This is a genomic window from Streptomyces yatensis, from assembly GCF_018069625.1.
In the GTDB taxonomy this organism is placed as follows: domain Bacteria; phylum Actinomycetota; class Actinomycetes; order Streptomycetales; family Streptomycetaceae; genus Streptomyces; species Streptomyces yatensis.
The window spans coordinates 4,806,019-4,860,035 of sequence record NZ_CP072941.1 but is presented as its reverse complement, the minus strand read 5'-3'; the positions used below and the strand labels follow the sequence as shown (position 1 = coordinate 4,860,035).

The 54,017-nt window shown below is 71.0% G+C and carries 58 protein-coding genes (2 of these 58 only partly in view); 24 read left to right on the top strand and 34 right to left on the bottom strand.

Annotated features, from left to right (window positions below; genetic code table 11):
- Together J8403_RS20190 and J8403_RS20185 are read right to left on the bottom strand one after the other, a co-directional pair.
- Positions 1-928 carry the 5' portion of an FAD-binding oxidoreductase gene (locus J8403_RS20190; protein ID WP_211124395.1) on the bottom strand. It extends 689 nt beyond the left edge of the window, so 928 of the gene's 1,617 nt are visible here — the first part of the coding sequence; it begins with the start codon at positions 926-928; its stop codon lies beyond the left edge, outside the window.
- 144 nt (positions 929-1,072) lie between these two features.
- Positions 1,073-1,276: a hypothetical protein gene (locus tag J8403_RS20185; RefSeq protein ID WP_211124394.1), complete on the bottom strand. Its 204-nt coding sequence runs from the start codon at positions 1,274-1,276 to the stop codon at positions 1,073-1,075.
- Positions 1,277-1,372: 96 nt separating this feature from the next.
- On the opposite strand from J8403_RS20185, the gene J8403_RS20180 reads away from it, so the two are divergent.
- Together J8403_RS20180 and J8403_RS20175 are read left to right on the top strand one after the other, a co-directional pair.
- Positions 1,373-2,287, top strand: coding sequence for a hypothetical protein (locus J8403_RS20180; protein ID WP_211124393.1), 915 nt, complete (start codon positions 1,373-1,375; stop codon positions 2,285-2,287).
- Between the two features lie 199 nt (positions 2,288-2,486).
- The gene (locus tag J8403_RS20175) at positions 2,487-2,744 is read left to right on the top strand and encodes a hypothetical protein (protein ID WP_211128726.1); all 258 of its coding nucleotides are present in this window, start codon (positions 2,487-2,489) and stop codon (positions 2,742-2,744) included.
- Between the two features lie 121 nt (positions 2,745-2,865).
- Here the strand turns inward: J8403_RS20175 and J8403_RS20170 are convergent, their stop codons facing one another.
- Entirely contained in the window at positions 2,866-3,270 is a 405-nt protein-coding gene (locus tag J8403_RS20170) for a metal-sensitive transcriptional regulator (RefSeq protein ID WP_059145907.1), read from the bottom strand.
- A gap of 191 nt (positions 3,271-3,461) precedes the next feature.
- Between J8403_RS20170 and J8403_RS20165 the strand changes: the two genes are divergently transcribed.
- Both J8403_RS20165 and J8403_RS20160 read left to right on the top strand, forming a co-directional pair.
- Complete coding sequence (locus J8403_RS20165; protein ID WP_161560501.1) at positions 3,462-4,082, top strand: DUF47 domain-containing protein; 621 nt, start codon at positions 3,462-3,464, stop codon at positions 4,080-4,082.
- A gap of 8 nt (positions 4,083-4,090) precedes the next feature.
- A complete protein-coding gene (locus J8403_RS20160) occupies positions 4,091-5,089 on the top strand; it encodes an inorganic phosphate transporter (RefSeq protein WP_211124392.1) in 999 nt (332 codons plus the stop codon).
- Positions 5,090-5,277: 188 nt separating this feature from the next.
- Here J8403_RS20160 and pstB read toward each other — a convergent pair whose 3' ends face one another.
- From pstB to pstS, 4 genes are all read right to left on the bottom strand, one after another.
- The gene (gene pstB, locus J8403_RS20155) at positions 5,278-6,054 is read right to left on the bottom strand and encodes a phosphate ABC transporter ATP-binding protein PstB (protein ID WP_093463590.1); all 777 of its coding nucleotides are present in this window, start codon (positions 6,052-6,054) and stop codon (positions 5,278-5,280) included.
- Between the two features lie 26 nt (positions 6,055-6,080).
- On the bottom strand, positions 6,081-7,145 hold the full coding sequence (gene pstA, locus J8403_RS20150) for a phosphate ABC transporter permease PstA (protein ID WP_211124391.1): 1,065 nt from the start codon (positions 7,143-7,145) through the stop codon (positions 6,081-6,083).
- Positions 7,142-8,131: a phosphate ABC transporter permease subunit PstC gene (gene pstC / locus J8403_RS20145; RefSeq protein ID WP_211124390.1), complete on the bottom strand. Its 990-nt coding sequence runs from the start codon at positions 8,129-8,131 to the stop codon at positions 7,142-7,144. The genes pstA and pstC overlap by 4 nt, the downstream gene beginning before the upstream one ends.
- 115 nt (positions 8,132-8,246) lie before the next feature.
- Positions 8,247-9,368, bottom strand: a complete 1,122-nt coding sequence (gene pstS, locus J8403_RS20140) for a phosphate ABC transporter substrate-binding protein PstS (RefSeq protein ID WP_211124389.1) — start codon at positions 9,366-9,368, stop codon at positions 8,247-8,249.
- Between the two features lie 445 nt (positions 9,369-9,813).
- Between pstS and J8403_RS20135 the strand changes: the two genes are divergently transcribed.
- Positions 9,814-10,914 (top strand): C40 family peptidase, encoded by a 1,101-nt coding sequence (locus J8403_RS20135; protein WP_211124388.1) that lies wholly within the window; start codon positions 9,814-9,816, stop codon positions 10,912-10,914.
- A gap of 47 nt (positions 10,915-10,961) precedes the next feature.
- On the opposite strand, the gene J8403_RS20130 is transcribed toward J8403_RS20135, so the two are convergent.
- Positions 10,962-11,486: an O-acetyl-ADP-ribose deacetylase gene (locus J8403_RS20130; RefSeq protein ID WP_211124387.1), complete on the bottom strand. Its 525-nt coding sequence runs from the start codon at positions 11,484-11,486 to the stop codon at positions 10,962-10,964.
- Positions 11,487-11,718: 232 nt separating this feature from the next.
- On the opposite strand from J8403_RS20130, the gene J8403_RS20125 reads away from it, so the two are divergent.
- On the top strand, positions 11,719-12,945 hold the full coding sequence (locus tag J8403_RS20125; protein ID WP_211124386.1) for a PP2C family protein-serine/threonine phosphatase: 1,227 nt from the start codon (positions 11,719-11,721) through the stop codon (positions 12,943-12,945).
- A gap of 76 nt (positions 12,946-13,021) precedes the next feature.
- On the opposite strand, the gene J8403_RS20120 is transcribed toward J8403_RS20125, so the two are convergent.
- The 3 genes from J8403_RS20120 to J8403_RS20110 form a co-directional block, all read right to left on the bottom strand.
- Positions 13,022-13,366, bottom strand: coding sequence for a DUF2516 family protein (locus tag J8403_RS20120; protein WP_014053906.1), 345 nt, complete (start codon positions 13,364-13,366; stop codon positions 13,022-13,024).
- Positions 13,367-13,486: 120 nt separating this feature from the next.
- Positions 13,487-14,200: a hypothetical protein gene (locus tag J8403_RS20115; protein ID WP_211124385.1), complete on the bottom strand. Its 714-nt coding sequence runs from the start codon at positions 14,198-14,200 to the stop codon at positions 13,487-13,489.
- An 18-nt stretch (positions 14,201-14,218) separates the two neighbouring features.
- On the bottom strand, positions 14,219-14,641 hold the full coding sequence (locus J8403_RS20110; protein WP_059145918.1) for a helix-turn-helix domain-containing protein: 423 nt from the start codon (positions 14,639-14,641) through the stop codon (positions 14,219-14,221).
- Positions 14,642-14,866: 225 nt separating this feature from the next.
- On the opposite strand from J8403_RS20110, the gene J8403_RS20105 reads away from it, so the two are divergent.
- The 4 genes from J8403_RS20105 to J8403_RS20090 all read left to right on the top strand — a co-directional run bounded on the left by J8403_RS20105 (position 14,867) and on the right by J8403_RS20090 (position 18,227).
- On the top strand, positions 14,867-15,223 hold the full coding sequence (locus tag J8403_RS20105) for a YciI family protein (protein ID WP_211124384.1): 357 nt from the start codon (positions 14,867-14,869) through the stop codon (positions 15,221-15,223).
- A 152-nt stretch (positions 15,224-15,375) separates the two neighbouring features.
- The gene (locus J8403_RS20100) at positions 15,376-16,596 is read left to right on the top strand and encodes an RNA polymerase sigma factor (RefSeq protein ID WP_211128342.1); all 1,221 of its coding nucleotides are present in this window, start codon (positions 15,376-15,378) and stop codon (positions 16,594-16,596) included.
- A 43-nt stretch (positions 16,597-16,639) separates the two neighbouring features.
- Positions 16,640-17,551, top strand: coding sequence for an oxidoreductase (locus J8403_RS20095; RefSeq protein ID WP_425519815.1), 912 nt, complete (start codon positions 16,640-16,642; stop codon positions 17,549-17,551).
- A 142-nt stretch (positions 17,552-17,693) separates the two neighbouring features.
- Positions 17,694-18,227, top strand: a complete 534-nt coding sequence (locus tag J8403_RS20090; RefSeq protein WP_211124382.1) for a GNAT family N-acetyltransferase — start codon at positions 17,694-17,696, stop codon at positions 18,225-18,227.
- Here the strand turns inward: J8403_RS20090 and J8403_RS20085 are convergent.
- A complete protein-coding gene (locus J8403_RS20085) occupies positions 18,224-19,060 on the bottom strand; it encodes an NAD(P)H-dependent oxidoreductase (RefSeq protein ID WP_211124381.1) in 837 nt (278 codons plus the stop codon). The two genes, J8403_RS20090 and J8403_RS20085, sit on opposite strands and share 4 nt — an antisense overlap.
- 116 nt (positions 19,061-19,176) lie before the next feature.
- Positions 19,177-19,926 (bottom strand): TetR/AcrR family transcriptional regulator, encoded by a 750-nt coding sequence (locus J8403_RS20080; RefSeq protein WP_211124380.1) that lies wholly within the window; start codon positions 19,924-19,926, stop codon positions 19,177-19,179.
- A gap of 121 nt (positions 19,927-20,047) precedes the next feature.
- On the opposite strand from J8403_RS20080, the gene J8403_RS20075 reads away from it, so the two are divergent.
- Both J8403_RS20075 and J8403_RS20070 read left to right on the top strand, forming a co-directional pair.
- A complete protein-coding gene (locus J8403_RS20075) occupies positions 20,048-21,067 on the top strand; it encodes an ATP-binding cassette domain-containing protein (RefSeq protein WP_211124379.1) in 1,020 nt (339 codons plus the stop codon).
- Positions 21,009-21,803 (top strand): ABC transporter permease, encoded by a 795-nt coding sequence (locus J8403_RS20070; protein WP_425519814.1) that lies wholly within the window; start codon positions 21,009-21,011, stop codon positions 21,801-21,803. The genes J8403_RS20075 and J8403_RS20070 overlap by 59 nt, the downstream gene beginning before the upstream one ends.
- An 85-nt stretch (positions 21,804-21,888) precedes the next feature.
- Here J8403_RS20070 and J8403_RS20065 read toward each other — a convergent pair whose 3' ends face one another.
- Positions 21,889-22,515 carry an NADPH-dependent FMN reductase gene (locus tag J8403_RS20065; RefSeq protein WP_211124378.1) on the bottom strand — a complete coding sequence of 209 codons (627 nt, stop codon included), beginning with the start codon at positions 22,513-22,515 and terminating at the stop codon, positions 21,889-21,891.
- A gap of 52 nt (positions 22,516-22,567) precedes the next feature.
- Here J8403_RS20065 and soxR point away from each other — a divergent pair, with 52 nt between their 5' ends.
- Positions 22,568-23,029, top strand: coding sequence for a redox-sensitive transcriptional activator SoxR (soxR, locus tag J8403_RS20060; protein ID WP_211124377.1), 462 nt, complete (start codon positions 22,568-22,570; stop codon positions 23,027-23,029).
- A gap of 97 nt (positions 23,030-23,126) precedes the next feature.
- On the opposite strand, the gene J8403_RS20055 is transcribed toward soxR, so the two are convergent.
- Together J8403_RS20055 and J8403_RS20050 are read right to left on the bottom strand one after the other, a co-directional pair.
- A complete protein-coding gene (locus J8403_RS20055) occupies positions 23,127-24,374 on the bottom strand; it encodes a GNAT family N-acetyltransferase (protein WP_211124376.1) in 1,248 nt (415 codons plus the stop codon).
- 233 nt (positions 24,375-24,607) lie between these two features.
- Positions 24,608-25,246, bottom strand: coding sequence for an RsiG family protein (locus tag J8403_RS20050; RefSeq protein WP_210565734.1), 639 nt, complete (start codon positions 25,244-25,246; stop codon positions 24,608-24,610).
- A gap of 146 nt (positions 25,247-25,392) precedes the next feature.
- Between J8403_RS20050 and dtd the strand changes: the two genes are divergently transcribed.
- Positions 25,393-25,818 (top strand): D-aminoacyl-tRNA deacylase, encoded by a 426-nt coding sequence (gene dtd, locus J8403_RS20045; RefSeq protein WP_093470424.1) that lies wholly within the window; start codon positions 25,393-25,395, stop codon positions 25,816-25,818.
- 128 nt (positions 25,819-25,946) lie between these two features.
- Here dtd and ygfZ read toward each other — a convergent pair whose 3' ends face one another.
- The 3 genes from ygfZ to J8403_RS20030 form a co-directional block, all read right to left on the bottom strand.
- Complete coding sequence (gene ygfZ / locus J8403_RS20040; RefSeq protein WP_211124375.1) at positions 25,947-26,912, bottom strand: CAF17-like 4Fe-4S cluster assembly/insertion protein YgfZ; 966 nt, start codon at positions 26,910-26,912, stop codon at positions 25,947-25,949.
- 9 nt (positions 26,913-26,921) lie between these two features.
- Entirely contained in the window at positions 26,922-27,398 is a 477-nt protein-coding gene (locus J8403_RS20035; RefSeq protein WP_059145971.1) for a Fur family transcriptional regulator, read from the bottom strand.
- A 190-nt stretch (positions 27,399-27,588) separates the two neighbouring features.
- The gene (locus J8403_RS20030; protein WP_078642748.1) at positions 27,589-28,152 is read right to left on the bottom strand and encodes a heme-binding beta-barrel domain-containing protein; all 564 of its coding nucleotides are present in this window, start codon (positions 28,150-28,152) and stop codon (positions 27,589-27,591) included.
- A 272-nt stretch (positions 28,153-28,424) separates the two neighbouring features.
- On the opposite strand from J8403_RS20030, the gene J8403_RS20025 reads away from it, so the two are divergent.
- A complete protein-coding gene (locus J8403_RS20025; RefSeq protein WP_161560493.1) occupies positions 28,425-28,790 on the top strand; it encodes a DsrE family protein in 366 nt (121 codons plus the stop codon).
- Between the two features lie 336 nt (positions 28,791-29,126).
- On the opposite strand, the gene J8403_RS20020 is transcribed toward J8403_RS20025, so the two are convergent.
- The 7 genes from J8403_RS20020 to J8403_RS19995 all read right to left on the bottom strand — a co-directional run bounded on the left by J8403_RS20020 (position 29,127) and on the right by J8403_RS19995 (position 33,604).
- Positions 29,127-29,384 (bottom strand): DUF3099 domain-containing protein, encoded by a 258-nt coding sequence (locus J8403_RS20020; RefSeq protein ID WP_014053929.1) that lies wholly within the window; start codon positions 29,382-29,384, stop codon positions 29,127-29,129.
- Between the two features lie 174 nt (positions 29,385-29,558).
- Positions 29,559-29,846 carry a DUF1416 domain-containing protein gene (locus J8403_RS20015; protein ID WP_028814639.1) on the bottom strand — a complete coding sequence of 96 codons (288 nt, stop codon included), beginning with the start codon at positions 29,844-29,846 and terminating at the stop codon, positions 29,559-29,561.
- Between the two features lie 44 nt (positions 29,847-29,890).
- The gene (locus tag J8403_RS20010) at positions 29,891-30,730 is read right to left on the bottom strand and encodes a sulfurtransferase (protein WP_211124374.1); all 840 of its coding nucleotides are present in this window, start codon (positions 30,728-30,730) and stop codon (positions 29,891-29,893) included.
- Between the two features lie 154 nt (positions 30,731-30,884).
- Positions 30,885-30,965: a putative leader peptide gene (locus tag J8403_RS44750; protein WP_350203226.1), complete on the bottom strand. Its 81-nt coding sequence runs from the start codon at positions 30,963-30,965 to the stop codon at positions 30,885-30,887.
- A 211-nt stretch (positions 30,966-31,176) separates the two neighbouring features.
- Positions 31,177-31,863, bottom strand: a complete 687-nt coding sequence (locus J8403_RS20005) for an LmeA family phospholipid-binding protein (RefSeq protein WP_211124373.1) — start codon at positions 31,861-31,863, stop codon at positions 31,177-31,179.
- A gap of 83 nt (positions 31,864-31,946) precedes the next feature.
- Entirely contained in the window at positions 31,947-33,317 is a 1,371-nt protein-coding gene (locus tag J8403_RS20000) for a hypothetical protein (RefSeq protein WP_211124372.1), read from the bottom strand.
- A gap of 11 nt (positions 33,318-33,328) precedes the next feature.
- Positions 33,329-33,604: a MoaD/ThiS family protein gene (locus J8403_RS19995; protein WP_059145932.1), complete on the bottom strand. Its 276-nt coding sequence runs from the start codon at positions 33,602-33,604 to the stop codon at positions 33,329-33,331.
- A gap of 121 nt (positions 33,605-33,725) precedes the next feature.
- On the opposite strand from J8403_RS19995, the gene J8403_RS19990 reads away from it, so the two are divergent.
- A complete protein-coding gene (locus J8403_RS19990; RefSeq protein ID WP_211124371.1) occupies positions 33,726-35,468 on the top strand; it encodes an ABC transporter ATP-binding protein in 1,743 nt (580 codons plus the stop codon).
- Between the two features lie 115 nt (positions 35,469-35,583).
- Positions 35,584-37,542 carry an ABC transporter ATP-binding protein gene (locus tag J8403_RS19985; protein WP_281427934.1) on the top strand — a complete coding sequence of 653 codons (1,959 nt, stop codon included), beginning with the start codon at positions 35,584-35,586 and terminating at the stop codon, positions 37,540-37,542.
- Positions 37,543-37,590: 48 nt separating this feature from the next.
- Here J8403_RS19985 and J8403_RS19980 read toward each other — a convergent pair whose 3' ends face one another.
- Positions 37,591-38,604, bottom strand: coding sequence for an alpha/beta hydrolase (locus tag J8403_RS19980; RefSeq protein WP_246585909.1), 1,014 nt, complete (start codon positions 38,602-38,604; stop codon positions 37,591-37,593).
- A 254-nt stretch (positions 38,605-38,858) separates the two neighbouring features.
- Here J8403_RS19980 and J8403_RS19975 point away from each other — a divergent pair, with 254 nt between their 5' ends.
- From J8403_RS19975 to J8403_RS19955, 5 genes are all read left to right on the top strand, one after another.
- Positions 38,859-39,671, top strand: a complete 813-nt coding sequence (locus J8403_RS19975) for a response regulator transcription factor (protein ID WP_211124370.1) — start codon at positions 38,859-38,861, stop codon at positions 39,669-39,671.
- A 23-nt stretch (positions 39,672-39,694) separates the two neighbouring features.
- On the top strand, positions 39,695-40,717 hold the full coding sequence (locus tag J8403_RS19970; protein WP_093463623.1) for a LacI family DNA-binding transcriptional regulator: 1,023 nt from the start codon (positions 39,695-39,697) through the stop codon (positions 40,715-40,717).
- Positions 40,718-41,405: 688 nt separating this feature from the next.
- Positions 41,406-42,545, top strand: a complete 1,140-nt coding sequence (locus J8403_RS19965; protein ID WP_211124369.1) for a S1C family serine protease — start codon at positions 41,406-41,408, stop codon at positions 42,543-42,545.
- 152 nt (positions 42,546-42,697) lie between these two features.
- Positions 42,698-43,438: a response regulator transcription factor gene (locus tag J8403_RS19960; protein WP_211124368.1), complete on the top strand. Its 741-nt coding sequence runs from the start codon at positions 42,698-42,700 to the stop codon at positions 43,436-43,438.
- Positions 43,435-44,856 (top strand): sensor histidine kinase, encoded by a 1,422-nt coding sequence (locus J8403_RS19955; protein ID WP_211124367.1) that lies wholly within the window; start codon positions 43,435-43,437, stop codon positions 44,854-44,856. The genes J8403_RS19960 and J8403_RS19955 overlap by 4 nt, the downstream gene beginning before the upstream one ends.
- A gap of 30 nt (positions 44,857-44,886) precedes the next feature.
- Here the strand turns inward: J8403_RS19955 and J8403_RS19950 are convergent, their stop codons facing one another.
- The 6 genes from J8403_RS19950 to J8403_RS19930 all read right to left on the bottom strand — a co-directional run bounded on the left by J8403_RS19950 (position 44,887) and on the right by J8403_RS19930 (position 51,057).
- Positions 44,887-46,779 (bottom strand): ABC transporter ATP-binding protein, encoded by a 1,893-nt coding sequence (locus J8403_RS19950; RefSeq protein ID WP_246586353.1) that lies wholly within the window; start codon positions 46,777-46,779, stop codon positions 44,887-44,889.
- A 349-nt stretch (positions 46,780-47,128) separates the two neighbouring features.
- Positions 47,129-47,257, bottom strand: coding sequence for a hypothetical protein (locus J8403_RS44365; RefSeq protein WP_014053944.1), 129 nt, complete (start codon positions 47,255-47,257; stop codon positions 47,129-47,131).
- A 164-nt stretch (positions 47,258-47,421) separates the two neighbouring features.
- On the bottom strand, positions 47,422-48,666 hold the full coding sequence (locus J8403_RS19945) for an ABC transporter permease (RefSeq protein WP_211124365.1): 1,245 nt from the start codon (positions 48,664-48,666) through the stop codon (positions 47,422-47,424).
- A complete protein-coding gene (locus tag J8403_RS19940; protein WP_211128339.1) occupies positions 48,663-49,328 on the bottom strand; it encodes an ABC transporter ATP-binding protein in 666 nt (221 codons plus the stop codon). The genes J8403_RS19945 and J8403_RS19940 overlap by 4 nt, the downstream gene beginning before the upstream one ends.
- A 59-nt stretch (positions 49,329-49,387) precedes the next feature.
- Positions 49,388-50,536 carry an efflux RND transporter periplasmic adaptor subunit gene (locus tag J8403_RS19935; protein ID WP_211124364.1) on the bottom strand — a complete coding sequence of 383 codons (1,149 nt, stop codon included), beginning with the start codon at positions 50,534-50,536 and terminating at the stop codon, positions 49,388-49,390.
- Entirely contained in the window at positions 50,533-51,057 is a 525-nt protein-coding gene (locus tag J8403_RS19930) for a hypothetical protein (protein WP_211124363.1), read from the bottom strand. The genes J8403_RS19935 and J8403_RS19930 overlap by 4 nt, the downstream gene beginning before the upstream one ends.
- A gap of 209 nt (positions 51,058-51,266) precedes the next feature.
- Here J8403_RS19930 and J8403_RS19925 point away from each other — a divergent pair, with 209 nt between their 5' ends.
- Positions 51,267-51,923: a response regulator transcription factor gene (locus tag J8403_RS19925; protein WP_211124362.1), complete on the top strand. Its 657-nt coding sequence runs from the start codon at positions 51,267-51,269 to the stop codon at positions 51,921-51,923.
- The gene (locus J8403_RS19920; protein WP_211124361.1) at positions 51,917-53,164 is read left to right on the top strand and encodes a sensor histidine kinase; all 1,248 of its coding nucleotides are present in this window, start codon (positions 51,917-51,919) and stop codon (positions 53,162-53,164) included. Before J8403_RS19925 ends, J8403_RS19920 begins: the two co-directional genes overlap by 7 nt.
- A gap of 36 nt (positions 53,165-53,200) precedes the next feature.
- Here J8403_RS19920 and J8403_RS19915 read toward each other — a convergent pair whose 3' ends face one another.
- Positions 53,201-54,017: the 3' portion of an LmeA family phospholipid-binding protein gene (locus J8403_RS19915; protein WP_211124360.1), read on the bottom strand. The gene runs 503 nt beyond the window's last position; only the last 817 of its 1,320 coding nucleotides appear in the window; its start codon lies off the right edge, out of view; it ends in the stop codon at positions 53,201-53,203.

Here is a 54,017-nt window from a genome sequence, read left to right as displayed (position 1 = left end):
CGGCCGACAGATGCAGCGCCGACCAGATCTCGTCGGGCTGGTCCGGGCCCCACTTCTGCCAGGCGCTCAGCACCTTCGCCGCCTTAGACCATGGCCATGACATATAACACGTCACGCCGTCGGCCGCCTCATGCGTACGGAACCGCAGTTCGGTGACGACACCGAAGTTGCCGTTGCCCGCGCCGCGCAGCGCCCAGAACAGATCGGCCTCGCGGTTCTTGGAGACCTCGAGGGCCTTACCGTCCGCGGTGACGATCGTCGCACCCGTAAGGCTGTCGGCGGTCAGCCCGTAGGCCCGGGAGACCACACCGTGGCCGCCGCCGAGGGTCAGCCCCGATATGCCGACGCTCGGGCAGGAGCCGCCGGGGACGGTGACCCCGCGGGTGCCGAGCGAGGTGTAGACGTCGATGAGCTTGGCGCCGCCGCCGATTCGCGCCTCGCCGGAGGTCGTACGGATCGACGAGAGAGCGGAGACGTCGATGACGAGCCGGCCGTCGCCGCTGGACCAGCCGGCGTAGGAGTGACCGCCGTTGCGGATGGCGACGGGGGCGCCATGGCGGCGGGCGAAGTCCAGACAGGCGGAGATGTCCGAGGTGTTCTCTATATAGGCGACGGCGGCGGGCCGCAGATGGTCGAAGCGGGTGTTGTAGAGCCGGCTGGCGGAGGTGTAGTCGGAGTCGCCGGGGCGCACCAGGTCGCCCTGCAGGTCCTTGCCGAGCGCGCTCCAGTCGGCGGACTTCGGCTTGCCGTCGACGGCGCCGCGCCGACCGCTCGCGGAGGCCGAATGGGCGTCCGGCGCCGAGGAGGGGGCGGAGTCGGCGGAGGTTCCGTCACCGCCGGCCTTTCCCGCGTCGTCGTCGCAGGCGGTGGCCCATGTGGCGGTGGCCGTCAGCCCCGTGCCCGCTGCCAGCAGTGTCCGCCGGTTCATGGCGGTGTCCCCTCCCTGTCGACGCTGTTCTCAACCGTCGACCGGGCCACCGCGAAGCCGGCCCGGTCCCTGGGTCAGAGGGAGGGACCGGGAGATGTGGTTCCGCTCGTTGCCGAAGTGTTGTCGGGGGACGGACAAGTCCCACTAATCGGGCGAGTCCGATGAATCGCTTGTGTCGGACGGGGAGTGACGGGCCGTCGCATGAGCCGCCGCGTCGTCGCGGGCGACGCCTCTGGTGCGACGGGCCGGGCCGTACCAGCCGCAGGTGCAGCGGGCGATGGAGAAGGAGCCCTTCTCCACGGTGGTGGTGCGGTCCTGGCCGGGGCCTATGTCGCCTGAGTCGAGCACATGACCACGCTACCGGGCCGTGACGAGCCACCTGTGCTGATCGTTAAACGAACAAGTATCAAGCGTGGACGAGCGTGGCCAGGGGGTCGGCGGTCGATGGAGTTCCAGCAGCGCGGGCTCGGCGTACGGAGACGGGTGAGAGCGGTCGCCGGTGTCGTGTCGGGCGGCCTGCTGGCCATGTCGCTGGCGACCGTCAGCGGCTGTTCCACCGAGACGGCGGCCGACGAACGCCCCGGCGGCACGGCGCGGGAGAGCGCGGTCACGGTGCTGCACCGGGCCGCGGACGTGCTGGTCAGATCGGGCAGCTCACGGATCCGCACCACCATGGAGACGGCGACGGGCGGCACCCGCGTGTCCATCCGCGGCAGCGGTGCGTACGACTTCGAGAAGCGGCGGGGTCGGCTGCGGCTGCTGCTGCCCAGGGACGCGATGGGGGCCGCCGAGCATGCGCCGATCACCGAACTCCTCGCCTCCGGAGCGCTTTTCATGCGCAATCGCGGAGCGGGCATTCCCCGCGATAAGTGGGTTCGGGTGGACACGACGGACATTCCCGACGGCAATCTCGTCACCGGCGGGGCCACGGATCCGCTGACCGCCGCCGAACTGCTGCGCGGGGTACGGAAGGCCAGCCTGGTCGGCGAGGAGGGGCTCGACGGGGATCTGGTGCGCCACTACCGAGGCATCACCGACATCGGCCGGGCGGCCCGGCTCGCGTCGGAGGGTGCGCGGGGGTCGCTGGTGGCCGCGGCGAGGGGGTTCGACGAGAGCACGGTGACCTTCGACGCGTATCTCGACGGGCTCGGCCGGCTGCGCGAGGTGCGGCACCGGTTCACGGTGACCAGCCGGACCGACGGCCAGGAGGCGACGGCGGGCCCGGAGGCCGCCCGGCGGCGCGGTGCGGTGGGGGTCGCCTCGACGACGGAGCTGTACGACTTCGGGGCCCCGGCCGTGGTCGAGCTCCCCAAGCCCACGGATATCTACGCAGGAAAGGTCGGATCACCTCAGAAGTAGTCGGAGGGGCCCGCTTTGCCCTTCGAAATGGCCCATCCGTGCCATGCGCGGAGTGTGTACCGATCCCTACGCTGGGAAGCCGCTGCTCGAAAGTGCTCGCAGGTGCTCGCTGGAGGAGGTGAAACACGTGGTTGCGCGTCGCGGCTCGTCGGGCCCGGACCCCGTGGCCCTCGTCGAAATCGATCTCTATGGTGACTTGATGATCGCTGCGTCGAGCGCGGACGAGGACAGGCTCAGTACGGACCGTATCGACGAGGTGCTCCGGGTGCAGGCCGACCGATCAGATTCGGCCGAGGGGGCCAAGGGGGCCAAGGGTGCTCATGGCGCCAAGGGTGCCAATGGCGTGAAGCGGGCCGAGGGCGCCGAGGGCGCCAATACCGCTGACCGCGCCGAGGACGCAAGGGGTGCCGACGAATCGACGGGATCCCCGCAGGCCGGGAGCCCGGACACCCCATAGCCGAGTCGCCGTCTCGCCGGCGGGTGCCCCGCGGTCCCGTCCGGCGAGCGGCCCTGTCCGCACACGGCTGCGGTCATGTCAACGCCCGGGACGGGCCCGGGCGGGCCGTGCCGGTAGGAGCTCAGGTCCGCAGCAGCCGGGCGATGGCCGCCGTGGCCTCGGCCACCTTGGCGTCGACCTCGCTCGTGCCCTCCGTCTCGCCCTGGGCGGCGCTCTCCACGGCCGCGCTGGCGACGCAGTGGCGCAGATGCTCCTCGAGCAACTGGAGGGCGAAGGACTGGAGCGCCTTGGTGCCGGCCGAGACCTGGGTGAGTATGTCGATGCAGTAGACGTCTTCCTCGACCATCCGCTGCAGTCCCCTGATCTGGCCCTCGATCCGGCGCAACCGCTTGAGGTGCTGATCCTTTTGTTTGGCGTATCCATGGCCACCGTGGGGTACGGACTCCTGGGCGGAAGTATGCCCGGACGTCTGGCCCCGCTCGTCGCCGTCGGTGGGCGCGGTGGTGTCGGCTGCCGTGGTCGTCATGGCGTCCTCCCGTTGATTACGCAATGTCCGCATATACCCCCAGTGGGTATATGGTACCGGCTTTTCCGGTCGAACCGGGCCCCCGTGCTGAGCACTCTGCCCGATGGGCGACACTGGGATCGCCGGTTACCGTGGCCGGAAGATGCGCCTAGCATCGACGAGTCCCCATCCGCTGCATCCGAGGATCCCCAGTGCGCTTTCGTCTGACCCCCAGGGAGACGAGCTTTTACGACATGTTCGCCGCGTCCGCGGACAACATCGTGACCGGCTCCAAGCTCCTGATGGAACTGCTCGGGGCGGACTCCTCCGCTCGTGCCGAGATCTCGGAGCGGATGAGGGCCGCGGAGCACGCGGGGGACGACGCCACACACGCGATCTTCCACCAGCTGAACTCCTCCTTCATCACGCCGTTCGACCGTGAGGACATCTACCGCCTGGCCTCGTCCCTCGACGACATCATGGACTTCATGGAGGAGGCCGTCGACCTGGTCGTCCTCTACCAGGTCGACGAGCTGCCCAAGGGGGTCGAGCAGCAGATCGAGGTGCTGGCGCGGGCGGCCGAGCTGACCGCCGAGGCGATGCCGAATCTGCGCACCATGACCAACCTCACCGAGTACTGGATCGAGGTCAATCGCTTGGAGAACCAGGCCGACCAGATCCACCGCAGGCTCCTGGCCCACCTCTTCAACGGTAAGTACGACGCGATAGAGGTGCTCAAGCTCAAGCAGATCGTCGATGTGCTGGAGGAAGCGGCCGACGCCTTCGAGCACGTGGCCAACACGGTCGAGACCATCGCCGTCAAGGAGTCCTGAGCCCCGGCATGGACACCTTCGCGCTTGTCGTGACCATCGCGGTCGCGCTCTTCTTCACCTATACCAACGGCTTCCACGACTCGGCCAACGCCATCGCGACCTCGGTCTCCACCCGGGCGCTGACCCCCAGGGCGGCGCTCGCGATGGCCGCCGTGATGAACCTCGCGGGTGCCTTCCTCGGCAGCGGCGTCGCCAAGACCGTCAGCGAGGGCCTGATCGCCACCCCCACCGGCGACCAAGGCATGATGATCTTGTTCGCAGGGCTGGTCGGCGCGATCACCTGGAACATGGTGACCTGGTATTACGGTCTGCCCTCCTCGTCCTCGCACGCGCTGTTCGGCGGGCTGGTCGGCGCGGCGCTGGCGGGGGCGAGCACGGTCCACTGGGACGGGGTACTGGAGAAGATCGTCATCCCGATGGTCCTGTCTCCCATCGTCGGCCTGGTGCTGGGCTACTTCGTGATGGTGGTCATCCTCTGGCTGTTCCGTGACGCCAACCCGCACAAGGCCAAGCGCGGCTTCCGGATAGCGCAGACCGTCTCGGCGGCGGGCATGGCGCTCGGCCACGGCCTCCAGGACGCCCAGAAGACCATGGGTGTCGTGGTGATGGCCCTGGTCATCGGGGGTGTCGAGGACGAAGGCGACGCGATTCCGGTGTGGGTGAAGATCGCCTGCGCCGCGATGCTGTCGCTCGGCACCTACGCGGGCGGCTGGCGCATCATGCGCACGCTGGGACGGCGGATCATCGAGCTGGACCCGCCGCAGGGGTTCGCGGCGGAGACCACGGCGGCCGGGGTCATGTACACGGCGTCGTTCATGTTCCAGGCGCCCATCTCGACCACCCATGTCATCACCTCGGCGATCATGGGTGTGGGGGCGACCAAGCGGGTCAGCGCGGTCCGCTGGGGGGTCGCGAAGAACATCATCCTCGGCTGGTTCATCACCATGCCGGCCGCGGCCGCAGTCGCCGCGCTCAGCTACTGGATCGTCAACCTGGCCTTCGGCTGACCGCCGTACGTATCAGGGCTGCCCCCCCCACGCGCTCCGGCCGACCGCCGTACGCAGATGCCAGAAGCAGAGACACAAAAGCGGGCCCGCCCCCGGGAGCCAGGGGCGGGCCCTTCGTCTTGCGGTGGCACCGCCATGCAGCACCGCAGGACGTTCTGTCCTCGCCGGGAGTGCGGCGAGGAGCCTGATCAGCCGAAGCGGCCCGAGATGTAGTCCTCGGTCGCCTGCACCGACGGGTTGGAGAAGATCCGCTCGGTCTCGTCGATCTCGATGAGCTTGCCGGGCTGGCCGACGCCGGCCAGGTTGAAGAAGGCCGTACGGTCCGAGACGCGCGCCGCCTGCTGCATGTTGTGCGTCACGATGACGATCGTGAAGCGCTCCTTGAGCTCACCGATCAGGTCCTCGATGGCGAGCGTCGATATCGGGTCCAGCGCCGAGCAGGGCTCGTCCATCAGCAGCACATCGGGCTCGACCGCGATGGCGCGGGCGATGCACAGCCGCTGCTGCTGACCACCGGAGAGGCCGGCGCCCGGCTTGTTCAGCCGGTCCTTGACCTCGTTCCACAGGTTGGCGCCCTTGAGGGACTTCTCGACGACGGCCTCGAGCTCGCTCTTGCGGTACGAGCCGTTGAGCTTCAGCCCGGCGGCGACGTTCTCGAAGATGGACATCGTCGGGAACGGGTTGGGGCGCTGGAAGACCATGCCGACCGTACGGCGCACGGAGACCGGGTCCACGCCCGAGCCGTAGAGGTTCTCGTCGTCGAGCATCACCTTGCCCTCGACCCGGCCGCCGGGGGTGACCTCGTGCATCCGGTTGAGGGTGCGCAGGAAGGTCGACTTGCCGCAGCCCGAGGGGCCGATGAAGGCGGTCACCGAGCGGGGCTCGACCGTCATCGAGATGTCCTCGATGGCTTTGTGGGTGCCGTAGTAGGCCGTCAGGCCGCTGACGTCGATGCGCTTGGCCATGTGAATCACTTCTCTTCTTCTTGGCCTCAGCGGCCGGACTTCGGGGCCTTCCAGCGGGCGATGCCGCGGGCCACCAGGTTCAGGATCATGACGAAGGCGATGAGTACGAGCGCAGCGGCCCAGGCCCGGTTGAAGGAGGCATCGTTGCCGAGCTGCCACTGCTCGTAGATGTAGTACGGCAGCGACGACTGGGCGCCTTCGAACGGGTTGTTGTTGATCCCCGCGGCACCGAAGACCAGCAGCACGATGGGGGCGGACTCACCGGCGATACGGGCGACCGCGAGCATCACACCCGTGGTGATTCCGCCGATCGCGGTGGGCAGCACCACCTTGAGGATGGTGCGCCACTTGGGCACGCCGAGCGCGAGGGACGCCTCACGCAGCTCGTCCGGGACCAGCTTGAGCATTTCCTCGGTCGAGCGGACGACGATCGGCATCATCAGGATGGCCAGCGCCATGGCACCGGCGAAGCCCGAGTAGCTGAAGCCGAGAATGATGATCCAGAAGCTGAGGATGAACAGACCGGCGACGATCGAGGGGATACCCGTCATCACGTCGACGAAGAAGGTGACGGCCTTGGCGAGCCGGCCGCGGCCGTACTCCACCAGGTAGATGGCGGTCAGCAGGCCGATCGGAACGGCGATGAGGGCGGCGAGGCCGACCTGCTCCAGGGTGCCGATGATCGCGTGGTACGCGCCACCGCCGGGCAGGATCGTCTGCACACCCTCCATGGAGTGGCCCAGGAAGTAGCCGTCGAGCACCGTCCGGCCGCGGTCGATGGTCTCCCAGAGCAGGGAGAGCAGCGGGATGACGGCGAGCAGGAAGCAGACCCAGACCAGGCTGGTGGCCAGCCGGTCCCTGGCCTGCCGGCCACCCTCGACCACGGCGCCGAGGACGTACGAGGAGATGATGAACACCAGGGCGGCGAACAGCCCCCACTGGAGCGGATTGTCCGTTCCCAGGGCGGCGCCGATGCCCGCACCCACCGCCGCCGAGCCGACGACCAGGGCGTACGGGGTCCACCGCGGCAGACGGGCCTGCTTGAGGCTGGAAGTTCGGTGCGCGCTCTTGCTCACGACAGCGTTACTCATGCGGCGGTCCCCGAGTACTCCTTGCGGCGGGCGATGATCATTCGCGCGGCGCCGTTCACCAGCAGGGTGATGACGAACAGCACGAGACCGGAGGCGATCAGCGCGTCGCGGCCGTCGTTACCGGCTTCCTTGAAGCGGCTGGCGATGTTCTGGGCGAAGGTGCCGCCGCCCCCGTCCAGCAGGCTGGTCTCGATCAGGAAGTTGGGGGACAGCACGGTGGCGACCGCCATGGTCTCGCCCAGCGCACGGCCCAGGCCCAGCATCGAGGCGCTGATGATGCCGGAGCGGCCGAACGGGAGGACCGACATCCGGATGACCTCCCAGCGGGTGGCGCCGAGCGCCAGCGCCGCCTCCTCGTGCATCTTCGGGACCTGCCGGAACACCTCGCGGCTCACGCTGGTGACGATCGGCAGGATCATGATCGCCAGCAGGATGCCGACGGTGAACAGGGAGCGCGCGGGGCCGCCCTGGTAGCTGAGGACCCCGGTCCAGCCCAGGTAGTCGTCGAACCAGGTGTACAGGCCGGTCAGATGCGGGACGAGGAAGAGCGCGCCCCACAGGCCGTAGACGATGCTGGGGACCGCGGCGAGCAGGTCGATCACATAGGCGACCGGAGTGGCCAGCTGGCGCGGGGCGTAGTGCGAGATGAACAGCGCGATGCCCACGGCGATCGGGACCGCGATGACCATGGCGATGATCGAGCTGACGACCGTGCCGTAGGCGAGGACGGCGATGCCGAACCGCATCGGCGAGGAGCCGGTGTTCCACTCGAAGTACGTGAGGAAGTTGGCCTCGTCCTTGGAGATCGCGATGGCGGCGCGGTAGGTGAGGAAGGCCGCGATGGCCGCCATGATCACCAGCAGGGCGATACCGGAACCCCGGGAGAGGCCGAGGAAGATCTTGTCACCGACGCGGCCGGTGGAGCGGGTCTTGACCTTGGGTGGAGACCCGGCGGCTGATGATGTGGGTTCTATATCCGTTTTCATGAGTTCTCCGGTCTGCGGAGCCTGATGCGGATGAGGCTCCTGGTGCGGCGGTGCACCGGACAATGCGGCTGACTCCGCCGCGGCGATTGCCACGGCGGAGTCAGCCGCACTCGGGTCAGGAGAGGCTCTTGACGCTCTCGCGGACCTTGTTGGCGATCTCGGTCGGGAGCGGGGCGTAGCCGAGCTCCTTGAGGGAGGTCTGGCCGTCCTCGCTGGCGACGTAGGTCAGGAAGGACTTGGTCGCGGCGAGGGTGCTCGCCTTGTTGCCCTTGTCACAGGCGATCTCGTAGGTGACCAGGGTGATCGGGTAAGCGCCGTCCGCCTTGGTGTCGTACGCCAGGTCGAGGGCCAGGTCGCTGCCGGTGCCCTTGATCTTGGCCTCGGAGATGGCCTTGGAGGCGTTCTCGACGGTGGCCTGGACCGGGGCGGAGGCGCCGGTGTCCAGGTCGACGGTCTTGATGCTGTTCGCGGTCGCGTAGGACAGCTCGAAGTACGAGATCGCGCCCGAGACCTGCTTGACCTGCGAGGAGACACCGGAGGAGCCGTCGGCCGACTGGCCGCCCTCGCCCTCCCACGCCTTGCCCGGCTCGTGCGGCCACGCCTTCGGGGCGGCGGCCTTGAGGTACTTGGTGAAGTTGTCCGTGGTGCCCGACTCGTCGGAGCGGTGGAACGCCTGGATCTTGAGGCTCGGGAGCTTCGCGTCCTTGTTCAGCGCCTTGATCGCGGGGTCGTCCCACTTCTTGATCTCGGAGTTGAAGATCTTGCCGAGGACGTCGGCGTTCAGCGTCAGCTTGTCGACGCCGGGCACGTTGAAGCCGACGGCGATCGGGCCACCGACCATCGGCAGGTCAATGGCCTTGCCGCCCTTGCAGATCCTCTCGGAGGACTTGACCTCCTCGGGCTTCAGCGCCGAGTCGGAGCCCGCGAAGGCGGTCTTGCCCTGCAGGAACTCCTGGATACCCGCGCCCGAGCCGGTGGCCTTGTAGTTGAGCTTGGTGTCCTTGCAGGCGGCGCCGTAGGTCTTGATCCACAGGTCCATGGCGTTCTTCTGCGCGGACGAGCCCGAGGCCAGCAGCTGCCCCTTGCCGTCACACTTGATGTTGGAAGCGGCCTTGGAGCCACCGCCGCCCGAGTCGCTGTTGTTGTCGGAACCGCACGCCGTGAGGACAAGGACGCCGGAGACAGCAAGGGCACCGGCGGTGATGGCGCGAAGCCGGTTCTTGCGCTGAAGCTTCACTTTCAGGAGTTCCTTCCAGGAGCCGCCGGTTGGGGGACGGCGCGCGAGATGGGGTGGAGCGCACTTCGTGCGGCGTGGGCCGGAGCCGTACTCGGCTCACGCTCAGTAGGGCCGAAAGTAGGCAGATCAGGTGAAGCGGCCTGAGGGGGCGAGTTAACGGATGGTGAACCTCGGCCGTCAGTGTGGTGGCCATGTCACGGCCAGGTCACGGCCCGATCCCGAGCCGGACGACGTCCTTGCGGAGGTTGCGCCAGGTCCGTCCGACATCTGTGCGACACCCGTCCGGTGAACCGGTTCGGGGTGGCTGCTGGAGTAACCGCCGCGTGTCTCTGTCGAATTGCGGTACGGCATGTCACTATCCGTCCCTACGTGCCGGTACGTCAGGTCTGGCGCGCGAGAGGGACAGGAGCGCGCACGGCCGGAACGGAACGAGAGGAGACCGCGGGTGAGGCGGGACGGGAGAGGGAGGGGTGTGAGCGTCGCCGCGGCCACCGCGCTGGTCTGCGCGCTGGGACTGTCGGCCGTGCCGGAGACGGCGTACGCCGCGCCCGGCGAGCCGGGACCGGCTCCGGGGCCGGGCGGCGGGGCCGGTGGCGGCGCGAGTGGGGGCCAGAGCCTGGAGCAGGTCCACCAGGAGGTCGACGGGCTCTACCGCAAGGCGGAGGCCGCCACGGACGCGTACAACCTGGCGCGGGAGAAACAGACCCGTCAGGAGAAGGCCATCCTGAAGATCGCCCGAGCCGTGGTGAAGGCCCAGAAGGAGATGGCCGGACTGCGCAAGCGGGCCGGGGCGATGGCCCGGGCGCAGTACCGGGGCGGCGGGATGCCGGCGGAGGCGCGGCTGTTCCTCAACGGCGATCCGGGCGACTTCCTCGACGGTGTCACGCTCGCCCGCAAGGGTGAACAGGCGACCAACGGCCTGATCGGCCGTCTGGAGCGCACCCAGGTGGCGCTCGACCGCTACGCCGACTCGGCCTCCCAGGAGTGGGAGCGGCTGGACCGGAGCCGGGCGAAGAAGGCGGCGGCGAAGAAGGAGATCCTGCGCAAGCTGGCCCGGGCGCAGCGGCTGGAGTCCCGGCTGGCGAAGGACGAACGGGAGCGGCTGCGTCAGCTGGAGGAGGACAAGGCCCGGGGCGCGCAGGCGAAGTGGCTGGACACCGGGATACTGCGGGAGCTCGGCGGCGGCGCCACCGCGATGGGCGGGCGCGCGGTCGACTTCGCGCAGGCCCAGCTCGGCAAGAACTATGTGTGGGGCGCGGTGGGCCCGGACACCTATGACTGCTCGGGGCTGACCCAGCGGGCGTGGGCGGCGGCCGGCCGGGCGATCCCGCGGACCTCGCAGGAGCAGTGGAGGCTGCTGCCCAAGGTGAGCGCGAAGGACATGCGCCCGGGCGATCTGATCATCTACTTCAGGGACGCGAGCCATGTGGGGATGTACGTGGGCGGTGGCGCGATGATCCACGCCCCCCGCCCCGGCCGCCAGGTCACGTTCGCGGGCGCGGGCTCGATGCCGATCCTGGGCGTGGTCCGGCCGGACGCGCGGTAGTACGGACGTGAGGGAGCGCGGCGGGGGGCCGCCCGGCGGCCTCAGGTTCAGGTCGGCGGGAGCCCGTTCAGGGCCGTCTCGAAGGCGTCGTACGCGCGCTGGTCGAAGAGGACGAAGCGGGCCTCGGTGACCGCGGTGTCCGCGTCGCGGACTGTGGTGAGCGCGATCCGGGCCGCGTCGTCCAGGGGCCAGCGGTAGACGCCGGTCGAGACGGCCGGGAAGGCCACCGTACGGGCGCCCAGCTCATCGGCGATCCGCAGTGCCTCGCGGTAGCAGGAGGCGAGCGTGGCCGAGCGGTCCTCGGCCGTTGAGAAGACCGGTCCGACCGTATGGATCACCCAGGCGGCCGGCAGCCGCCCGGCCGTGGTGGCGACCGCCTGCCCGGCCGGAAGGCCCTTGCCATAGCGGGACGCACGCAAATCGCGGCATTCATCCAGAATGTCGGGTCCGCCCCGTCGATGGATGGCTCCATCGACGCCACCCCCTCCCAACAGGGAGGAGTTGGCCGCGTTCACGACCGCGTCCACGCTCTGCTCCGTGATGTCTCCCAGTGCCAGCGTGATGTTCGTCATCTCGGGATTGTCTCCCGGGCCACCAAGTGCCGCATGACGTGCGGCATATGACAAAAGTCGGTGCCTGGAGGTCATTCCGTGAAACGGCCGCCTAGCGCTAAAGTCGCCTGGCAATATCCGGTACCCGCGCTCTGGGGCCGCTGAAACCGACCAGTCGGTGTGCGTACCGGAATCCCACTGCGCTCCACCGGTCGGCGGCGCGCGCCCTCGGGGGGAGGGAAGGAATCGAGCGATGTCCGTACCCGTGCCGAGGCAACGGGAGGCACCGGCCCCGGAGGCCGGTCCCGCCGCCCTGCCCGACAACGGGCTCACCCTGCTGGTGATCGAGGACGATCCGTCCGGTGCCTTCAACGTTCCCGAGATGCTGGACACCGAGGGTAATCGAGTCCGCATCCGTACGGCGCGCAACCTCACCGAGGCCAGCCGGCTGCTCACCGACGGGGTGCAGTGCATCCTCCTCGCCCTCCCGGGCCCGGACCACGCCGGCGCGGGCTCGCTGGCCGCGCTGCACGAGGTGCTGCGGCTCGCGCCCCTGCACGCCGTCCTCGTCCTGACCGCGGAGGACGACGCCGAGCGCGCCGCCGAGGCGGTGCGGGTGGGCGCCCAGGACTTCCTCTTCCGCGGCGAGCTGGACGGCCGGATCCTCAGCCGCGCCATCCGCTACGCCGTCGAGCGCAAACGCTCCGACCTCGCCCAGCGCCAGCTCACCGAGTCACGGCTGCGCGCCCAGGAGAACGCCCGGCTGGAGCGCGGACTGCTGCCCACCCCGCTGCTGGACGGCTCCGGGCTGCGCTTCGCCGCCCGCTACCGGCCCGGCCGCAGCCGGGCCCTGCTCGGCGGCGACTTCTACGACACCGTCCGCACCCCGGACGGCACGGTCCACGCGATGATCGGCGACGTCTGCGGCCACGGCCCGGACGAGGCCGCCCTCGGGGTGGAGCTGCGGATCGCCTGGCGCGCCCTGACCTTCGCCGGACTCTGCGGCGATCAGCTGCTCGGCACCCTTCAGCAGGTGCTGGAGAACGAACGCGCCGACGATGAGATCTTCGCCACACTGTGCACGGTCGATATCGCACCGGACGGCCGCCGGGCCGGGGTCTGCCTGGCCGGGCACCCCTCACCGCTGGCGATCCGCCCGAGCATGGCGCCCCGGCTGCTGCCCACCGACGAGAACGGCCCGGCGCTCGGCCTGCTGCCGAACGCCCGCTGGCCGCGCCGCGAGGTCGAGCTCGGCGGGGCGTGGAGCCTGATGATGTACACCGACGGGCTGATCGAGGGCCGCGTCGGTACGGGGGTGCAGCGGCTCGGCCAGGAGGGGATGGTCGAGATCGTCGCCCGCCAGGTCGCGGAGGGACGGCGCGGCGAGGAGCTGCTGGACGCGACCGTCACCGAGGTGCGCTCGCTGAACGGCGGGGAGCTGACCGACGATCTCGCGGTGCTGCTGCTGGACCGCGGCTGATCGGCCGCGGCCCGGTCGGTTCCGCTGTCTGTCGCCCCGTGTCCGCCGCCGGACGCCGCCGGACGCTCGACGCGTCCTACCGGCCGTTGAAGGGGCCGTAAGGGCCGTCGGAGCTGGAGCCGCGGCCGCGCGGCCAGCGGCGGCCACCACCGGAGACCTGCCGCAGTGCGGGCCGGACGTCGACGATGTACACGATCGTCGCGATCAGCCCGATGATCGGCAGGAAGTCCAGGATCCCCATGAAGAAGTTCACCGCGGCGGCGAGGCCGAGGATGATCAGCCAGAACGCCTTGGTCTGCTTGTCCGCCGCCCGGTACGCGTCATCCCGGCGGATCGCCGAGTCGACGAAGGCGAAGAGGCTGAAGAGGAGCAGGGCCCAGGAGACCCAGTACATCAGCTTGCCGAAGCCTTCAACCAGCACGCCATCCACCGCCTAGAAGATATGTATGGGACGCGTCTCTGCGGGCCACCGTACCCGCACACCGGGCCGGGCACGCAGGGCTTACCTGCCGTACCCGGCCCGGTCGTGGACGTGCGCTCGTCAGCCGGCCGACTTCGGCTCCGGCCGCTTGGCGGGCGTGGCGGGCTTGTTGCCACGCGCCTGGGCCTTCTTGGCCTGCGAGGACGAGGAGGCCGCGGACGTCTGCGCGCCCGAGTGGCCCGAGTGGCCGGAGTGGCCGGAGTGGCCGGAGTTGCTCGACGGGGCCGGGGTGGCCGGCTTGGCCGCCGACTTCGGGGCCTCCTTGGACGAGTCCATGGCGACCGACTGCGACGGGGCCTTCGAACGGGCCGCCGCGTTGCCGTCACGCCCCTCGTGGGGCTCGATGGCGCCGGCGATGTCGACGACCTCGTCGGCCGCCTCACCGCGCCAGGTCCGCACGACCTCCTGGCCGTGCTCGGCCACCTCGTCGTACCGCTCCCGCGCCTTCACGGCGAGCTCGGCGGCCCGGCCCACACCCTGCAGGGCGAGGTCCTGCGCGGTGTCGCGCAGCCGCTTGATGTCGGTGTCGATCGTGCCCAGCATCTCGTTGAGCTTGCCCTGGGCCTCCTTGGCCTGCTGGGAGACCCGCTCCTGCACGACCTTGGGGTCGGTGTTGCGCACCGCGTTCAGGCGCTCCGGGGCCTCGGCGACGATCTTCTCGACGAACGACGGCACCTCCTTGAGCTTCTGGGCGGCCAGATCGGCGGTGCCCGCCATGAAGTACAGCGGGGTCGGGTCGGTCAGGGTCTTGCGTACGTCGTCGGTGATGGCCATGGTGATGGTCCTCCCGGATCAGTTCGAGGGTGTGGCGACGTCGGCGCCGGTGCCGAAGGTGTCGGAGGGGTCGGAGATGTCGTCCGAGGCGGTCTGGAGCCCGTTCTCCTTGCGGAAGGACTCGTAGATCTGAAGCAGCACCTGCTTCTGCCGCTCGTTGATCGAGGGGTCGGCGAGTATCACGCTGCGCACCTCGGTCTCCTCGCGGTCCCGCTCGTCGAGGATCCCCGCCTGTACGTACAGGGTCTCGGCGGATATCCGCAGCGCCTTCGCCAGCTGCTGCAGGATCTCGGCGCTCGGCTTGCGCAGCCCGCGCTCGATCTGGCTGAGGTACGGATTGGACACCCCGGCCGCATCGGCCAGCTGCCGCAGTGACAGCTGCGCACTGCGCCGCTGCTCACGGAGGAACCCGCCGAGGTTGCCGACGTTGAGTGATGCCATGCCTCGATGCTGCAACAGGTGTGCTAACTATTGCAAGCATTTGCTTGCAATAGTGGCGCGTGTCATGCGGGGCCGGGGCGGGGGCGGGGCGGTGCGGCCTCGGCGAAAAAAATCTCGTGGGGTCTGTCGATCCGGGCGGTGCCCGTTCGACGCAGGGGTGAGAGGCGGGGGAAGCCCCCGGCCTCCGTCCCGAATCTCGCTTCGTCTGCCGAATGAGGAGTCACCATGCCGCGCTATCTGTCGATGATCCGCGTCGATGAGCAGAATGCCCCCGCCGAGGGCCCCAGCCCCGAGCTCATGGAGCGGATGGGCGCGCTGATCGAGGAGATGACCAAGGCCGGGGTCATGCTGGACACGGCCGGGCTCGCCCCGACCTCCGAGGGCACCCGGGTCACCTGGTCCGGCGGGAAGATCAGCTGCACCGACGGCCCCTTCACCGAGAGCAAGGAGGTCATCGGCGGCTACTCCATCGTCCAGGCCAAGGACAAGGCCGAGGCCGTGGAGTGGACCAAGCGGTTCCTGCGGACCCATGAGGAGTTCTGGAACATCACCGTCGAGGTCCGCGAGATCGTCGGGGGCTGAACCGGCAGTGCTTGCTCCGTCCCCGTACGGCTGCTCTGATAGGGGCCGTGACGGCAGCAAGCCCGGCCGATGGGGCGAAAGCGGCTGAAGCGGTCGAATCGACTGACGCGGTCGAATCGACTGACGAAGCCGAAACGACTGAAACCGCCGATATCGCCGGGACGGTCGAGACGGTCTTCAGGATCGAGTCCGCGCGGATCATCGCAGGCGTCGCCCGCATCGTGCGGGACGTCGGGCTGGCCGAGGAACTCGCGCAGGACGCCCTGGTCACCGCGCTGGAGCGGTGGCCGGAGTCGGGTGTGCCGGACAATCCGGGCGCCTGGCTCATGGCCACCGCCAAGCACCGTGCGATCGATCTCGTCCGCCGTAAGGAGACCTACGCGCGCAAGCTGGCGGAGGTCGGGCGGGCCCTGGAGGACGTCTCACCGCCCGATCCGGCGGATCTCGCCCGCACCGCCGAGGACATCGACGACGATCTGCTGCGGCTGATCTTCACCGCCTGCCATCCCGTGCTGCCGACCCGGGCCCGGGTCGCGCTCACCCTGCGGCTGCTGGGCGGGCTGACGACGGAGGAGATCGCCCGCGCGTTCCTGGTCCCGGAGCCCACGGTCGCCCAGCGCATCGTCCGGGCCAAACGGACGCTCGCCCAGGCAGACGTCCCCTTCGAAGTGCCGTACGGCGACGACCGGACCGCCCGGCTCTCCTCGGTCCTGGAGGTCATCTACCTGATCTTCAACGAGGGCTACTCCGCGACCACGGGCGACGATCTGGTGCGCCCGGCCCTGTGCGAGGACGCGCTGCGGCTGGCCCGGGTCCTGGCCGGGCTGCTGCCCCAGGAGCCCGAAGTCCACGGACTGGCAGCGCTGCTGGAGTTCCAGTCCTCCCGTATCGCGGCGCGCACCGGCCCCGGCGGCGAGCCGGTGCTGCTCGCCGACCAGAACCGCACCAAGTGGAACCGCCCGCTCATCCGCCGGGGCGCCGACGCCCTGCAGCGCGCGGGCCACGGCCCGTACTCCCTCCAGGCCGCCATCGCCGCCTGCCACGCACGGGCGATCCGCTACGAGGACACCGACTGGACGGCCATCGCCGCCCTCTACGGCCGGCTGATGGCGCTGGCCCCGTCCCCGGTGGTGGAGCTCAACCGGGCGGTCGCCGTCGCGATGGCGGAGGGGCCCGCGGCGGGTCTGAAACTGGTCGAGGCGCTGGCGGAGGAACCGGCGCTCAAGGACTACCACCTGCTGCCGAGCGTCCGCGGGGATCTGCTGGAGCGCCTGGGGCGGCATGCGGAGGCCCGGGCGGAGTTCGTCCGGGCGGCGGCCCTGACCCGTAACGCCCGTGAGCGGGCACTGCTGCTGGAGCGGTCCTCGGGCTGATCCCGATCTTGTGGTCGGGGCGAAAAGGTGCGCATGCTGCCCCATGAACTCATCCTCCGCATCTTCATCCTCTTCCTCCTCTTCGTCTTCGTCCTTTTCGTCTTCGTCCTTGTTCTCTCATCTCTCGTCACCCGCCGATCGGCTCGGCTTCGGCGCGATGCAGTTGCCGGGGCGGTGGGCCGGTCCCGCCGTCGAGCGGGCGACGGCCGTGGCGGTCGCACGGCGGGCCGTGGAGCTGGGCGCCCGTCATATCGACACCGCCGCCTTCTACTTCTCCGCCACCGAGCGGGCCAACGACATCCTGCGCGAGGCCCTGCATCCGTACCCCGAGCACCTCACCATCGCCACCAAGATCGGGCCGCTGCGCACCGCGACCGGCGAGATGTACGCGGAGGCGCGGCCGGAGCAGTTGCGGGGCCTTGTCGAGGAGAACCTGCGGCAGCTCGGCGTCGACGCGCTCGACCTGGTCTATCTGCGGGTGGGGCGGCTCAAGGCGGTGGGCGGGGTGCCGATCGGGGAGCGGTTCGGCGCGCTGGCCGCTCTGCGGGAGGAGGGGCTGGTGCGGGAGCTCGGGGTGAGCAATGTGAGCGCCGAGCAGCTGGCCGAGGCCCGCGCGATCGCGCCCGTGGCGGCGGTGCAGAACCGGTTCGGGGTGCTCGATCAGGCCGATGGGGCGCTGGTGGACGAGTGCGCCGGGGCCGGGATCGCCTATATGCCGTTCTTCGCGCTGGGCGGCGGCCACACCGACCTGGAGAGCGGGAACCTGCGGACGGTCGCGGAGCGGCACGGTGCGAGCGCGCATCAGATCGCCCTGGCCTGGGGGCTCGCCCGCTCGCCCGCGATCATCCAGATCCCCGGCACCAGCTCACTGGCCCATCTGGAGGAGAACATGGCGGCGGCGCGGATCGCCCTCGGCGAGGACGACCTGGCGCTGCTGGAGCCGGTGGCGGACTGACGCCGGGCCGGGGCGATTGACGTCGGGCCGGGCCGATTGACGTCGGGCCGGGTCCGGATCCGGGCGCGGCGCCGTTGTCGTACCCCCGTGGTCGAATGAACGGAACGCGGGCGCAGGGTGTGCTGACGGCGGGAGGCGGCGGATGTCCGGTGGGGCGAGCGGGGTGCGGGTGCGGCTGGAGCCGTGGGAGGACAGCGCGTCCTGCCTGGAGCTGCTGCGTGGCGTCAACAGCCCGGAGATGACGAACCACCTGGGCGGACCGGAGAGCGAGGAGCAGATCCTGGTCCGCCACCGCCGGTATGCGGAGCTGACCGGGCCGGGCGCCGGGCGGATGTACCGGATCGTGCTGCTGCCGGAGGGGGAGACGGTCGGCAGCATCGGGTACTGGGAGCGTGAGTGGCGGGGCGAGTCGGTGTACGAGACCGGCTGGGCCGTGCTGCCGGCGTTCCAGGGGCGGGGGATCGCCGCCGTGGCCGCGGGGGAGGTCGCCCGGGCGGCCGCGGCACAGCGGACCCATCGGTATCTGCACGCCTATCCGTCCGTCGGCCACCCCGCGTCGAACGGGGTGTGCCGCAAGGCCGGGTTCACCCTGGTCGAGGAGTGCGAGGTCGAGTATCCGCTGGGGACGATGATGCGGTGCAACGACTGGCGGCTGGACCTGGGCTCGCCCTCCTAGCCGTTCAACGCGCCCCGAGAGCCTTGGTCCTCCTCGCTCAAAACGTCCTGGGCGCGCTGGGCCTGGGGCCATGCGTAGTGCACGGAGAGACCGGTCCGGCCCGGCAGCACATCAGGCCGGAGCACCAGGCGCTCGTCGTAGTCCCCGCCGTTCTGGCGGCGGAACGGGATCGGCTCCTCCGCCGGCAGGTCCGCCAGCCGCTTCCGCAGCGCGGCGGCATGGGCCTCGTACGCCTCGGCCGGTACCCGGTCCGCGCCGTAGACCACATGCGGCGGCAGCACGGACATACCGCTGTACCAGAACGTGCCGTGGTGCAGCGGGAACAGCAGATCGCCGATGTCGCCGTTGACACCGCGCGGCCCCATGGTGTCCTCGGGCGCCCCCGCGGTCAGGACCACCATGGCGCGCTTACCGGCCAGTTTGCCGTCCCCGTAGCGCTGGGTGCGTCCGTCCGGCCCTCTGACCCCGTAGGCGAAACCCTTGACGAAGACGCGGTCGAACCAGCCCTTGAGGATGGCGGGCATGCCGTACCACCAGAGCGGAAACTGCACGATCAGCGCGTCGGCCCAGGCGATCTTCTCCTGTTCGGCGCGGATGTCCTCGCTCAGCGTCCCCGCGTCATAGGCGCGCTGCGAGGCGGCCCCGACGATGAGGCGTTCGCTCGCGTCATGGCGGAAGTCGGCGCCGTCGACCACGGGGTTCCAGCGCATCGCGTAGAGGTCGGACAGCCGGTGGTCATGGCCCGCCTCCCGCAGGGCGCGCAGCCCCTCGTCGCGCAACGCCCCGCTGAGGGACCGCTGTTCGGGGTGGGCGAAAATCCACAGCACATTCATGACCACCATGCTGCGAAACGGGCCCGGGACCGACGAGTGGCCGGATGGCCAGGATGTGCAAATATCTGGCCAGGGCCGGACGCCAGTGGCGTCGGACGGCCGGCGGTGCAGGACCGTCAGCTCCGCGCGCTGACCAGCGCCTCCACACCGTCGAGAATCCGCTCCAGGCCGAAGACGAACTCGTCGTCAGGGCCGCCCGGGGTGTCCAGCTCCCCCGCCTGAAGCGCCGCCGTCACCGCCGGGAAGCGCTCGGCGTCGGTCAGCTTCCCCAGCAGTCTGGCCCAGGCCGCCATGGAGGTTTCGAGGCTGTCCCCGCTGCGCCGGCTGGCCGCCAGGATGTCGAAGGTCAGCCGGGCCTCGTTGCGGACAAAGCCGCTGACCAGCATCAGTACGGAGATCTTCTCGTTCTCGCTGAGATGTGTGTGGCGGAGGCAGGCCAGTCCGCGCTCCATCCAGGCCACCGAGTTGGGCGTCGAGGGCGGGCCGCTGATCGGGACGTTCACCACCCACGGGTGACGGCCGAGGGCGGTGCGCAGCGACCAGGCCCAGTCGGTGAACCCGGCCCGCCAGTCCTTCGCCGGATCGCCGGGCGGCGGGGCGCCGTAGGCCGCGTCCTCCATCAGCGTCAGCAGCTCGTCCTTGGCCGAGACATAGCGGTACAGGGACATCGTGGAGACGCCGAGCTCGGCCGCGACCCGGCTCATGGAGACCGCGCCGAGGCCGTCCGCCGAGGCGATGGCCACGGCAGCGTCGACGATCCGGCCCAGGGTCAGCCCGGGGCGGGGTCCCTTGCCCGGGCGCTCCCGTAGCCCCCAGGCGGCCTCGATGCTCGTCGGCAGGCCGGTGCCGCTCTCCTCGGTGGCCATGGCCTCGGGACCTCCGTACGTGCGTGGTGCTCAGGTGTGCTCGATTGACCGCCATCCTAGAGATGTGTATACCCTACGCAGTAGAGCGTATGGCATACGCAGAAGAGGGAGTGGGGGAGCCATGGCCCATCGACCAGCCATCGAGGCAAGCGGCCTCGAGAAGTCCTACGGGGCGGTGAAGGTGCTCAGGGGCGTCGATCTGTCGGTCGCGCCCGGCAGCGTCTTCGCGCTGCTCGGCCCCAATGGGGCGGGCAAGACCACGACCGTGCGGATCCTGTCCACGCTGACGCCGCCGGACGCCGGGCGGGCCCGCGTCGCGGGCTTCGACATCGTCACCGACCGCCGCCGCGTCCGCCGCGCCATCAGCCTCACCGGCCAGTACGCCGCGGTGGATGAGATGCAGACCGGCGAGGAGAACCTGCGGATGATGGCGCGGCTGACCCGGCTCGGCCGCACCGAGGCCCGGAGCCGCGCACGGGAACTGCTGGAGCGCTTCGATCTCACCGGCGCCGCCCGCCGCACCGTGGGCACCTACTCCGGCGGGATGCGCCGCCGGCTCGACCTCGCCGCGGGTCTGGTCGGCCACCCCGAGGTGATCTTCCTCGACGAGCCGACCACCGGACTCGACCCGCGCAGCCGGCAGGCCATGTGGGACGTGGTCAAGGGGCTGGTGACGGATGGGGTGACGGTCTTCCTCACCACCCAGTACCTGGAGGAGGCCGACCAACTGGCCGATCGCATCGCGGTGGTGGACGGCGGCCGGGTGGTGGCCGAGGGCACCTCGGCCGAACTCAAGGAGCGGGTGGCCGGGCAGCGGCTGGACCTGGTGCTCGGCGATGTCGCCGACTACGGGAGGGTCGCGCGCCAACTGGGCGTACGGCTCGTGTGGAGCGACGCCGACCGGTTGACGCTGGGCGTCGCGACGGACGGCAGCGCCGCCCAAGTGCGGGCGCTGCTCGACGAGATCGACCCCGAGCGCCGCGCCGTGGACCGCTTCACCGTGCACAGCGCCACGCTCGACGACGTCTTCATGGCCCTGACCGGCCACACCGCGGAGGGCCGTACCGCCGAGGGCGAGAGCCATGACGGTGAGGGCGGCAGCCGCGACGCCACGGGCGAGAAGGAGACGGCCGGTGTCTGACGCCATCGTTCTGACCGGCCGCACGATCCGGCTGACCAGGCGCAACCTGGATGCGGTGCTCACCGCCATGCTGCTGCCGATCATGCTGATGCTGGTCTTCGTCTACTTCTTCGGCGGCGCCATCCACACCGGCACCGAGTACGTCACCTATGTCGTCCCCGGGGTGATGCTGCTGTGCGCGGGCTTCGGCTCGGCCAATACGGCGGTCACCGTCACCCATGACATGACCGGCGGCATCGTCGACCGCTTCCGGTCGCTGGACATCGGCGGCACCCCGATCCTGGCGGGCCATGTGGCCGCGAGCGTGCTGCGCAACACGGTGGCGACCGCGATCGTCTTCGGCGTGGCCTTCCTCATCGGCTTCCGGCCGGACGCCGGTCCGCTCGACTGGCTGGCCGTGGCGGGCATCCTGCTGATGTTCATCCTCGCGATCTCCTGGCTGTCGGCCTGCTTCGGCCTGATCGCCAGATCACCGGAGGCGGCGGGCGGGTTCACCTTCCTGATGATGTTCCTGCCGTATCCCAGCAGCGCGTTCGTGCCGATCGACACCATGCCGGGCTGGCTGCACGGATTCGCGGAGCACCAGCCGGTGACCCCGGTCATCGAGGCGCTGCGCGGGCTGCTGCTGGACCGGCCGGTCGGCGACAGCGCCTGGCAGGCCCTGGTGTGGTGCGGCGGAATCCTGGCGGTGGCGGCCGGGCTGTCGGGGGTGCTCTTCCGCCGCCGCACCGCCTGAGCCACGCTTCCGGCGGCACGGCCTGAGCCACGCTTCCGGCGGCGCCGGTCGACGGGGGTCGACGGGGTCGGCGCCGCCGGGGGCATCAGGTGCCGTACGGGTGGGTGGTGCGGGCCGTGCGCAGGGCCCGCGCCCACCAGGCGAGCTGGTTGAGCATCGCCCCGGCGGCGGTGTCAGGACCCTCGGAGTCCTTCAGCCGTCCGTCCTCCTCGAAGAGCCCGTGCGCGTTGTGGAAGCTGACCGTGTCCCGGACGGTCACGGCGTGGACCTCGGCGAAGACCGGCCGCAGATGCTCGACCGCGCGCAGGCCACCGGAGATGCCGCCGTAGGAGACGAAGCCGATCGGCTTGGCCTGCCACTGGGTGAAGTGCCAGTCGATCGCGTTCTTCAGGGAGGCCGGGTAGCTGTGGTTGTACTCGGGCGTGACCACGGCGAACGCGTCGGCCGCGTCCAGCCGGGGCGTCACGGCCTCCAGGGCCGCGAGGTCATCGGGGCCGGGCCGGTGGGTGAGGTCCATGGGCAGCGGGGTCTCGGCCAGGTCGACGACATCGACGGTCATGTCGGAGCGGAGCGTCGCATGGCCGGCGAACCATTCGGCGACCTTCGGCCCGAAGCGGCCGTCGCGAGTGCTGCCGATGATGACGGCGAGCCGGATGGGGGAGTCGGTGTCGGTGGGGGCTGCGGCCGTGGAGACGGCGGTGTCAGTAGCCATGGGAAGAGCCTCGGACTTAAACAAAGGTTGAAGTCAAGCTACCCTCGGCCCTATGACGCAATTGACCTGGAAGACCCATGAGCTCACGGTCGGCGAGCTCTCGCAGCGGAGCGGAGTGCCCGCCTCCGCGCTGCGTTTCTATGAGCGCGAGGGGCTGATCCACAGCCGTCGCACCTCCAGCAATCAGCGCCGCTACACCCGCGATACGCTCCGCCGCGTCGCCTTCGTCCGCTCCTCGCAGCGCGTCGGCATCCCGCTGGGGAGAATCCGGGAGGTGCTCGGGCTCTTCCCCGAGGACCATGTCCTCACCAAGGAGGACTGGGCCCGGATCTCGGAGTGCTGGCACGCGGACATCACCGAGCGCATCGAACAGCTGGAGAACCTCCGCGACCACCTCACCGACTGCATCGGCTGCGGCTGTCTGTCGATCGACAAATGCGCGCTGGCCAACCCGTACGACCGGCTCGGTGAGCAGGGCGCGGGCGCGCGCCGACTGCTCAAGTCCTGCTGCTGAGCGCCGATCGCCCGGCGTCGGCCGCCCACCGCCCACCGCCGACCGCCGATCGCCCGGCGTCGGCCGCCCAGCGCCGGTCGGGTGGGGCGCCGCCACCTCAGAAGCTGTCGGGGCACCAGGGGCGTCGCGGCGTCCGCAGCAGCCGCTCCGCCAGTGCCGCCGTGCCCGGGCGCTCCTCGGCGATCCGGCCCAGCGAGGCGAGCCGGACCGCCGACTCGTCGCCCAGCCATATGGTGCCCAACTCGCCGATGTCCATGGTCAGGTCGGCCGGGCGGCTCGTGGTCGCACACGCCGCGCCGTCGGGGCCCGCCTCCAGGAAATAGCGGCCACCGGCCAGCCCGGCGGCGTCGTGCAGCTCGAGCACCAGCGAGCCCTCGACCGGGTACGTACGGGTCTCCAGGAGCTGGGGCACATCCAGCGGGCGCAGCCACAGCCAGTCGGCGTGCATGGCGACCTGGGCGGCGCGGGGGTCGCCGAGCAGCAGCGGAAGCAGATCGTCCGGGGCGCGCCTACCGGTGTTGACCCGGGTCACCCAGTCGACGGAGAACAGGAAGTGCCACAGCGCCCGCTCGGCGGCCGGGGTGACTCCCATCAGCTCGAGCACGGTGACGGTGTTGTGCGGCCGCTTGTTGCCCTCCCAGCGGTCGTCCGCCGTATAGGCGAGCAGTCCGTCCACCGAGCCGTCGGGGGAGCGGTAGAGGACATAGAACGGCTCGGTCCAGGGGCGGTTGGGGTAGCGCAGCCGGCCGGTGGCGATCCGCCACCAGCTGTCCGGGCGGTCGATGACGCCGTGCTGCCGGGCGCGCAGCCGCTCATGCAGGGCGGGGCCCAGCTTCCGGACCTCGTCGGCATCGGCGAAGTCGACCCGGCCGCCGTCCGACGGAGCCGAGTGGCGTGGGTCGAGCCCGGCGCGGGGGACGTCCACCTGCCATTCGGTGATCCAGGTGGCCGGGCCGAAGCCGTACCGCCCATAGATCGGGTACTCGGCCGCGATCAGGGTGGCCGCCGCGTCGCCCCGCTCCTTGGCGGCGCGCAGGTCGTGCTCCATCATCCGGCTGAGCAGGCCCCGGCGGCGGTGGGTGGGCGACACCGCGACATTGCTGATCGCGTCGGCGGGGACGTCCGCCCCGCCGACCGCCGTCAGCCGCTGCGCGAAGCTGCGGAAGGTGGCGACGCAGCGGTCCCCGTCGAAGACCCCCTGCGTGCGGGACAGGTCCATCTGCTCCCGCCGCAGCTCCACCTCTTCCTTCGGCGCCTCCGGCGGACGCAGAAAGCCGGCGTTGAGCGCGATGGTCCAGCTGGTCAGATCGGAATCGGCGAGCGGGGTGCGGAGTTCGACGGCCATGCCCACACGCTAGGCGTCCGCCGCCACCGGCCGCACGCCGATTTCCCCAGCCTGTGGACCAGGTACTTTCATCACACCGCACCCTGTGGACGGCTCGGCGAGCCCCCGGTGGACCGCTCGGCGAGCCCCGATGGACGGCTGGGCCAGCCCCCGGCGGGAGCCCCCGGTGGACCGCTCGGCGAGCCCCCGGCGGGAGCCCCCGGGAGACGGCTGGGCAAGCACCCCCCGGACGCCTACGCCAGCAGGTCGTCCACCTGCGCCTCTCCCTCGCGGTACCGGCGCGCGATCTCCGCACTGCAGCCGTCCGCCGTCCGCTGCAGCTCCTGCCGCCGCCGCGACACCTGCTGCTCATGGCCGACGAGGCGGGCCATCGCACCGCGCAGCTCCTCGTCCGTACGGGCCCGCAGATCGGAGAGGCCCACCTCGGCCAGCATCTCCTCGGCCAGCCGCTCGTACTCGGCGCCCTGCGGCGTCCCGAGGGTGACATGGCGGGCCGAGGAGCGATGCCGTGAGGGGAGGTCCGCGAGGATCTCCGGCAGCCGGTCCACCAGCGCGGCGGACGGCTGTGCCGCGGCCGCCGCGGGCGCCGGGTCACGGCGGTGGCCCAGCTCGGCGCGGAGGATGTCGATCCGGCCCTGCAGCAGTCTGCGCAGATAGCTCAGATCCGCCTCCTCGCCCTGTGCCGCGCGGCGCAGCGCCCGCAGTTCCGGAAGGCGCAGTGCGTGCAGTCCGCTCGCCGCCGCGGACGTGGGAGCCATGGTCGGCGCCGTCACGGCGGCGGAGTCGGCCAGCCGCCCGCCGCGCTGGCTCGGCGGCCGTGGCGGCAGCAGGCCCTCGGTGGCCATGGGCTGGCCGGTGCCCGGTGTGGTCATTGGTGTCCGTCCCCTCCAGCGATGCGTCATTCCCGCAGTTCCTGCCCGCTTGCACCGCCTGCACGCATCGTGCCACCAGTGATGCTCCCTGTGCAGCGGCTCTCCACCCGATCGGCCCCGGATGGACGCACGGCATGATGGTCGGTATGCGAGCTGTGGTACAGAGAGTGAACGGGGCAAACGTCGTCGTGGACGGCGAGACGGTCGGCGAGATCGTCGGCCAGGGGCTGTGCGTGCTGGTCGGGGTGACGCATGACGACACTCCGGAGAAGGCGGCCCAGCTCGCCCGCAAGCTGTGGTCCGTAAGGATCCTCCAGGGCGAGAAGTCCTGCTCGGACACGGCCGCCCCGCTGCTGGTCATCAGCCAGTTCACGCTCTACGGCGACGCCCGTAAGGGGCGCCGTCCCACCTGGAACGCGGCGGCGCCCGGCGGGGTCGCCGAACCGCTCGTCGACGAGGTGGTGGCCCAGCTGCGGAAGCTGGGCGCGCACGTGGAAACGGGCCGGTTCGGAGCGGACATGAAGGTCTCGCTCACGAACGACGGCCCGTTCACGGTGTTGATCGAGGTCTAGCGCGACCCCAACCTCGAGGTCTGGTGCGACCCCAACCTCGATGTATGGCGCGACCCCACCCCGAGGTATGGCGCGACGCGGTGGTGGTGGACTACCTCACCCCGAGGTCTGGCGCTACCGCACCGGACTCACGGCTCCACGACCGTCTCCTGCGCGGCGGCCGTGGAGTCGGCGATCAGCTCCGCGTCCACCGGCACATTGCGCTTGACCAGCGCGAGCGCGATCGGCCCCAGCTCGTGGTGGCGGGCCGAGGAGGTGATGAACCCCAGCTGGCGGCCCTCCTCGCCCTCCGACGCCAGCCGTATGGGCGCGCCGTGGGACGGCAGCGTCACCTCGCTGCCGTCGAGGTGGAGGAAGACCAGCCGGCGCGGGGGCTTCCCCAGGTTCTGCACCCGGGCGACGGTCTCCTGGCCGCGGTAGCAGCCCTTCTGCAGATGGACGGCGGAGCCGATCCACCCCAGCTCATGCGGGATGGTGCGGTGGTCGGTCTCCAGGCCGACCCGCGGCCGGTGGGCCTCGACCCGCAGCGCCTCGTACGCCAGCACCCCGATCGCCGGCCCGCTCGCCTCGGCGAAGTCGGTGAGCCGGGCACGCGGCAGGAAGAGATCCCGGCCGTGCGGGGTCTCGCGGACGACGGTGTCCTCGGGGGCCTCGGTGATGCTGCCCGCCGGGAGGTGGACGACCGCGAAGTCGTCGGTGCGGTCCGCGATGTCGACCCGGTAGAAGAACTTCATGCTCTCCAGGTAGGCGATCAGATCGCGCTGGCTGTCGGGCTCCACATGGGCCCAGGTCGTTTCACCGTCGTCGACGAGATAGAGCGCGTGTTCGATATGGCCGTGGGCGGAGAGGATCAGGGCTTCGGTGGCCTGGCCCGGCGGGAGGTCGCTGACGTGCTGGGTGATCAGCAGATGCAGCCAGCTCAGCCGGTCGGCACCGCTGACCGTGACCACTCCGCGGTGCGAGAGGTCCACGAAGCCGGTGCCGTCGGCGAGCGCGCGCTGCTCGCGGAACAGGTCGCCGTAGTGGGCGGCGACGCCTTCGTCGGGGCCCTCGCCGGGGACGGCGCCGGGCAGCGACAGCAAAGGGCTCTTCATGAACTCAGCCTACGACCTGCGCGCTCGGCCCTCACCGGAGCCGTTCTGGCCGTCGTCCCCACCGCGCTGTCGGGCGGAGCACGCGGCACACCGGCCGAAGATCGCGAAGTGCTTCAGATCGGTCTCGAAGCCGAAGTCCGCCCGGAGCTGCCGGGTGAAGGAGTCGGCCACGGAGACATCGGCCTCGATGACGTCCGTGCAGTCGCGGCACACCATATGGATGTGATGGTGCCGGTCGGCCAGGTGGTACGTGGGGGCGCCGTGGCCGAGATGGGCATGGCTGACCAGACCCAGCTCCTCCAGCAGCTCCAGCGTGCGGTAGACCGTGGAGATGTTGACGCCGCTCGCGGTGCGGCGCACCTCGGTGAGGATCTCGTCCGGAGTGGCGTGCTCCAGGTGATCGACGGCTTCGAGCACGAGCTGGCGCTGCGGGGTCAGCCGGTAGCCGCGCTCCCGCAGATCGCTCTTCCAGTCGGTGGTCGCCACGGTGCAAGTGTAGGCGGGCGCGCGGTTACCGGCCGGACACACAGGGGCGGAACCGGCCGCGGCACGGAAGAGCCGGGCTCGGCGGCAGCTGGAACGGCCCGCCCATGAGCCCAGGAGCCCAAGCGCTCAAGCGCCCGACCACTCGACCACTCGACCACTCGACCACTCGAGCGCTCAAGCGCTCGAGCGCTCAGCGGAAGAAGGCGATCCCGTCGTCCGGCAGGTCCTTGAGGTCCTTGGCCCACTCCCGGGGGTCGACGACCTTCTTCAGATGCGCGGACATGTACGGGCGCAGCTCGACCTCGGGGGTGGCCTTCTCACCGACCCACATCAGATCGCTGTTGACGTAGCCGTAGAGCCGCTTGCCGCCCGCGTACGGGGCCGCGTGCGCGGTGCGCGCCACCGCGTCCGTCGCCAGGTCGATCTGCGGCTTGCCCTCCGCGAGCTCGCCGTACCAGACCTCGACGATGCCCTGGTCCCGGCTCATCACGACCTCGACCTTGCGGTCCTTGTCGATCCGCCAGTAGCCGGACTCGGTCTCCAGGGGGCGCACCTTCTTGCCCTCGGAGTCCAGCACCCAGGTGTGCGAGACGTACTCGATGAAGTCGCGGCCGTCGTGCGTGAAGGTCGCCTCCTGGCCGAAGTTGCACTTCTCGGCCCCGGGGAAGTCCGATACGCCCGCGCCTTCCCAGTTGCCCAGGAGGAAGGCGAGCGGCACGAGGTCCGGGTGGAGGTCGGAGGGAATCTGGATCATGAATTCAGGCGATCTGTCGAGAGTCGAGCCGTGACGGCCGGGCGGGAGGGGTTCAGCGCTGGCCCTGGTACAGCTTCTTCCAGGTCAGTGCGGCGAAGCCGAGCGTGGCCACGGCGACCAGGATCATCAGGGTGGTGAAGACTGCCTCAAGCACGAGCGCGCTCCTCGGAACAGATGACGGACGGCACCGAGTCTAGTCGGCGCCGGGGCGGCCGGTGGAGACAGGTCGCCGTGCCGCGCCCGGGCCGGCGCGCCGACCCTAAGGTTGGCGTATGGCGAAGAAGCTGGTGATCAAGGTGACGGCGGGCGCGGACGCTCCCGAGCGGTGCTCCCAGGCGTTCACGGTGGCGGCGGTGGCCGCGGCGAGCGGGGTCGAGGTCTCGCTCTGGCTGACCGGGGAGTCGACGTGGTTCGCGCTGCCGGGTCGGGCGGCGGAGTTCGAGCTGCCGCATGCGGCGCCGCTGCCGGATCTGATCGACGGCATCCTTACGGGCGGCGGCCAGATCACGGTGTGCACCCAGTGTGCGGCGCGCCGCGAGATCGAGGAGAAGGATCTGATCGAGGGGGCCCGGATCGCGGGCGCTCAGGTCTTCGTGAGCGAGATCATGCCGGACGGCGTCCAGGCGCTCGTGTACTGAGCGCTCCGCGGGAAGTGCGGCGAGGTGCGGTCGTTCATCCGCGGCTGTGTCGTGGCTGGTCCCACGCGGCGGAGCCGCACATGGACATAGCCGCAGCGGAGCCGCACATCGACACAGCCCCGCGCCCCTTCGGGGCACACCCGAACCGCACCGGACTTCATCGAGGCCGCTTAGGCCGGTCCTGAGCGCCTTGGCTACTGAGGCGGCACTGAACGCCCCGGCCACCAGGGCGGTCCTGGGCACCGCGGTCCACCGGAGCGGTCCTCTGCGCCCCGGCCGGGGCCCGGTCAGTGGCCCCTGCCGGGCCCCGATCGGCCGGGGCGGTTGTGCTGGTGGTCAATGCCGGTGGTTGTGCTCGTCCAGCTCCCGCCACCACCGGTCGGATTCCTCGTCCCCCGACTCGTCCCACCACCGGTCGTCCGGACCCCGGCGGTTGGCCACTATGGCGGCCAGGGGCGGGATCACCATGGCGACGATGCACATCGCGACCGCGGCGGGTACGGACCACAGGCGCACAAAGGCCCACGCCGAGATGAAGAGCGTCAGACACGCGCCCATCAGGAAAAAATATGCGTGGCGGCGTCGCGCGTACATATGTCCAGCGTACGTCCCAGGCCGCCGCGCCGACAGACGAAGGACACCGGCACCGACAGGCCCGGCTCCGACAGGCCGAGGACCCGCGCGGACAGACGGAGGGCCGCACCCCGCCGAGGCGTCCAACCCCGGGGTGCGGCCCTCCGGCCGTGTGTCACGACGCGCCGTCACGCGTCAGACGGCGATGGCGACCTCCGCCAGCCCGCCCTTCTGGGCGACGACGGTGCGGTCCGCGGTACCGCCGGGAACCAGGGCACGCAGCGTCCAGGTGCCCTCCGCGGCGTAGAAACGGAACTGTCCGGTCGCGGAGGTGGGGACCTCGGCGGTGAACTCGCCGGTGCTGTCCAGCAGCCGGACGTAGCCGGTGACGGGCTCGCCGTCGCGGGTCACCGAACCCTGGATGGTGGTCTCACCGGGCTTGATCGTCGAGGCGTCGGGGCCGCCGGCCTTGGCTCCACACATGGATGTCTGTCCTTACGTTCGGGGGCGCGTTCGAGGGAGGGGGGTCAGCTGTCGGCGCCGAGCTCGACCGGCACGCCGACCAGCGAGCCGTACTCGGTCCAGGAGCCGTCGTAGTTCTTGACGTTGGTCTGGCCCAGGAGCTCGTGCAGGACGAACCAGGTGTGAGCGGAGCGCTCACCGATGCGGCAGTAGGCGATGGTGTCCTTCGCCAGGTCGACGCCCGCGCCCTCGTAGATCTCCTTGAGCTCGTCGTCGCTCTTGAAGGTGCCGTCGTCGTTGGCCGACTTGGACCACGGGATGTTGCGGGCGCTCGGCACGTGGCCGGGACGCTGCGACTGCTCCTGCGGGAGGTGGGCCGGGGCGAGCAGCTTGCCGGAGAACTCGTCGGGGGAGCGCACGTCGACGAGGTTCAGCGAGCCGATGGCGTCGACGACCTCGTCGCGGAAGGCGCGGATGGAGGCGTCCTGCGGCTTGGCCTTGTACTCGGTCACCGCGCGGGTCGGAACCTCGGCGACCAGGTCGCGGGAGTCGAGCTCCCACTTCTTGCGGCCGCCGTCGAGCAGCTTGACGTCCTGGTGGCCGTAGAGCTTGAAGTACCAGTAGGCGTATGCCGCGAACCAGTTGTTGTTGCCGCCGTAGAGGACGACCGTGTCGTCGTTGGCGATGCCCTTCTCCGACAGGAGCTTCTCGAAGCCGGCCTGGTCGACGAAGTCACGGCGCACCGGGTCCTGGAGGTCCTGCTTCCAGTCGATCCGGACGGCGTTCTTGATGTGGTTCTTGTCGTAGGCCGACGTGTCCTCGTCCACCTCGACGATGACCGTCTTGGGGTCGTCGATCCGGGCCTGGACCCACTCGGCGTCCACCAGGACGTCACTGCGGCTCATGTTCTCTCCTCCGGGGCAGTTGCGGCGGTACGGGCACGCTCGCGACGATGCGCCGCGCGGGGCGTGCGGCGAGCGTACGAGCGAAAGTGCGGGAAGGCCCGGCTGACGGGCCGAAGAGGGGGGCCGGTCCGAGGCGTGCCGGACCGCGTCCCGTTCAGACGGTGCGACAGAGCATGGCGGCGACACGGCACAGGTCGACTGCCCGCCGCTTCGTGAGATCCGCCTGTCGCTTCATGCGTCCGATCGTAGGGACGGACAGGCGGGCATGTCACCGGCGTGTCGAATGATGAGACGATATCGTCCGGGGACTGAGATGAGAGCGTGGTGCGCGCCCCGGAGGCGGGGCCGCCCGGGCAGGCGAAGGCCACGGGCGGTCATGGACGCGGACGAGATCGTCTCAGTGAATGGACCAGGGGCGTGATCGGACGCCCCTGGTGTCGATCGCGTCAGCCCGTCAGTTGGACGTCATTACCCGTGACCGAGACGTCTATGCCGTCCTTGGTGGTCTCCACCTTGTCGAGCCGCATGCCGGTGGGCAGTCCCTCGATCTTCCGCTCGATGTCGGCCTTCTCGCGCACCTTGTCCTCCCACTGGGGGATGCTGCCGCCCGGGATGGACTCGGCGTGCAGCCGGATGGTGGTCCCGTTCACGATGGTGACCTGGGAGTGGGCGGAGAGGGAGAGGCCCAGCAGACTGCCGGTGATCTTGACCTTGTTGGACCCCGACGGGTCGTAGCCGACGGTCACCCCCGGACCGGCGGCCTGTGAGAGGTCCGCGTAGCTGATGTGGGCCGAGCCGGTGGCGCGGTCGGCGCTGGCCGAGGAGAAGCTGCCCGAGATGCGGACGTTGTGCAGCTTCGCGTCGAGCTCGGTGACCCGGACGCTGCGGCCGTCCCCCGTGGCCGTGGTCAGCCCGTCCACACCGACGTCGACCTCGTCCAGTTCCTTGCCCGCGACCTGGGTGAGGAACGGGAAGCCCTTGATCGAGACATTGGGCGTGGTGGTCAGGCCCTGTGAACTCTTGATCTTGTCTGCGGCCTTCGACTCCGCGATGTACACCGCGATGCGGTCGGCGGCCACGAAGAGGCCGCCGAGTATCACGACGACGATCAAGGTGATACGTAGTGCGCGCATGTGCGTGGGCCCCCCAGGCTCGTGCTCAGGCCCTCGCCTGAGGCTGCGAGCCTATCCGGAGCAGCTGAGCGGGAGCCGGGGAGTCAGCCCAGTGCGCGGCCGATCACATAGACCACGGGGGCCGCGGCCGCGAGCGGCAGCGCCACACCGGCCGTCATATGGACGAAGCGCGAGGGGTAGTCGTAGCTGGCCACCCGGTGGCCGATCAGCGCGCACGCCCCGGCCGCGAACCCGAGCAGGGCGGCGGTGGAGGTGCCCGTGCCGGTGAGCTGCCCGGCCCCGACCCCGGCGCCCGTGGCGGCCGCCAGCGCGACCACGACGGCGGCGGCGGTCGGCAGCGGCAGCGCCCGGACGAGCACGGCCACGGCGACGGCGGCCGCCCCCACCACGACGGCGTCCGAGGACTCGGCGACGGCGGCCAGATGCCCGGCCGCGAGCACCGTAAGGGCGGTGGACGCCACAGCGGCCGTGAGCCCGTACAGCCGCTCGTCCGCGGAGGCGTGGCTGCGCAGCTGGAGGATCACCACGAGCAGCAGCCAGACGCCGATGGTGCCGATGAGGACCGTCGGGGCGTGCGCGGGCTCGGTGGCGAGCAGCCCGATGCTGGCGGCCAGACCGCCCGCGTAGGCGAGCGCGATGCCCTGCCGGGCGGGCCACATGCCGTTCAGCCGGAACCAGCCGGCCGCCGTGACCGCCTGCAGCACCGCCACCACGACGGCGACCGCCGGGCGGCCCAGCGGCGCGGTGGCCGCGAGCAGGCCGGCGAGCGCGGCGGTCAGGGCGGCGGGGACGAACCCCGGGGGGAGGATCTGCGGACGGCCCTCGGCGCGGGCCTTCTCGGCGGCGGTGAGCGGCCGGTCCGGCTGCGGGGCGGGCGGCTCGGCGGTCGCGGTCGCGGCCGCGGTTGCGGCTGCCGCCGCGGCGGGGGGCGCGGGCTGGGGCTGCTGGGGCTGTGCGTGCGGGGCCTGCGCGTGCTGGGCTTGGGCCGGGCGCTGGGGCTGGGCCGGGTGCTGGGCGGCGGGCTGGTACGGGTGCTGCTGCTGATCCCAGCCCTGGGCGTACTGGCCCTGGTTGCCCTGGTGCGCCTGGTGACCCTGCTGCGGGTGCCGGCCCTGCTGCGGGTGCCGGCCCTGAGGCATCTGTTGGCCCTGGTGTCCCTGCTGGGCGGCGTAGGGATCCGCGTACGGCTGCTGCTGGTAGTGCTGCTGCGGGTGCTGGTACTGCTGCGGCTGGGCCTGGGGGTACCCCTGTTGCTGCGGATAGCCCTCGTACCCCGGCCAGTCGCTCGGCTGCTGGGCGCCCTGACCGTGGCCGCCGTAAGGATGCGCGTTCTGGTCGTAGCCGCCGTAAGGAGCCTCGTACGACCCGTACGGGGGATACGGCTGCTGCTGGTTCCGCTGGTGGGGATCGTGGGGCTCGTGGGGCTCGTTGGGCTGGTGCGGCTGGTTGCTCATGAGCTCGGGGTTCACCCTCCTGCGAACGGCGGGAGCACCTCGACCGTGCCGCCCTCGGCGAGTTGGATCGTCTTGTGGTCGCGGGTGCCGACCGGGGTTCCGTCGACCAGGAACGAACAGCGCAGCAGGACCCGCGCGAACTCCGGCCGAGCGGTGTGCCGCTCCCGGGCCACCTCGAGCGCTTCCGCCAGTGTCCGCGCGGTGTACGGCTCCTCCGCGGTGCCGGCCGCGGCGCGGGCCGCGGCCCAGTACCGGATGGTCCCGGCGGGCGTGTTCTTCATCGCCATCGCGATCCCTTTCCCGTCATCTGCCGCCTCCATGATGACGGGTGCGGGCCCGCGCCATGGACCACGCGCGGTTCGTCGAAAATACGGCCGGTTCGGGGCGTGCGTCACTTAAGGTTTCCGTGTGCTGGTACGACTGATACGGGCGTATCTGAGGCCCTACACCCGAACGATCACGCTGATCGTTTTATTGCAGCTGGTGCAGACCCTGGCCACCCTCTACCTCCCCGCGCTGAACGCGGACATCATCGACGGTGGAGTGGTGAAGGGCGACACCGGCTACATCGTCCGTGTCGGCGGGCTGATGATCGCCGTCACATTCGTTCAGATCGTGTGCGCCGCGGGAGCCGTCTACTTCAGCGCCCGTACGTCCATGGCGCTCGGCCGCGACGTGCGGGCCGCCGTCTTCGACCGGGTGCAGTCCTTCTCCGCCCGTGAGATGGGCCACTTCGGGGCGCCGTCCCTGATCACCCGCACCACCAACGATGTCCAGCAGGTGCAGATGCTGTGCCTGATGGCGTTCACGCTGATGGTCTCGGCGCCGATCATGTGCGTCGGCGGTGTGGTCATGGCGCTCAACCAGGACGTGCCGCTGTCGGGGCTGCTCCTGCTGATCATCCCGGCCCTGGGCGTGGTCGTCACGCTCATCGTCCGCCGGATGCGGCCGCTGTTCCGCCATGTCCAGGAGCGCATCGACACGGTCAACCGGGTGCTGCGCGAGCAGATCACCGGTATCCGGGTCATCCGCGCCTTCGTCCGCGACACCCATGAGCGCGACCGCTTCACCGCCGCCAACACCGGGCTGATGGATGTCTCGCTGCGTGCCGGGCGGCTGATGTCGCTGATGTTCCCCGCCGTGATGCTGGTGGTGAACGTCTCCAGCGTGGCCGTCGTCTGGTTCGGCGGGCACCGGATCGACAGCGGCGGGATGCAGATCGGCGCGCTGACCGCGTTCCTCAGCTATCTGGCGCAGATTCTGTCGTCCGTGATGATGGCCACCTTCATGTTCATGATGGTGCCGAGGGCCGAGGTGTGCGCCGAGCGTGTGCAGGAGGTGCTGGACACCCAGACCAGTGTCGTACCGCCGCTCGTGCCCGTCGCGGCCCCGCCCGCCGACGCCGGACGGGGGCTGCTGGAGCTGCGGGGCGTGGAGTTCCGCTTCCCCGGCGCCGACGAGCCGGTGCTGCGCGACATCTCGCTGATCGCCCGGCCCGGCCGGACCACCGCCGTCATCGGCTCCACCGGCAGCGGCAAGTCCACCCTGCTCGGGCTGGTGCCGCGGCTGTTCGACGCGACCGACGGCAGTGTCCACATCGACGGGGTGGACGTGCGCGACCTCGACCCGGAGGTGATGACCCGGACCATCGGGCTCGTCCCGCAGAAGCCGTATCTCTTCGCCGGCACCGTCGCCTCGAACCTGCGGTACGGCAATCCCGACGCCACCGACGAGGAGCTGTGGCAAGCCCTGGAGACCGCCCAGGCACGGGAGTTCGTGGAGTCCATGGAGGCCGGGCTCGACGCCCCGATCGCCCAGGGCGGGACCAATGTGTCCGGCGGGCAGCGGCAGCGGCTGGCGATCGCCCGGGCGCTGGTCCGCAAGCCGTCCGTCTACCTCTTCGACGACTCCTTCTCCGCACTCGACTACGCCACCGACGCCCGGCTGCGGGCGGCGCTCGTGGACGAGACGGAGAACGCGACGGTCGTCATCGTCGCCCAGCGGGTGTCCACCATCCGGGGCGCCGATCTGATCGTGGTGCTCGACGCGGGGCGGATCGTCGGCGCCGGTACCCACGGCGAGCTGATGGCCGGGAACGAGACATACCGCGAGATCGTGCTCTCCCAGCTCACCGAACAGGAAGCCGCATGAGCGACGCACACGCGGCCACTGAGCCGCAGAAGACGACGAAAGTCGCACCTCTGCGCCACGTGGGCGACAGTCACATCAGCTGCTGGCGCAGCGGGGCGAATGTGAGGGACACAGCATGAGCGGCACTTCGGCGCCCCGCAGGGGGCCGGCGCCCGCCGCCGGGCCCGGCCGGTTCATGGGCGGGCAGCCGACCGAGCGGTCCCTGGACTTCCGCGGCTCCGGCCGCCGGCTGCTGGCCCGGCTCCGCCCCGAGCGCGGGATCGCGCTGCTGGTGCTCGCGCTGGGCACGTGCAGCGTCGCGCTCGCCGTGATGGGTCCGAAGATCCTCGGCGAGGCGACGGACCTGATCTTCGCGGGCCTCATCGGCCGGCAGCTGCCCGACGGGGCCGGCAAGGAGCAGGCCGTCCAGTGGCTGCGCGACAGGGACCAGGGCACGGTCGCCGACATGGTGGCCTCGATGGATGTCACCCCCGGCCAGGGCATCGACTTCCACGCGGTCGGCATCGTGCTGCTGTGGGCCACGGCGCTGTATGTCGTTGCCGCGCTCCTGGGTCTGGTGCAGGCGCGGGTGGCCACGCTCATCGTCCAGCGTGCCGTTTACCGGCTGCGCGAGGACGTGGAGCGGAAGCTGGCGCGGCTGCCGCTGTCGTACTTCGACAAGCAGTCGCGCGGTGAGGTGCTCTCCCGCGCCACCAACGACATCGACAACATCCAGCAGACGCTGCAGCAGACCCTCAGCCAGATCATGGCCTCGCTGCTGACGATCGTGGGCGTGCTGGCGATGATGTTCTGGATCTCGCCGCTGCTGGCGCTGGTGGCGCTGATCACCGTCCCGGTCTCGGTGTGGGTGACGACACGCATCGGCAAGCGCGCCCAGCCGCAGTTCGTCGCCCAGTGGAAGACCACGGGCAAGCTCAACGCCCATATCGAGGAGATGTACACCGGCCACTCGCTGGTGAAGGTCTTCGGGCGGGAGAAGGAGTCCGCGGAGCTGTTCCGGGAGCAGAACGACAAGCTCTACGCGGCGGGCTTCAAGGCCCAGTCCATCTCCGGGCTGATCCAGCCCTCGATGATGTTCATCGGGAACCTCAACTATGTGCTGGTGGCCGTGGTCGGCGGGCTCCGGGTGGCCTCCGGCGCACTGTCGATCGGCGACGTCCAGGCGTTCGTCCAGTACTCCCGGCAGTTCAGCCAGCCGCTCACCCAGGTGGCCTCGATGGCCAACATGGTGCAGTCGGGCGTGGCCTCCGCCGAGCGGGTCTTCGAGCTGCTGGACGCGCCGGAGCAGAGCGCGGAGCCGGTGGACGCGCGGCGGCCGGAGGCGGTGCGGGGGCAGGTCGCGTTCGAGGAGGTCTCCTTCCGCTACCAGCCGGACACGCCGCTCATCGACGGTCTGTCGCTGTCGGTGCGGCCCGGGCAGACCGTGGCCATCGTCGGCCCGACCGGTGCCGGAAAGACCACGCTGGTCAATCTGCTGATGCGGTTCTACGAGGTCAGCGGCGGGCGGATCACGCTGGACGGGGTGGACATCGCCGAGATGTCGCGGGAGGAGCTGCGCTCCCATATCGGGATGGTGCTGCAGGACACCTGGCTGTTCGGCGGGACGATCGCCGAGAACATCGCGTACGGCGCGCAGGGGGCGAGCTTCGAGAAGATCGTCGAGGCGGCGAAGGCCACCTATGTGGACCGCTTCGTACGGACCCTGCCGGACGGCTACGACTCGGTGATCGACGAGGAGGGCTCCAATGTCAGCGCCGGGGAGAAGCAGCTGATCACGATCGCCCGGGCGTTCCTCTCCGAGCCGTCGATCCTGGTGCTGGACGAGGCCACCAGCTCGGTCGACACCCGTACCGAGGTCCTCATCCAGCGGGCGATGGCCTCGCTGCGCAGCGGCCGTACCAGCTTCGTGATCGCCCACCGGCTGTCGACCATCCGCGACGCGGACGTGATCCTGGTGATGGAGTCGGGGCGGATCGTGGAGCAGGGCTCGCATGACGCGCTGCTCGCGGCGGGCGGTGCGTATGCCCGGCTGTACGCGTCGCAGTTCGCCGAGCCGGTGGCGGAGGCCGAATAGGCGCGCGCTTGGGGGCCGTTTCGGCGCGGGCCGCTCAGCCAGGGCCCCTCAGGCGTGGGCCGCCGCCCAGTCGGCGATGCGGGTCAGCAGGGCGGGGGAGGCGGCCGTCTCGGCGTGGCCGAAGCCCGGTTCGATCCACAGCTCCGAGGCGGACGGGTCCGCCGCCGACGCCAGCATCCGCGGATGGTCCAGCGGGAAGTACGGATCCCGGTCGCCGTGGACGATCAGCAGCGGCGTCGGCGCGATCAGCGGTGCCGCGGCCACCGGGGACAGCGGATCGACGTCCCAGCCGCGCGGGTCGATCCGGGTGCGCAGCCCGTAGCGGGAGACCAGCCGGCCCGCGGGCCGGGTGACCGCCCAGTGGACCCGCCGCATGGGCGCGGTGCCCCGGTAGTACCAGCGGGCGGGCGCGCTCACCGCGATCACGGCGTCGGGCGCGGCGCTGTCGGCGGCAGCATCGGGCGCGGCACCGGCGGCAGCATCGGGCGCGGCACCGTCTGCCGCCTCGCAGGGCTCCCCGGGCTTGCCCGGCGCCTCCCCGTCCGTCGCCCCGGCCGCGGGGTCCGTGCGCCCCCGCGAGCGCCCTGTGCGCTCCCCATCATGTGCGACATGCACCGGCTGGATTTCATCGTTCTTCCCGTACAGCGCGGCCTGCCGGATCACCACAGACCCGCCCATCGAGAAGCCGACCGTGGCGACCCGCCGATGCCCGAGACGACGTGCCCAGCGCACCGCGGCGGCCAGGTCCAGCACCTCGCGATCGCCGACCGTGGACCGTCCGCCGGACCGGCCATGGCCCCGGAACGAGAATGTGATCACCGCCGTACGCTGGGCAAACGCCGACGCAACCCGCCGCAGCGCGGGGCGCTCCAGGGCGCCGGTGAACCCGTGCCCGACCACCAGCACGAGATGGTCGGAGGGTTCGGTGCCGGGCGCCGGGGAAGGCTCGTACAGCGCCTCGATGGAGACGGCGTCATCGGTCAGCAGCGTGGCCCGCAGCTCCCTCGTGATGACCTTGGAAGGACAACGGGGAGCAGATTGAGCCTCTCGGGCACATGTCATGTGGGTTATTCTGCTGTGAAGAGGATCCGGGCAACGTAGCCCCCGGGTCCTTTTGTGCTTTCGGGGCGTGATGCGCGTTTGAGCGCACCGTCGCTCCAAGGGTGCGGAGCGTGACCGTACGAAGTAGTAGCCGCAGACTCCCCCGGGCGCTGCCCGGGAGGTGCCCCTCTCGCAAGGGACCGAGGAGGAACCGACGTAATGGGCGAGCGAAGCGTGCACAACCTCGAGAACATGGCAGGGGCGGGTGGTGGACGATGAGTTCCCTCCTGCTGCTGACCAACGCACTCCAGCCCTCGACGGAGGTGCTTCCCGCCCTCGGCCTCCTGCTGCACAGCGTGCGGGTGGCTCCCGCCGAAGGCCCGGCCCTGGTGGACACGCCTGGAGCCGATGTCATCCTGATCGACGGCCGCCGCGATCTGCCGCAGGTGCGCAGCCTGTGCCAGCTGCTGCGGTCCACCGGCCCGGGCTGCCCGCTGATCCTGGTGGTCACCGAGGGCGGGCTGGCCGCCGTCACCGCCGACTGGGGCGTCGATGACGTCCTGCTGGACACCGCGGGCCCGGCGGAGGTCGAGGCCCGGCTGCGGCTGGCCATGGGCCGCCAGCAGATCACCACCGACGACAGCCCGATGGAGATCCGCAACGGCGATCTGTCGGTCGACGAGGCCACCTACAGCGCCAAGCTCAAGGGTCGTGTGCTCGATCTCACATTCAAGGAGTTCGAGCTGCTGAAGTATCTCGCCCAGCACCCCGGCCGGGTCTTCACCCGGGCGCAGCTGCTGCAGGAGGTCTGGGGCTACGACTACTTCGGCGGCACCCGCACCGTGGACGTCCATGTCCGGCGGCTGCGCGCCAAGCTGGGCCCCGAGCACGAGTCCTTGATCGGCACCGTGCGGAACGTGGGCTACCGCTTCGTTGCGCCGGAGAAGGTCGAGCGCGCCGCCGAGGAGGCCCGGGCCAAGGCCGCGGCGCGGGGCTCCGCGGCGGACGACACGGCACGAGGCGAGCGCCCCGGCGGGGCGCCCGGCTCCGCGGCGAGGGCCGCTGCCGCACGACCGGCCAACAGCTAGCTGGACCCGCGTAGACTTCGCGCGTGGCCAAGGTGACGCGGGATGATGTGGCAAGGCTTGCGGGGACGTCGACCGCGGTCGTCAGTTACGTCATCAATAACGGACCCCGGCCGGTCGCCCCGGCCACGCGCGAGCGGGTGCTTGCCGCGATCAAGGAGCTCGGCTACCGGCCGGACCGGGTCGCGCAGGCGATGGCGAGCCGCCGGACCGATCTCATAGGGCTGATCGTTCCGGACGCCCGGCAGCCGTTCTTCGCGGAGATGGCACACGCCGTCGAGCAGGCGGCCGCCGAGCGCGGAAAGATGGTGCTGGTCGGCAACTCCGACTACCTCGACGAGCGCGAAGTGCACTATCTGCGCGCCTTCCTGGGGATGCGGGTGTCCGGGCTGATCCTCATCAGCCAGGGCCCCAGCGAGAACGCGGCGGCCGAGATCGAGGCGTGGGACGCCCGGGTGGTGCTGCTGCACGAGCGGCCCGAGGCGATCGACGACGTGGCGGTGGTGCTGGACGACGTCGGCGGCGCGCAGCTCGCGGTGCGGCATCTCCTGGAGCACGGCCATGACTACGTGGCGTGCCTCGGCGGCACCGAGATAACCCCGACCGTCGGCGACCCCGTCACCGACCACGTCGAGGGCTGGCGCCGCGCGATGCACGAGGCGGGCCGCCCCACGGAGGGGCGGCTCTTCCAGGCCCCGTACAACCGGTACGACGCCTACAAGGTCGCCCTCGACCTGCTGGCCGGCCCCGACCGGCCCCCGGCCATCTTCTGCGCCACCGACGACCAGGCGTTCGGCGTGCTGCGGGCCGCGCGTGAGCTGCGGATCGAGGTCCCCGGGGAGCTGGCGGTGGCCGGCTTCGACGATGTGAAGGAAGCCCACCTCACCGACCCCCCGCTGACCACGGTCGGCTCCGACCGCCCCGCGATGGCCCGCGCCGCGGTCGATCTGGTGCTGGACGACGGCGTCCGTCTGGCGAGCTCCCGCCGCGAGCGGGTCAAGCAGTTCCCGTCGGCGCTGGTGGTCCGCCACTCCTGCGGCTGCGCGTAGCGCGGAGCGCTTGTGCCGGGGTCGGGGCCTTGGGGGCCCCGACGGTCCCCTGTTGTCCTCGGCGTCCGGCGGTGCGCGCGTGCCGCGGTCGATCTGGTGCTGGACGATGGCGTTCGCCTGGCGGGCTCCCGCCGTGAGCGGGTCAAGCAGTTCCCGTCGGCGCTGGTGGTCCGCCACTCCTGTGGCTGCGCGTAGCGCGGAGCGCTTGTGCCGGGGTCGGGGCCTTGGGGCCCCGACGGCCCCCTCTCGATTCGCCGTCCGGCGGGTTGTGGTGCGCGGGGGCGCCTGCCTTGCGGTGTCCGCGCGTTGCGGGGCCCTGCGGCCCCGCGAACGGAGGCCATGCGTGGCGCGTGCCAACCCAGTGTCCTCCCGTGTGGGGAGATTCCGCGCCTGGCGAGCTTTTGTCGCGGAGGCGCCGCGGCCTGCGGGTGGCGTGCGGCGTCTGCCATACGGCGAGACCCAGCGCGGCGTGCTGGCGGGGCGCGACGCCCACGTTCTGCCGGAGGACTTCGCTGACCTGCGGTGCGGCCGAGGGGGTTCGGGGGCCGCGGGGGCCGAGGGTTGCGGCGGTCCTCGCGTCCGGCGGGAGCGGCTTCGAGGGCGGGTTTATGTCGGGCATACCGACTTCTGGTGGGGTTCTCAGCGGGCACTCAGGGGACTCTCATACTTCGGTCGCACAGTCATAGACATGACGGACAGCACACGCCGTAGCGGCGCAGACGAGTCCTATCCCTTCTCGTACGGCGGTGGTGCGGGGTATCCCGATCCGCCCGCGTATGAGCCTCAGCAGGCGGTCACCACGCCGTCCGGGGTCACCGTGTGGCCGAGTGGTGGCAGTGGTGGCAGTGGTGGCGCGGGCGGTGTCGGGGAGGAGGGTGGCGCGGGCGCGGGTGAGGGGGCGCATGGTGGTGGCGGGCGGCGCAGGGCGCGGGCGCCGCGTCCGGTCGCGCTGATCGCGGCCGTGGCGGCGGTCGCGGCACTCGTGGGTGGCGGGGCGGCCGCGCTGGTCACCAACGCCACCCAGAAGTCCGACACCACGGTCTCCACCCCCGTGGTCAACGCCAAATCCACCAGCAGCAGCGGGGTTTCGGCGGTCGCGGCGGCCGTCAGCCCCAGCATCGTGGAGGTCAGCGCGAATGGCACCAGCGGTCAGTCCACCGGCTCCGGCGTGGTCATCACCAGCGGCGGCGAGATCATCACCAACAACCATGTGGTCTCCGGCGCCGACTCGATCAAGGTGACCTTCAGCGACGGCAGTAAGAAGACCGCGACGGTCGTCGGCACCGACAGCAAGAAGGACCTCGCGCTGATCAAGGTGGAGGGCGCGAGCGGGCTCAAGGCCGCGGCCCTCGGCGACTCCAGCAAGGTCACCGTGGGCGACCAGGTCGTGGCCATCGGCTCGCCGGAGGGCCTTACCGGCACCGTCACCAGCGGCATCGTCTCCGCGCTCGACCGCGAGGTCACCGTCTCCACGGACCAGAGCCAGGGCCAGGGCGGCCAGGGGCAGGGCGGTCAGGGGCAGGGTGGCGGCGGCGGTCAGTGGCCCTTCGAGTTCGGCGGCGGCCGGTACAACGGCGACGTCGGCGAGTCGACCACCACCTACAAGGCCCTCCAGACCGACGCCTCGCTCAACCCCGGCAACTCCGGCGGCGCGCTGATCAACATGAGCGGCCAGGTCATCGGCATCAACTCCGCGATGTACTCGGCGGCCTCGGGCCAGAGCTCGAGCAGCGCGGGCAGCGTCGGCCTCGGCTTCTCGATCCCGATCAACACGGTCAAGTCCGACCTCGCCTCCCTGCGCTCGGGCGGCAGCGACGGCAACGTCTGACCGACCCACGTGCGAGGCTGGCAGCAGCGCGGCGGAGCAGCGACGGAGCCATTCCCGCGGAGCGGCTCGCTCGGCAGCGCGGCCACCACCCCGCCCGACTCCCCGCCCACCGCCATCGTCACCGCCACCGCCATCGTGAAGGAAACCGACCCATGAGCCCCGCCGACCACGGCGATCAGCCCGCCCGCATCCTGATCGTCGACGACGAGCCGGCCGTCCGGGAAGCCCTGCAGCGCAGCCTCGTCTTCGAGGGCTACGCGACCGAGACCGCCGTGGACGGACTGGACGCGCTGGACAAGGTCGGCTCCTACGATCCCGAGCTGATCGTGCTCGATGTGCTGATGCCCCGGATGGACGGGCTGACCGCCGCGCGGCGGCTGCGCGCCACCGGGGTGACGCTGCCCATCCTCATGCTCACCGCGCGGGACACGGTCGGCGACCGGGTCACCGGGCTGGACGCGGGCGCCGACGACTACCTCGTCAAACCCTTCGAACTGGACGAACTGCTGGCCCGCATCCGCGCCCTGCTGCGCCGCAGCTCCTACGCGGGCCAGCAGGGCGCGGCGCTCCCCGAAGGCGACGTGATGGCCTTCGGCGATCTGCGGATGGACCTGACCACCCGCGATGTCACCCGGGGCGGGCGCCGCGTCGAGCTGACGCGCACCGAGTTCACCCTGCTGGAGATGTTCCTGGCCCATCCCCGTCAGGTGCTCACCCGTGAGCAGATCCTCAAGGCGGTGTGGGGCTTCGACTTCGAGCCGTCGTCCAACTCGCTGGATGTGTACGTGATGTATCTGCGCCGTAAGACCGAGGCGGGCGGCGAACCGCGGCTCGTGCACACCGTGCGCGGGGTGGGGTATGTGCTGCGGCCCGCGGAGGGCGATCCCGCGTGAGGTTCCACAGACTGCCGCTGCGCTCGCGGCTGGCCCTGCTGACCGCGATGGCCGTCGCGGTGGCGGTGGCGGTGTCCGCGTTCGCGTGCTGGCTGATCGTCCGGGAACAGCTCAGCGCCCAACTCGACTCGTCCCTGCGCAACGTCAAGGTGGACGAGCGCAATGTGCTGAGCATCCTGGAGGCGTGCCAGAGCCCCGGGGGCGCCGACGGCCACACCCCGCGCGCCCTCGGTTCGTACTCCGTACAGATCGTGCTGGCCGACGGGAGCCGCTGCACGCAGCCCGGGGCGACCCAGCTGCCGGTGACGACCGCCGATGTGGAGGTGGCCGTCGGGCAGCGGCCGAGCGCGCTGCATGACGCGACGGGCGCGGGCGGCGGGGACATGCGGGTGTACACCTACCGGCCGACCGAGGGCCCGGGCAGCCCGCTGCCGCGGGGGATCGCCGTCTCCATGGCACGCCCGCTGAGCGAGGTCGAGCATCCGCTGGGCACGCTCACGCTCGTCCTCGCGCTGGTCGCCGGGGTCGGCGTCGTCGGCGCGGGCGCCGCTGGCCTGTGGATCGCCAGGACCGGGCTCAAGCCCGTGGACCGGCTGACCGAGGCGGTCGAGCATGTGGCCCGCACCGAGGATCTGGCCGTCCGCATCCCGGCGGACGGCGATGACGAGATCGCCCGGCTGTCCCGGTCGTTCAACTCCATGACGGCCGCCCTCGCCTCCTCCCGTGACCGTCAGCAGCAGCTCATCGCGGACGCCGGCCATGAGCTGCGCACCCCGCTCACCTCGCTGCGGACCAATATCGAACTGCTCGCCCGCAGCGAGGAGACCGGCCGCGCGCTGCCGCCCGCCGACCGTAAGGCGCTCATGGTGAGCGTCAAGGCGCAGATGACGGAGCTGGCCGCGCTGATCGGCGATCTGCAGGAGCTGTCCCGGCCCGACGCCCTGCCCGGCAGCGGCCCTCCGCAGGTGATCGCCCTGCACGAGGTGGCGCGGACGGCCCTGGAACGGGCCCGGCTGCGCGGTGCGCATCTCACGATCAACGCCTCGATCGAGCCCTGGTACGTCCGCGGCGAGGCGGCCACGCTGGAGCGGTCGCTGGTCAATCTCCTCGACAACGCCGTGAAGTTCAGCCCTTCGGGTGGTGTGATCGACGTCGTCCTCAGAAGCGGAGAGGTAAGGGTGCGCGACCACGGCCCCGGCATCCCCGCCGAGGAACTGCCCCATGTCTTCGAGCGCTTCTGGCGCTCCCCGTCCGCCCGCAGCATGCCCGGCTCGGGCCTCGGCCTGTCCATCGTGGCCCGTACCGTCCAGCAGGCGGGCGGCCAGGTGGGACTGGAGGCGGCCCCGGGCGGCGGCACGGTCGCCTGGATCAAGCTCCCGGGCGCGCCGACGGCTCCGCCGGGGATCGACGCCGCCTGAGCGGGGCCCCAGAGCCCCAGCCCGTTGCCATCAGATCGGTCCGAGCCGGAGCGTCGGCTGGGGCCCGGTGCCGGCGGGGGAGCCGCCCAGGCGCCCCTCCAGCGAGCGCCCCTCCAGCGAGCGCCCCTCCAGCGAGCGGTCCTCCCACGAGCGGTCCTCCTGCGTGCCGTTCCCGGTGCCGCGCAGAGCGCCGACCCCCGAGCCGTGCAGCCGGGCGTACGCCCCCTCCAGCGCCAGCAGTTCGCGATGCGTGCCCGCTTCCACCACCCGCCCGTGGTCCAGCACCAGGATGCGGTCCGCGTCCGGGGCCAGGGTCAGATCGTGGGTGATCATGAGCGTGGTGCGGCCGGACATCAGCCGTCGCAGCGGCCGGACCACTCGCCGCGCCGCCAGTGCGTCCAGGCCGGTGGTGGGCTCGTCCAGGACGAGGACGGGCGCGTCGCGCAGCATCGCGCGGGCGATGGCGATGCGCTGCAACTGGCCGCCGGACAGCCGCGCCGTATGCGGGTCGATACGGGTGTCGTAGCCCTCGGGCAGGGCCGTGATGAAGTCGTGCGCGGCGGCGTCCCGCGCCGCCCGGACGATCTCGTGCTCGGCCGCCCCGGGACGCCCGCAGGCGATGTTCTCGCGGATGGTGTCGTGCAGGATCAGGGTCTGCTGCGGCAGCAGCGTCACGTTCGTCCGCAGAAAGCCCAGCGGCATCGCGTACAGGGGCACGCCGTCGAGCCGTACGAACCCCTCGCCGGGGTCGTAGAAGCGCGTCAGCAGCTTGGAGACGGTGGACTTGCCCGCCCCGCTCGCCCCGGCGATCAGCACGAACTCACCCGGGCGGGCGGTGAACGAGACGCCCGCCAGGGTGCGCCGGTCGCCGCCGGGGTAGCGGAAGCCGACCCGGTCGAACTCCACCGTGCCGTGCACCCGCCACGGCGCCACCGCGGCCCCGGGCGGCGGATCGCTCACGGCGGGCTCGGCGTCGAGGATCTCCAGCAGCCGCTCGGCGCCCGCCGTCGCCGCCGTAAGGGTGAGACCGAGCTGTCCGAGGTTGCGGATCGGCGGATAGAGATAGCCGAGGAAGGCGGCGAAGGCCAGCAACTGCCCGATGGTCATCCGGTCCTGGGAGATCTCCCAGGCGCCGAGCCCGATCACGGCGAGTACGCACAGCGTCTCGATGACCTCGACCAGCTGCTCGTACAGTTCGCTCATCCGGGCACCGGCCACCGACGCCCGCATCCACGCACGCGCCTCCCGGCCCAGCCGCCGCTCCTCGGCGTCCTTACGGTTGTACGCCTGCGTCAACACGACGTTGCCGAGCGACTCCTCCACGACGGAGGTGATCGCGCCGTCCGCGACCCGCTCGTCCCGCGCCACCGAGCCGATCCGCCCGGAGAAGCGCCGCGCCGCCAGCCAGAAGAGCGGTGCCAGGACGAAGGTGACCAGCGCCAGATCCCAGCGGAGCCGGAAGGCGGCGACGGAGAAGAAGACCGTGCTGAAGAGGGCGGAGACGGTGCTCACCACCCCGGAGACCACCAGCTGCTCGATAGACTCCACGTCCCCGGTGAGGCGTTCGACCAGATCGCCCTGCCGGTGGCGCTGGAAGAAGTGCGGCGGCAGATCCTGCACATGCGCGAAGACCCGCGCCCGCAGCCGCAGGACGAACCGCTCGGCGGTCCATACGGCGAGCGAGTTGCCCGTATAGCCGACGGCCGCGCCGAGCACCGCGACCGCGAGCCACTGCGCGGCGGGGACCCAGAAGGCGCCGAGCGAGCCCTGCCGCAGGGCGTTGTCGGTCAGATCGGAGAAGAGGAGGATCGCGGCGGTCTCGGCGAGCGCCGCGGCGATGACACAGGCGCAGATGAGCACCAGCCGGCGCCGGTCGCCCCTCGTGAGCGGCCAGAACCGGCGGAACGCCTGCCGCGCGGGCAGCCGCGGAACGGCCCCTGCGCCGCCGGGTTCGCCGAGACCGCCGCCGGGTTCGCCGGGCTCGCCGGGTGCGCCGCCGGGTTCGCCGGGCTCGCCGTTCGCCACCGCGTCCTCGGCCGGGTATTCCTCCGGGAGCCGCGGGGCCGCCCTCGGCTGATGACGACCGTAAGGGCGCGGCCGCCCGGCGCGCCGGTGCCGGCCGGGGCCGCCGGCCGGGTCGGCCCCGAGCGCGCGCAGCTGCACGGTGGGCTGGTCTTCGTACGAGGTCACGGTCGCTCTCTCCCGCTCGGCTCCGGACATGGCCGAGGCGGGCCCGCGGCGCGATGCCGCGGACCCGCCTCCGGGACGTGGGTCAGCCGCCGATGGGACGACGGTGGGGCTTCTTCGGGCCCTTCTTCGGGTCCGGCTTCGGGGCGTGGTGCTTCTTCTTCGGCTCGGCCTTGCGGGCGGGCTTGACCGGGACGATCTTGTGGAAGCTCATGATGCTGCCTCTCGGAATTCGGTGTTTCTTTTCCTTCGCCGGAGCCGTTCGGCTTCGACACGGAAGACGTTAGGGACGGATTCCGTGAGGAGAATCGGGCTGAGCTGTGCGTTGACCAAGAACGGATTCAAGGAATTCTCATGCCGGATGGGGAACCGCACCGCCTACGGCCCGGAGAGCGCGGCCCGGGGCGCGAGCCGGGCCGCGCGTACGGCGGGCCACAGACCGGCGAGCGCGCCGATCGCCATGGTGGCGCCGACTCCGACAGCCAGTGCCCAGGGCGGGACGACCACCTGCCAGTTCTGGGAGAGCGCGTATCCCGCCGATGCTCCCGCCCCGAGGGCGGCGCCGCTGATGCCGCCGAGGGCGGAGAGCATGACCGACTCGGTGAGGAACTGGGTGCGGATCTGGCCACGGGTGGCGCCGAGCGCACGGCGCAGGCCGATCTCGCCACGCCGTTCGAGGACGGCGATGACCATGGTGTTGGCCACGCCGACACCACCGACCAGCAGGGCGATGGCGCCGATGCCGACGAGCAGGCCGGTGAAGGCCCGATTGGCGGCCTGCTTGGCGCTCAGTGCGTCGGAGGGCCGGGAGACCGTGACCTCGTTGGGCGCCTCGGGGTTGACGGTGGCGGCGAGGACCCCGCGTACTTGGTCGACCTTGCTGTCGGCGGTGCGGGTGTAGATCATCGTGGGGCGGCCGTCGAAACCCAGGTGGGTCTTGGCCGCGTCCCAGCCGATGAGCGCCGCCGAGTCCAGCTCGGGGGCGAGCGGCGCCTTCTGGAGGATTCCGGTGACCGTGAACCACTGCTCCCCGAGCCAGATCTGGGCACCGGGGGTGGTGATGCCCAGGTTCTCGGCCGCGGTGGTGCCGAGGACGACGGCCGGGTAGCGGCTCTGGGCGCCGTTGAGCCACGTTCCGGCGGCCATGTGGAGCCCCACGGTCCTGGGCAGGCCGAGTCCGGCGCCGAAGACCCCGATGCCTCTGCTGGCGGCCTTGGGAATGCGGTCGTTGCGGTAGACCTTGGCGCCCTTGACGCTGCCGGTGGCCGCGGCGTTCTCGACCGGGGCGATGTGCCGGACCATCTCGGCGGCGTTTTCGGGCAGTGGCGCGGGCTCGCCGACGAAGTCCTTGCCGGGCGTCACGGTGAGCATGTTCGTCCCCACCGAGGCGAGCTGGGCGTTGAACGCGGCCTGGCTGGAAGCGGATACGGCGACCACCGCGACCATCGCGGCGATACCGATCGCGATACCCAGCGCCGACAGCAGCACCCGGGTGGGGCGGGTGCGCAGCCCCACGCTGCCCACCCGCAGGGTGTCGGCCGGGCTGAGCCTGTGGGGGGTGAGACGACGGGCCGTGGTGGGACGGGCCGCGGTGCGGCGCCGCGGGCCGGGGCGGCGGCTCACCGCAGGACCCCTTCGGCGATCCTGCCGTCGCGCACGCGGATACGGCGGGGCAGTGCGGCGGCCAGTTCCTGGTCGTGGGTGATGATCAGGACGGTCGTGCCCGCCGCGTTGAGTTCCCGCAGAAGTTCCACCACGGACGCCCCGGAGGCGGTGTCGAGCGCTCCGGTGGGCTCGTCGGCCAGCAGCAGCGGCGGGTCCCCGACCACCGCGCGGGCGATGGCGACGCGCTGTTTCTCGCCGCCCGACAGTTCGTTGGGGCGGTGGTCGAGGCGGTGCCCGAGGCCGACCCGGCGCAGGACCTTTTCGGCCCGTGCGCGGCGTTCCCTGCGGGGGACGCCCAGATAGAGGAGTCCGTCGGCGACGTTGTCCAGCGCGCTGACCCCGTCGGCCAGGAAGAACTGCTGGAAGACGAAGCCGATGGACCGGGCCCGCAGCGCGGACAGCCGGTTCTCGCCCAGGCCGGCGATGTCGTGCCCGTCGATGCGCACGGTGCCCGACGTCGCCACGTCCAGTGTGCCGATCAGGTTGAGCAGGGTGGATTTGCCGGAGCCCGACGGGCCGACGACGGCGAGGAGTTCGCCCCTGTCGACGCGGAAGGACACCTGGTGGAGCACCTGTACCCCGCCCGGATACACATGGTCGACGTCTTCGAGCTCCACCAGCGGCGCGTGTTCAGCCGGTGCCGGTGCCGGTGCCGGCGCCGGCGCCGCCGGGGCCGGCGTCATGCGGCGACCCCCACCTTGGTGCCGGCCGTGAGGCCGCCGCCGCTGACCTCGACCCTTCCGTTCGCGAACATGCCGAGCTTCAGGGCGGTGACGGTGCCCTTGCCGTCGGCGCCGATGACCTCGACGCCGTAGCCGCCCTCTCGGAGCGCGAGCAGCGCGGTGATCGGCACGGTCAGGACGTTCTCCTTCTTCTCGCTCTGGAGCCCGACGGTGACCGGCGCCTCGGTGATGTCCGCGACACCGTCGGCCAGCTCGATGTCGACGCCGATGGTGGACTTGTCCGCGGCACCGTTCTCGCCCGGCGTCTTCTTCACCGTCGTACCGACACTGGTGATCGTGCCCTTGACCGTCTTGCCGTCCGGGAGGGTGACGGTGGCCGTGCCGTCCTTCTTCGCCAGCGACCGGTCACCGATGTCCAGGTCGACATGGACCTGGCGCTTGGACGAGGTGCCGGTCAGCACGGGGCCGCCCGGCCGGACATCCGAGCCGACCGCAGCCTTGTGCGCGCCGATCCTCAAGGGTCCGGAGGCGAACACGACCCGGCCGTCCTCCACCGTCCCGGTCTGCGCAAGGCCGAGGGCCTTCTGCCAGCGCTTGACCACCTGCTCGGTGAGGTCGGTGAATTCGCTGTCGGGGGTGAAGCCGCGGTAGCCGAGGGCCTGGAGGTTCTCCTCCAGCTGGCGTACGTCCTCGCCCTTGTCGCCACTCTTCATGTCCCGGTACGCGGGCGACTTCCCGTACAGCAGGAGCACGGGTTTCCCGTCCACGCCGTAGAGCTGTTCGCCGCGCGAGACGGTGCTGCCGATGCCCGGCAGGCGGGTGACGGTCCCGGGCAGCCGGCCCATGACCGAGGTGCTGCCCTCGAAGCCGAGCGTTCCGTCGACCTGTTTGCTGTTGATGAGCGTCTGGCGGGTGACCTTGTCCGTGTGCCGCGCCGGCTTGTCCGAGTCCGCCGCCGGGGCGGTGCCGGTGGAGGCGGTCGCGTAGTACACGCCGCCGCCTGCCGCCGCGACCAGGACGGCCGCGATGATCCAGTGGCCGCGGCGCCGGCGACCGCGTGGCCGGTGGCGCGGGGCCGCGTCGGGGGAGTCGTCCCCGCTCGCTTCGCTCTGCGGCACGGTGCCGCTCTCCGTGGCGGCGGTCACCGGCCGGTCTTACCGCTCGACATGGCGCCGCATGCCTTGAGGGCGTCCTGCGTCTTCTTCGATTCACCGTCCGGGATGTTCATCCTCCCCTCGTCGGTCGGGTCCTCGGCCTCGACTCCCTTGGCGCGCAGGCACTTGGCCAGCTTCACGTCCTTCGCCTTCTGCTCAGGGGGGTAACCCGGAGCCTGGCCGTCCGCGTTCGGCATGAACTGCTTGCACTGATCGAGCGCCGCCTGGAACTTCTTCGGGTCGGAGGGCTGGACGAAGTGCGCCCCGTCGGCGTCCGGGTCGGGCATGTCGATGCCCTGTTCGCGCATGCAGGACGCGTACTTCAGCCGGGCCCGCTGCATCTCCTCCGGGCTCTTGGCCTTCTGGGAAGCGCTCGCGGACGGCTTCTTCTCGCCCCCGGCGCTGGCGACATCGTCATCACCGCCGCCTCCGCCGCAGGCCGACAGGACGAGGACCATGCCCAGGGCGGCCGAGGCCAGGGCACAGTGCTTACGCAGGGAGAGAACGGACATGGGGACCTCACGGTTGGGGTAGGGGCGGTGCTTGCGCCATGAGAGAACCAGCCGACCGCGCGCAGGGAGGTAAGCGCGGAAGGCCCTCGCGCCCCGCCACGCTTATCCCTCTGCAATCGCCTCCCTGCTTGCATGGCTGGGCCGGGGTCCGATCCACCCGGTTTGTTACCTTCAGTAACTGCCGCGTATCACCCCGAGGAAGCTCCCGCATGAGGGTCCTGATCGCCGAAGACCACCACATCCTGGCCCGTACGATCGCCACCGGCCTGCGCCGCGAGGCCATCGCGGTCGACCTGGCCGGCTCCGGGGACGCGGCCGAGCGGATGTGCCTGCTCAACGCCTACGACATCATCGTCCTGGACCGGGATCTGCCCGTCATGAGCGGCGACGAGGTGTGCCTGCGCCTGCGCGCGCTTCAGGACCCGCCCCGCATCCTCATGCTCACCGCCGCCGGTTCGGTGGAGGACCGGGTGGCCGGGCTCGATCTCGGCGCCGACGACTACCTGGCCAAGCCCTTCGACTTCGCCGAACTCCTCGCACGGATCAGGGCATTGAGCCGACGCGTCCCCACACCCCCGCTGATGATCCTGCGGCACGGCGGCATCGAGCTGGACCGGGGCCGTCGCGAGGTCCGCATCGAGGGGCGGCCGGTGGAGCTGAGCCCGAAGGAATTCGCCGTCCTTCAGCTCCTGATGGAGGCGCGCGGCGATGCCGTGACCCACCGTGCCCTGCTGGACCGTGTGTGGGACGAGCACATGGACTCGCGCACCAGCGCCGTACGCGCCACCGTCAGCCGGCTGCGTGGCAAACTCGGCCGCTCCGACGCGATCTCCATGGACGACGGCAAAGGTTACCGGCTGTGCTGAATCCCCTGTTCGTCGTCGCCCCGCGGGCCCTGCGAGCCGCGCTGCGCGACCGTCTGACCTTCCGCGCCAAACTCGCCGCCGCCTTCACCGCGCTGTTCTTCTGCGCCGGAGCCGCCCTGCTGATCTTCGTCACGGTGCTGGCCCGGCAGGGCACCATGGAGCAGTTCGCCAGCATCACGACGGACCACACCGCCGGGCCGACCGGTCCCCAGCCCACTTCCTCGGCCTCGTCGGCCCCCTCGGGCCCGACGCGTCCCGGCCCCGTCGACCCAAAGTGGACTCGACAACAGGCCGAGGACGCCCGGCTGGCCAGGGTGGAAGTCACCAACCGGCTCCAGAAGACCGCCGTACGGCAGATGGTGTTGTGGTCGGCGGTCGGCCTGGCCGTCATGGCCGTACTGTCCGGCGCCATGGGCTGGTGGCTGGCCGGCCGCGCCCTGCGCCCGGTACGCAAGGTGATCCTCGCGGCCCGCCGGATGAGCGAGGAGAACCTCCACGAACGGCTGCAACTCACCGGGCCACAGGACGAGCTGCGGGAACTGGGCGACACCTACGACACCATGCTGGACCGCCTGGAGCGGTCCTTCACCAGCCAGCGCCGGTTCGTCGCCAACGCCTCCCACGAGCTGCGTACCCCCCTGGCCGCCCAGCGCACCAGCATCGAAGTCGGCCTCGCCGACCCGCTGCCCGCCCATCTGATCCCGGTCCGCGAGGACCTGCTCATCACCAACCGCGAGGCCGAACACCTCATCGCCGCGCTCCTGCTGCTCGCCCGCAGCGACCGCGGCCTCGACCGGACCAAGGACACCGACCTCGCCGAGCTGACCCGGCAGGCCGCCGACGAACTCAGCTCCCTCGCCGCCGAGCACACCGTCAGTACGGCGGTGCACACCACGCCCCTGGCCGTGAACGGAGACCCGGTGCTCCTCAAGCATCTGGCGTCCAACCTGGTGCGCAACGCCATCCAGTACAACCACCCGCGGGGCACGGTCACCGTGCGCGTCGACGAGGCCCGCCGACTGACCGTGACCAACACCGGCCCCCCTATCGACCCCACCCGCGTGGACGGCCTGTTCGAACCCTTCCGCCGCCTCGACCGCGATCGCACCGCCGTGCACGGCCACGGCCTGGGCCTGTCCATCGTCCGCTCCATCGCCACCGCCCACGGCGGCACGGTCACCGCCGCCCCGGGCCCCGCGGGCGGCCTCCGCGTCGAGGTACGGCTGCCGACGGCGCGGTGACGCGGTGACGGGTGACGCGGTGACGCACGGCTGTGGCTAGTGGGTCTTCCCGAAGGACAGCCCCGCGCCGGTCAGATCGGCCCGGATCCCCTCCGGGGAGACGCCGATGTTCGCCAGCTTGATGCCCTTGGCCTTGTGCGGGAGTTGGAAGGAGAGCTCCAGCTTGTCCGTCAGCTCCGGCACCTTCATCCGCGTCAGCGCCGCGGCCACCGTCGGGTCGATGCCGAGCTTCCTGGCCAGCTGGGGATGGTCGTTGGCCGCCTGGACGAGGTTGACCGCGAGCAGCGCCGGGACGAAGCGCGGCGACCCCGTGATCCGGTCCAGCACCTGGTCGTCGTTCCGCGCCTGCCCCGCCTCCGCCGGGGACACCCCGAGCTTCTCGGCCACCGAGGGGATCGACAGCAGCGCCTGCGCCTTCTCGGAGTCCTCGCTGATCTGCCGCGCCGCCTTCTTGTGCAGATACAGCCCGGCGCGCGGCTCGGGGCCCGGCCGGTAGGTGGCGATCCCGGGGATGTCCAGCCGCATATCGGTGACACTGGTGGAGATCCCACGGTCTCCCTGGCGCTGGATATGTGCCTGGGCGTGCAGCGACACCTGCTGGCCGGCGACCGGCAGCTTCCCGTCCGCGCGCACCGAGCTGGGCCCCAGCGCCTTGAACCGCACCTGCGAGGCGCCCAGTTCACGGCTGAGGTCCTCGAAGGACAGCAGCACATCGCCCTTCATCCGGCCCACCGTCGCGCCCCGGAAGGAGCTGGGCAGATCCCCCACGATCCGGATGTCCCGGGCCTGGGCGCGCACCTCGGCGAGCGAGACCCGGTCGGCCGCCACGTCCGGGACGGCGATGTCGACCTGC

What these genes read in the sequence shown, in the direction of transcription:
- J8403_RS20075 (WP_211124379.1), top strand. Translation starts at nt 20,048, where the DNA reads ATGGCCCATCGACCAGCCATCGAGGCAAGCGGCCTCGAGAAGTCCTAC.
- J8403_RS19995 (WP_059145932.1), bottom strand. Translation starts at nt 33,604, where the DNA reads ATGGCGATGAAGAACACGCCCGCCGGGACCATCCGGTACTGGGCCGCG.
- J8403_RS19930 (WP_211124363.1), bottom strand. Translation starts at nt 51,057, where the DNA reads ATGTCCGTTCTCTCCCTGCGTAAGCACTGTGCCCTGGCCTCGGCCGCC.
- pstC (WP_211124390.1), bottom strand. Translation starts at nt 8,131, where the DNA reads ATGAAAACGGATATAGAACCCACATCATCAGCCGCCGGGTCTCCACCC.
- J8403_RS20160 (WP_211124392.1), top strand. Translation starts at nt 4,091, where the DNA reads ATGGACACCTTCGCGCTTGTCGTGACCATCGCGGTCGCGCTCTTCTTC.
- J8403_RS20180 (WP_211124393.1), top strand. Translation starts at nt 1,373, where the DNA reads ATGGAGTTCCAGCAGCGCGGGCTCGGCGTACGGAGACGGGTGAGAGCG.
- J8403_RS20090 (WP_211124382.1), top strand. Translation starts at nt 17,694, where the DNA reads ATGTCCGGTGGGGCGAGCGGGGTGCGGGTGCGGCTGGAGCCGTGGGAG.
- J8403_RS19985 (WP_281427934.1), top strand. Translation starts at nt 35,584, where the DNA reads ATGAGCGGCACTTCGGCGCCCCGCAGGGGGCCGGCGCCCGCCGCCGGG.
- J8403_RS19965 (WP_211124369.1), top strand. Translation starts at nt 41,406, where the DNA reads ATGACGGACAGCACACGCCGTAGCGGCGCAGACGAGTCCTATCCCTTC.
- J8403_RS19960 (WP_211124368.1), top strand. Translation starts at nt 42,698, where the DNA reads ATGAGCCCCGCCGACCACGGCGATCAGCCCGCCCGCATCCTGATCGTC.
- J8403_RS20115 (WP_211124385.1), bottom strand. Translation starts at nt 14,200, where the DNA reads ATGGCCATCACCGACGACGTACGCAAGACCCTGACCGACCCGACCCCG.
- J8403_RS20005 (WP_211124373.1), bottom strand. Translation starts at nt 31,863, where the DNA reads ATGCGCGCACTACGTATCACCTTGATCGTCGTCGTGATACTCGGCGGC.
- J8403_RS20015 (WP_028814639.1), bottom strand. Translation starts at nt 29,846, where the DNA reads ATGTGTGGAGCCAAGGCCGGCGGCCCCGACGCCTCGACGATCAAGCCC.
- soxR (WP_211124377.1), top strand. Translation starts at nt 22,568, where the DNA reads ATGACGCAATTGACCTGGAAGACCCATGAGCTCACGGTCGGCGAGCTC.
- J8403_RS44365 (WP_014053944.1), bottom strand. Translation starts at nt 47,257, where the DNA reads ATGAGCTTCCACAAGATCGTCCCGGTCAAGCCCGCCCGCAAGGCCGAG.
- dtd (WP_093470424.1), top strand. Translation starts at nt 25,393, where the DNA reads ATGCGAGCTGTGGTACAGAGAGTGAACGGGGCAAACGTCGTCGTGGAC.
- J8403_RS20095 (WP_425519815.1), top strand. Translation starts at nt 16,640, where the DNA reads ATGAACTCATCCTCCGCATCTTCATCCTCTTCCTCCTCTTCGTCTTCG.
- J8403_RS20085 (WP_211124381.1), bottom strand. Translation starts at nt 19,060, where the DNA reads ATGAATGTGCTGTGGATTTTCGCCCACCCCGAACAGCGGTCCCTCAGC.
- J8403_RS20070 (WP_425519814.1), top strand. Translation starts at nt 21,009, where the DNA reads ATGACGGTGAGGGCGGCAGCCGCGACGCCACGGGCGAGAAGGAGACGG.
- J8403_RS19925 (WP_211124362.1), top strand. Translation starts at nt 51,267, where the DNA reads ATGAGGGTCCTGATCGCCGAAGACCACCACATCCTGGCCCGTACGATC.
- pstA (WP_211124391.1), bottom strand. Translation starts at nt 7,145, where the DNA reads ATGAGTAACGCTGTCGTGAGCAAGAGCGCGCACCGAACTTCCAGCCTC.
- J8403_RS20030 (WP_078642748.1), bottom strand. Translation starts at nt 28,152, where the DNA reads ATGATCCAGATTCCCTCCGACCTCCACCCGGACCTCGTGCCGCTCGCC.
- J8403_RS19980 (WP_246585909.1), bottom strand. Translation starts at nt 38,604, where the DNA reads ATGACATGTGCCCGAGAGGCTCAATCTGCTCCCCGTTGTCCTTCCAAG.
- J8403_RS20170 (WP_059145907.1), bottom strand. Translation starts at nt 3,270, where the DNA reads ATGACGACCACGGCAGCCGACACCACCGCGCCCACCGACGGCGACGAG.
- J8403_RS20080 (WP_211124380.1), bottom strand. Translation starts at nt 19,926, where the DNA reads ATGGCCACCGAGGAGAGCGGCACCGGCCTGCCGACGAGCATCGAGGCC.
- J8403_RS19975 (WP_211124370.1), top strand. Translation starts at nt 38,859, where the DNA reads ATGAGTTCCCTCCTGCTGCTGACCAACGCACTCCAGCCCTCGACGGAG.
- J8403_RS20055 (WP_211124376.1), bottom strand. Translation starts at nt 24,374, where the DNA reads ATGGCCGTCGAACTCCGCACCCCGCTCGCCGATTCCGATCTGACCAGC.
- J8403_RS20105 (WP_211124384.1), top strand. Translation starts at nt 14,867, where the DNA reads ATGCCGCGCTATCTGTCGATGATCCGCGTCGATGAGCAGAATGCCCCC.
- J8403_RS20130 (WP_211124387.1), bottom strand. Translation starts at nt 11,486, where the DNA reads ATGACGAACATCACGCTGGCACTGGGAGACATCACGGAGCAGAGCGTG.
- J8403_RS20020 (WP_014053929.1), bottom strand. Translation starts at nt 29,384, where the DNA reads ATGTACGCGCGACGCCGCCACGCATATTTTTTCCTGATGGGCGCGTGT.
- J8403_RS20125 (WP_211124386.1), top strand. Translation starts at nt 11,719, where the DNA reads ATGTCCGTACCCGTGCCGAGGCAACGGGAGGCACCGGCCCCGGAGGCC.
- J8403_RS20175 (WP_211128726.1), top strand. Translation starts at nt 2,487, where the DNA reads ATGATCGCTGCGTCGAGCGCGGACGAGGACAGGCTCAGTACGGACCGT.
- J8403_RS20065 (WP_211124378.1), bottom strand. Translation starts at nt 22,515, where the DNA reads ATGGCTACTGACACCGCCGTCTCCACGGCCGCAGCCCCCACCGACACC.
- ygfZ (WP_211124375.1), bottom strand. Translation starts at nt 26,912, where the DNA reads ATGAAGAGCCCTTTGCTGTCGCTGCCCGGCGCCGTCCCCGGCGAGGGC.
- J8403_RS20110 (WP_059145918.1), bottom strand. Translation starts at nt 14,641, where the DNA reads ATGGCATCACTCAACGTCGGCAACCTCGGCGGGTTCCTCCGTGAGCAG.
- J8403_RS20025 (WP_161560493.1), top strand. Translation starts at nt 28,425, where the DNA reads ATGGCGAAGAAGCTGGTGATCAAGGTGACGGCGGGCGCGGACGCTCCC.
- J8403_RS20010 (WP_211124374.1), bottom strand. Translation starts at nt 30,730, where the DNA reads ATGAGCCGCAGTGACGTCCTGGTGGACGCCGAGTGGGTCCAGGCCCGG.
- J8403_RS44750 (WP_350203226.1), bottom strand. Translation starts at nt 30,965, where the DNA reads ATGAAGCGACAGGCGGATCTCACGAAGCGGCGGGCAGTCGACCTGTGC.
- pstB (WP_093463590.1), bottom strand. Translation starts at nt 6,054, where the DNA reads ATGGCCAAGCGCATCGACGTCAGCGGCCTGACGGCCTACTACGGCACC.
- J8403_RS20000 (WP_211124372.1), bottom strand. Translation starts at nt 33,317, where the DNA reads ATGAGCAACCAGCCGCACCAGCCCAACGAGCCCCACGAGCCCCACGAT.
- J8403_RS20050 (WP_210565734.1), bottom strand. Translation starts at nt 25,246, where the DNA reads ATGACCACACCGGGCACCGGCCAGCCCATGGCCACCGAGGGCCTGCTG.